Annotated in this window: 46 protein-coding genes and 3 pseudogenes (1 of these 49 running past the window's edge); 28 read left to right on the forward strand and 21 right to left on the reverse strand. The window is 73.4% G+C overall.

Annotation, left to right across the window (positions count from 1 at the left end; genetic code table 11):
- Window positions 1–109: 109 nt before the first annotated feature.
- From ABZT03_RS21010 to ABZT03_RS21020, 3 genes are all read right to left on the reverse strand, one after another.
- Window positions 110–1,090, reverse strand: coding sequence for a PHB depolymerase family esterase (locus ABZT03_RS21010; RefSeq protein WP_356041429.1), 981 nt, complete (start codon window positions 1,088–1,090; stop codon window positions 110–112).
- Between the two features lie 336 nt (window positions 1,091–1,426).
- Window positions 1,427–2,905 (reverse strand): glutamate-cysteine ligase family protein, encoded by a 1,479-nt coding sequence (locus ABZT03_RS21015; protein ID WP_356041431.1) that lies wholly within the window; start codon window positions 2,903–2,905, stop codon window positions 1,427–1,429.
- 504 nt (window positions 2,906–3,409) lie between these two features.
- Window positions 3,410–3,736, reverse strand: a complete 327-nt coding sequence (locus ABZT03_RS21020; RefSeq protein ID WP_356041433.1) for an antibiotic biosynthesis monooxygenase — start codon at window positions 3,734–3,736, stop codon at window positions 3,410–3,412.
- 130 nt (window positions 3,737–3,866) lie between these two features.
- Here ABZT03_RS21020 and ABZT03_RS21025 point away from each other — a divergent pair, with 130 nt between their 5' ends.
- The 5 genes from ABZT03_RS21025 (at window position 3,867) to nadE (ending at window position 7,455) form a co-directional block, all read left to right on the forward strand.
- The gene (locus ABZT03_RS21025) at window positions 3,867–5,582 is read left to right on the forward strand and encodes a serine/threonine-protein kinase (RefSeq protein WP_356041435.1); all 1,716 of its coding nucleotides are present in this window, start codon (window positions 3,867–3,869) and stop codon (window positions 5,580–5,582) included.
- A gap of 151 nt (window positions 5,583–5,733) precedes the next feature.
- Window positions 5,734–5,898 carry a 50S ribosomal protein L33 gene (gene rpmG, locus ABZT03_RS21030; protein ID WP_356041436.1) on the forward strand — a complete coding sequence of 55 codons (165 nt, stop codon included), beginning with the start codon at window positions 5,734–5,736 and terminating at the stop codon, window positions 5,896–5,898.
- Between the two features lie 61 nt (window positions 5,899–5,959).
- Window positions 5,960–6,223, forward strand: coding sequence for a type B 50S ribosomal protein L31 (locus ABZT03_RS21035; RefSeq protein ID WP_356041438.1), 264 nt, complete (start codon window positions 5,960–5,962; stop codon window positions 6,221–6,223).
- Between the two features lie 106 nt (window positions 6,224–6,329).
- The gene (locus tag ABZT03_RS21040) at window positions 6,330–6,452 is read left to right on the forward strand and encodes a 50S ribosomal protein L36 (RefSeq protein ID WP_356041440.1); all 123 of its coding nucleotides are present in this window, start codon (window positions 6,330–6,332) and stop codon (window positions 6,450–6,452) included.
- Window positions 6,453–6,612: 160 nt separating this feature from the next.
- Complete coding sequence (gene nadE / locus ABZT03_RS21045; RefSeq protein ID WP_356041442.1) at window positions 6,613–7,455, forward strand: ammonia-dependent NAD(+) synthetase; 843 nt, start codon at window positions 6,613–6,615, stop codon at window positions 7,453–7,455.
- A gap of 40 nt (window positions 7,456–7,495) precedes the next feature.
- On the opposite strand, the gene ABZT03_RS21050 is transcribed toward nadE, so the two are convergent.
- Entirely contained in the window at window positions 7,496–8,338 is an 843-nt protein-coding gene (locus tag ABZT03_RS21050) for a maleylpyruvate isomerase family mycothiol-dependent enzyme (RefSeq protein WP_356041444.1), read from the reverse strand.
- 170 nt (window positions 8,339–8,508) lie between these two features.
- On the opposite strand from ABZT03_RS21050, the gene ABZT03_RS21055 reads away from it, so the two are divergent.
- Complete coding sequence (locus tag ABZT03_RS21055; protein ID WP_356041446.1) at window positions 8,509–10,626, forward strand: FUSC family protein; 2,118 nt, start codon at window positions 8,509–8,511, stop codon at window positions 10,624–10,626.
- 40 nt (window positions 10,627–10,666) lie between these two features.
- Here ABZT03_RS21055 and ABZT03_RS21060 read toward each other — a convergent pair whose 3' ends face one another.
- Window positions 10,667–11,902 carry an amino acid deaminase/aldolase gene (locus ABZT03_RS21060; RefSeq protein WP_356041447.1) on the reverse strand — a complete coding sequence of 412 codons (1,236 nt, stop codon included), beginning with the start codon at window positions 11,900–11,902 and terminating at the stop codon, window positions 10,667–10,669.
- A gap of 384 nt (window positions 11,903–12,286) precedes the next feature.
- Between ABZT03_RS21060 and ABZT03_RS21065 the strand changes: the two genes are divergently transcribed.
- From ABZT03_RS21065 to ABZT03_RS21085, 5 genes are all read left to right on the forward strand, one after another.
- Window positions 12,287–12,880, forward strand: coding sequence for a TetR family transcriptional regulator (locus ABZT03_RS21065; RefSeq protein WP_356041544.1), 594 nt, complete (start codon window positions 12,287–12,289; stop codon window positions 12,878–12,880).
- 299 nt (window positions 12,881–13,179) lie between these two features.
- Window positions 13,180–14,238, forward strand: a complete 1,059-nt coding sequence (locus tag ABZT03_RS21070; RefSeq protein WP_356041449.1) for a helix-turn-helix domain-containing protein — start codon at window positions 13,180–13,182, stop codon at window positions 14,236–14,238.
- Window positions 14,239–14,310: 72 nt separating this feature from the next.
- Window positions 14,311–15,060 carry a class I SAM-dependent methyltransferase gene (locus ABZT03_RS21075; RefSeq protein WP_356041451.1) on the forward strand — a complete coding sequence of 250 codons (750 nt, stop codon included), beginning with the start codon at window positions 14,311–14,313 and terminating at the stop codon, window positions 15,058–15,060.
- A 109-nt stretch (window positions 15,061–15,169) separates the two neighbouring features.
- The gene (locus ABZT03_RS21080; protein ID WP_356041453.1) at window positions 15,170–16,885 is read left to right on the forward strand and encodes a RecQ family ATP-dependent DNA helicase; all 1,716 of its coding nucleotides are present in this window, start codon (window positions 15,170–15,172) and stop codon (window positions 16,883–16,885) included.
- A 75-nt stretch (window positions 16,886–16,960) separates the two neighbouring features.
- Window positions 16,961–17,887: an SDR family oxidoreductase gene (locus ABZT03_RS21085; RefSeq protein ID WP_356041455.1), complete on the forward strand. Its 927-nt coding sequence runs from the start codon at window positions 16,961–16,963 to the stop codon at window positions 17,885–17,887.
- An 89-nt stretch (window positions 17,888–17,976) separates the two neighbouring features.
- On the opposite strand, the gene ABZT03_RS21090 is transcribed toward ABZT03_RS21085, so the two are convergent.
- The 3 genes from ABZT03_RS21090 to ABZT03_RS21100 all read right to left on the reverse strand — a co-directional run bounded on the left by ABZT03_RS21090 (window position 17,977) and on the right by ABZT03_RS21100 (window position 21,543).
- A complete protein-coding gene (locus ABZT03_RS21090) occupies window positions 17,977–19,536 on the reverse strand; it encodes an FAD-dependent oxidoreductase (protein ID WP_356041457.1) in 1,560 nt (519 codons plus the stop codon).
- Entirely contained in the window at window positions 19,533–20,264 is a 732-nt protein-coding gene (locus ABZT03_RS21095) for a class I SAM-dependent methyltransferase (protein WP_356041459.1), read from the reverse strand. Before ABZT03_RS21095 ends, ABZT03_RS21090 begins: the two co-directional genes overlap by 4 nt.
- 85 nt (window positions 20,265–20,349) lie before the next feature.
- On the reverse strand, window positions 20,350–21,543 hold the full coding sequence (locus ABZT03_RS21100) for a lycopene cyclase family protein (protein ID WP_356041461.1): 1,194 nt from the start codon (window positions 21,541–21,543) through the stop codon (window positions 20,350–20,352).
- Between the two features lie 747 nt (window positions 21,544–22,290).
- Between ABZT03_RS21100 and ABZT03_RS21105 the strand changes: the two genes are divergently transcribed.
- The 4 genes from ABZT03_RS21105 to ABZT03_RS21120 are packed head-to-tail and all read left to right on the forward strand — an operon-like array spanning window position 22,291 to window position 27,303.
- Window positions 22,291–23,661, forward strand: coding sequence for a polyprenyl synthetase family protein (locus ABZT03_RS21105; protein WP_356041463.1), 1,371 nt, complete (start codon window positions 22,291–22,293; stop codon window positions 23,659–23,661).
- Window positions 23,658–25,211: a phytoene desaturase gene (locus ABZT03_RS21110; protein ID WP_356041464.1), complete on the forward strand. Its 1,554-nt coding sequence runs from the start codon at window positions 23,658–23,660 to the stop codon at window positions 25,209–25,211. The genes ABZT03_RS21105 and ABZT03_RS21110 overlap by 4 nt, the downstream gene beginning before the upstream one ends.
- Window positions 25,208–26,242 (forward strand): phytoene/squalene synthase family protein, encoded by a 1,035-nt coding sequence (locus tag ABZT03_RS21115; RefSeq protein WP_356041466.1) that lies wholly within the window; start codon window positions 25,208–25,210, stop codon window positions 26,240–26,242. The genes ABZT03_RS21110 and ABZT03_RS21115 overlap by 4 nt, the downstream gene beginning before the upstream one ends.
- Entirely contained in the window at window positions 26,239–27,303 is a 1,065-nt protein-coding gene (locus ABZT03_RS21120; protein WP_356041468.1) for a DUF5914 domain-containing protein, read from the forward strand. The genes ABZT03_RS21115 and ABZT03_RS21120 overlap by 4 nt, the downstream gene beginning before the upstream one ends.
- A 325-nt stretch (window positions 27,304–27,628) precedes the next feature.
- Here ABZT03_RS21120 and ABZT03_RS21125 read toward each other — a convergent pair whose 3' ends face one another.
- Entirely contained in the window at window positions 27,629–27,829 is a 201-nt protein-coding gene (locus ABZT03_RS21125) for a DUF2795 domain-containing protein (protein WP_356041470.1), read from the reverse strand.
- Window positions 27,830–28,009: 180 nt separating this feature from the next.
- Here ABZT03_RS21125 and ABZT03_RS21130 point away from each other — a divergent pair, with 180 nt between their 5' ends.
- Entirely contained in the window at window positions 28,010–29,170 is a 1,161-nt protein-coding gene (locus tag ABZT03_RS21130) for a Vms1/Ankzf1 family peptidyl-tRNA hydrolase (RefSeq protein ID WP_356041472.1), read from the forward strand.
- A 25-nt stretch (window positions 29,171–29,195) separates the two neighbouring features.
- Here ABZT03_RS21130 and ABZT03_RS21135 read toward each other — a convergent pair whose 3' ends face one another.
- Entirely contained in the window at window positions 29,196–29,924 is a 729-nt protein-coding gene (locus ABZT03_RS21135; RefSeq protein WP_356041474.1) for a GAF and ANTAR domain-containing protein, read from the reverse strand.
- A 290-nt stretch (window positions 29,925–30,214) separates the two neighbouring features.
- On the opposite strand from ABZT03_RS21135, the gene ABZT03_RS21140 reads away from it, so the two are divergent.
- Window positions 30,215–30,748: a hypothetical protein gene (locus tag ABZT03_RS21140; RefSeq protein WP_356041476.1), complete on the forward strand. Its 534-nt coding sequence runs from the start codon at window positions 30,215–30,217 to the stop codon at window positions 30,746–30,748.
- Window positions 30,749–30,804: 56 nt separating this feature from the next.
- Here ABZT03_RS21140 and ABZT03_RS21145 read toward each other — a convergent pair whose 3' ends face one another.
- Window positions 30,805–30,981 carry a hypothetical protein gene (locus ABZT03_RS21145; RefSeq protein WP_356041477.1) on the reverse strand — a complete coding sequence of 59 codons (177 nt, stop codon included), beginning with the start codon at window positions 30,979–30,981 and terminating at the stop codon, window positions 30,805–30,807.
- Between the two features lie 199 nt (window positions 30,982–31,180).
- Between ABZT03_RS21145 and ABZT03_RS21150 the strand changes: the two genes are divergently transcribed.
- The 3 genes from ABZT03_RS21150 (at window position 31,181) to ABZT03_RS21160 (ending at window position 33,098) form a co-directional block, all read left to right on the forward strand.
- On the forward strand, window positions 31,181–31,315 hold the full coding sequence (locus ABZT03_RS21150; RefSeq protein WP_356041479.1) for a hypothetical protein: 135 nt from the start codon (window positions 31,181–31,183) through the stop codon (window positions 31,313–31,315).
- A 70-nt stretch (window positions 31,316–31,385) separates the two neighbouring features.
- Window positions 31,386–31,703 carry a hypothetical protein gene (locus ABZT03_RS21155; protein WP_356041481.1) on the forward strand — a complete coding sequence of 106 codons (318 nt, stop codon included), beginning with the start codon at window positions 31,386–31,388 and terminating at the stop codon, window positions 31,701–31,703.
- Window positions 31,704–31,853: 150 nt separating this feature from the next.
- Window positions 31,854–33,098, forward strand: coding sequence for a cytochrome P450 (locus ABZT03_RS21160; RefSeq protein ID WP_356041483.1), 1,245 nt, complete (start codon window positions 31,854–31,856; stop codon window positions 33,096–33,098).
- A gap of 96 nt (window positions 33,099–33,194) precedes the next feature.
- Here the strand turns inward: ABZT03_RS21160 and ABZT03_RS21165 are convergent, their stop codons facing one another.
- From ABZT03_RS21165 to ABZT03_RS21175, 3 genes are all read right to left on the reverse strand, one after another.
- A complete protein-coding gene (locus ABZT03_RS21165) occupies window positions 33,195–34,361 on the reverse strand; it encodes an oxygenase MpaB family protein (RefSeq protein WP_356041485.1) in 1,167 nt (388 codons plus the stop codon).
- Between the two features lie 90 nt (window positions 34,362–34,451).
- Window positions 34,452–35,504, reverse strand: a complete 1,053-nt coding sequence (locus ABZT03_RS21170; RefSeq protein WP_356041487.1) for a polyprenyl synthetase family protein — start codon at window positions 35,502–35,504, stop codon at window positions 34,452–34,454.
- Window positions 35,497–35,775 carry a polyprenyl synthetase gene (locus ABZT03_RS21175; protein WP_356041489.1) on the reverse strand — a complete coding sequence of 93 codons (279 nt, stop codon included), beginning with the start codon at window positions 35,773–35,775 and terminating at the stop codon, window positions 35,497–35,499. The genes ABZT03_RS21170 and ABZT03_RS21175 overlap by 8 nt, the downstream gene beginning before the upstream one ends.
- A gap of 323 nt (window positions 35,776–36,098) precedes the next feature.
- Between ABZT03_RS21175 and ABZT03_RS21180 the strand changes: the two genes are divergently transcribed.
- Window positions 36,099–36,326: a DUF5302 domain-containing protein gene (locus ABZT03_RS21180; RefSeq protein ID WP_356041545.1), complete on the forward strand. Its 228-nt coding sequence runs from the start codon at window positions 36,099–36,101 to the stop codon at window positions 36,324–36,326.
- A 163-nt stretch (window positions 36,327–36,489) separates the two neighbouring features.
- Here ABZT03_RS21180 and ABZT03_RS21185 read toward each other — a convergent pair whose 3' ends face one another.
- The 3 genes from ABZT03_RS21185 to ABZT03_RS21195 form a co-directional block, all read right to left on the reverse strand.
- Window positions 36,490–36,660 (reverse strand): hypothetical protein, encoded by a 171-nt coding sequence (locus tag ABZT03_RS21185; RefSeq protein ID WP_356041490.1) that lies wholly within the window; start codon window positions 36,658–36,660, stop codon window positions 36,490–36,492.
- 98 nt (window positions 36,661–36,758) lie between these two features.
- Window positions 36,759–37,328, reverse strand: a complete 570-nt coding sequence (locus ABZT03_RS21190; RefSeq protein WP_356041492.1) for a hypothetical protein — start codon at window positions 37,326–37,328, stop codon at window positions 36,759–36,761.
- Window positions 37,329–37,379: 51 nt separating this feature from the next.
- Window positions 37,380–38,168, reverse strand: coding sequence for a metalloregulator ArsR/SmtB family transcription factor (locus ABZT03_RS21195; RefSeq protein WP_356041494.1), 789 nt, complete (start codon window positions 38,166–38,168; stop codon window positions 37,380–37,382).
- Between the two features lie 118 nt (window positions 38,169–38,286).
- Between ABZT03_RS21195 and ABZT03_RS21200 the strand changes: the two are divergent.
- Together ABZT03_RS21200 and ABZT03_RS21205 are read left to right on the forward strand one after the other, a co-directional pair.
- Window positions 38,287–38,550, forward strand: a pseudogene (locus ABZT03_RS21200) (acyl-CoA dehydrogenase family protein); the annotation flags it as partial.
- 156 nt (window positions 38,551–38,706) lie between these two features.
- A pseudogene (locus tag ABZT03_RS21205) lies at window positions 38,707–39,033 on the forward strand (SPW repeat protein); the annotation flags it as partial.
- A 419-nt stretch (window positions 39,034–39,452) separates the two neighbouring features.
- On the opposite strand, the gene ABZT03_RS21210 reads toward ABZT03_RS21205, so the two are convergent.
- Window positions 39,453–39,968: a GNAT family N-acetyltransferase gene (locus tag ABZT03_RS21210; RefSeq protein ID WP_356041496.1), complete on the reverse strand. Its 516-nt coding sequence runs from the start codon at window positions 39,966–39,968 to the stop codon at window positions 39,453–39,455.
- 76 nt (window positions 39,969–40,044) lie between these two features.
- Here ABZT03_RS21210 and ABZT03_RS21215 point away from each other — a divergent pair, with 76 nt between their 5' ends.
- Entirely contained in the window at window positions 40,045–40,785 is a 741-nt protein-coding gene (locus ABZT03_RS21215; RefSeq protein ID WP_356041498.1) for an SDR family oxidoreductase, read from the forward strand.
- Window positions 40,786–41,032: 247 nt separating this feature from the next.
- On the opposite strand, the gene ABZT03_RS21220 is transcribed toward ABZT03_RS21215, so the two are convergent.
- Window positions 41,033–41,743, reverse strand: a complete 711-nt coding sequence (locus tag ABZT03_RS21220) for an HAD family hydrolase (RefSeq protein ID WP_356041500.1) — start codon at window positions 41,741–41,743, stop codon at window positions 41,033–41,035.
- A 207-nt stretch (window positions 41,744–41,950) separates the two neighbouring features.
- On the opposite strand from ABZT03_RS21220, the gene ABZT03_RS21225 reads away from it, so the two are divergent.
- Complete coding sequence (locus ABZT03_RS21225; RefSeq protein WP_356041501.1) at window positions 41,951–42,430, forward strand: ATP-binding protein; 480 nt, start codon at window positions 41,951–41,953, stop codon at window positions 42,428–42,430.
- 70 nt (window positions 42,431–42,500) lie between these two features.
- On the opposite strand, the gene ABZT03_RS21230 is transcribed toward ABZT03_RS21225, so the two are convergent.
- The gene (locus ABZT03_RS21230) at window positions 42,501–43,160 is read right to left on the reverse strand and encodes a hemolysin III family protein (RefSeq protein WP_356041503.1); all 660 of its coding nucleotides are present in this window, start codon (window positions 43,158–43,160) and stop codon (window positions 42,501–42,503) included.
- Between the two features lie 379 nt (window positions 43,161–43,539).
- Between ABZT03_RS21230 and ABZT03_RS21235 the strand changes: the two genes are divergently transcribed.
- Window positions 43,540–44,448 (forward strand): serine hydrolase, encoded by a 909-nt coding sequence (locus ABZT03_RS21235; protein WP_356041505.1) that lies wholly within the window; start codon window positions 43,540–43,542, stop codon window positions 44,446–44,448.
- 269 nt (window positions 44,449–44,717) lie between these two features.
- Here ABZT03_RS21235 and ABZT03_RS21240 read toward each other — a convergent pair.
- Window positions 44,718–45,191, reverse strand: a pseudogene (locus tag ABZT03_RS21240) (ADP-ribosylglycohydrolase family protein); the annotation flags it as partial.
- Between the two features lie 1,114 nt (window positions 45,192–46,305).
- Here ABZT03_RS21240 and ABZT03_RS21245 point away from each other — a divergent pair.
- Both ABZT03_RS21245 and ABZT03_RS21250 read left to right on the forward strand, forming a co-directional pair.
- The gene (locus ABZT03_RS21245) at window positions 46,306–50,487 is read left to right on the forward strand and encodes a condensation domain-containing protein (RefSeq protein WP_356041547.1); all 4,182 of its coding nucleotides are present in this window, start codon (window positions 46,306–46,308) and stop codon (window positions 50,485–50,487) included.
- On the forward strand, window positions 50,484–57,041 hold the 5' portion of the coding sequence (locus ABZT03_RS21250; protein ID WP_356041507.1) for an amino acid adenylation domain-containing protein. It continues 2,892 nt past the right edge of the window; only the first 6,558 of its 9,450 coding nucleotides appear in the window; the start codon lies at window positions 50,484–50,486; its stop codon lies off the right edge, out of view. The genes ABZT03_RS21245 and ABZT03_RS21250 overlap by 4 nt, the downstream gene beginning before the upstream one ends.

A 57,041-nucleotide genomic window follows, 5' to 3' on the forward strand; every position in this document is an offset into this window, starting at 1 on the left:
GTGGCCGGTGGCCGGTGGCCGGTGGCCGGTGGCCGGTGGCCGGTGGCCGGTGGCCGGTGGCCGGTGGCCGGTGGCCGGTCGCGGGGGCCGCCGCGTCGGTCGAGTCCGGTCAGCCGAGTCCCCAGGCACGCCCGAGCCGTTGTGCGGCGCACAGGTTCACGTCGAGGACGTAGGCCCCCGCGACCCCGCACTGCTCACTGCCGCTGCCCGGGTCGACGGGCTGGCCGTGGCCCATGCCGGTGATGCTGTACGTCTCGACCGCCGTACCGCCGGAGGGGTCGCGGAACACCTGGTGGGGGTAGCCGGCGACGGTGTCACTGACGTCCGCGGTCCGGTCGGCGCCGTGCACGTCGGTCCACTGTGCCGTCAGGTCCGTCATGTTGACGGGCTTCACCGTGTAGTCGGCGGTGCCCTGGAAGACGGTGAGCGCGGGCCACGGGCCGGCGTAGCCGGGCCTCGCGGCCCGCACCCGGTCTCCCCACTGCCGAGGGGTCTGCGTCGCGCCGACGTACATGCACACGTACGGCGACGCGGCGGCCTGCGCGCAGCCGTACGGCAGGCCGGCGACGACACCGCCCGCGGCGAACTTCTCCGGGTACGCGGCCATCATCACCGCGGTCATCCCGCCGCCGGCGGAGAGCCCGGTGACGTAGACGCGCGCCGAGTCGCCCGAGACGTCGGCGAGTTGGCGTTCCACCATCTGCGCGATGCTCGCGGCCTCGCCGTTGCCGCGCTCGATGTCGCCGCTCTGGAACCAGTCGAAGCAGCTCGACGCGTTGTTGGCGGTCTGCTGCTGCGGCAGGACGACGGAGAAGCCCCAGCGGTCGGCGAGTTGGAGCCAGCCGCTGCCGGTGCCGTAGCCGGCGGCGTTCTGCGTGCAGCCGTGCAGGGCGACCACCACGGGACGGCCGGCGGGCAGCCCGTCGGGCACGTGGCGGAACATGCGCAGCGCGCCGGGGTTGCTGCCGAACCCGGTCACCTCCTGGAGGGAGGCGGCAGAGGCGCGGCCCGGGGTGAGCAACACGGAGAGAAGGGCGAGAAGGAGGGTCGCCAGGAGGACGGGACGGCTTGCGGCTCTGGTCTGTGTCATGGAGAGGGAACGTAGAAGCGTGAACCGCCCGCTGATATGGGGTGGCACACCACAACGGGCCGTCCAGGCATGTCTGTTGGGCGGCGCAGGGGGGCCGACCCGAGGGAGTCGTACTCCTGGAGCCGGATGATCGTGGCGAGTTCGCGGCTCAGCGTCCAGCCCCTTACGGCGACGCGCCGCGCGTGGGGCCGACTGCCCGGAGTCGGCCGAACAGGCGCCGGATCACCACCGGGTCGGTGCTCCCGCTGTCCGTGAACCGCTCCGAGGTGGCGACCTCACCCCCCCGGCTCCGTGGACCCACCCAGGTCGCGGCGTCGGAACCCGGCGCCGGCCGCGTCAGTCGACCGGCCAGGTGTGGACCGGGGCGTTGAGGTGCATGTAGTCGATGTACAGCTGCGTCATCCTCCGCAGCGCCTCACGGCGGCCGGAACGGTCGGAGGAGTCGATCGCGTGGAACATCTCCTTCTGCCAGACGGCCCCGTTCCGGCCCGTCACGCACCGCTGCTCGATGATCCCCAGCAGCGGCTCCCGCCAGGCCGTGTCCATCCCGGAGAGCTCCAGCCCCCGGTGCGCCAGCGGCAGCAGACGGCGCAGGACGAGTTCGGGCACCGGCACCTCGCCCATACCCGGCCAGTACAGCAGCGCCTCGATGCCGTGCCGCGCCGCCGTGTGCAGGTTGTCCTCGGCGGCCTGGAAGGACATCCGTGACCACACCGGACGGTCCTCCTCGACCAGGGCGCGGGTCAGGCCGTAGTAGAAGGCGCCGTTGGCCAGGGTGTCGGCGACGGTCGGGCCGGCCGGCAGCACCCGGTTCTCCACGCGGACGTGCGGCTTGTCGTGGGCGATGGCGTAGACCGGGCGGTTCCAGCGGTAGATGGTGCCGTTGTGCAGGCTCAGCTCGGCCAGCTCGGGGATGTCGCCGCGGTCCAGGGTCTGCACCGGGTCCTGCTCGTCGCACAGCGGCAGCAGGGCCGGGAAGTAGCGCAGGTTCTCCTCGAAGAGGTCGAAGACGCTGGTGATCCATCGTTCTCCGAACCACACCCGGGGACGCACCCCCTGCACGCTGATCTCCTGCGGGCGGGTGTCGGTGGCCTGCTCGAACAGGGGGATACGCGTCTCGTGCCAGAGTTCCCTGCCGAACAGGAACGGCGAGTTCGCCGCCAGCGCGACCTGGACCCCGGCGATCGCCTGAGCCGCGTTCCAGTAGTCGGCGAACTCGTCCGGGGACACCTGGAGATGGAACTGGGTGCTGGTGCAGGCCGCCTCCGGCGTGATCGTGTCCGCGTAGGTCCGCAGCCGGTCGACGCCGTCCACCTCGATGCGCAGATCCTCGCCCCGGGCCGCGAACACCTGGTCGTTGAGCAGGCGGTAGCGGGGGTTCTCCGACAGCGCTCCCTCGCCGGCGTGCTCCTCCCGGAGGGTGGGCAGGATGCCGATCATGATCAGGCGGGCGTCGACCGACCGGGCGCGTTGCTCCGCGTGGTTCAGCGCGTCCCGGATCTCGTTGGCCCACGAGTCGGGGCCGCCCGCCGTGAGCCCGCGGGGCGGAATGTTGATCTCCAGGTTGAAGCGGCCCAGCTCGGTGGACCAGGTCGGGTCCGCGATCGCCTCCAGCACGTCGCTGTTGCGCATGGTCGGTTCTGCGGCTTCGTCCACGAGGTTCAGCTCGATCTCCAGCCCCACCTGGGGCCGCTCGGACTCGAACCGTGACTCGCGCAGCATCTGGGCGAAGGCGTCGAGGCACTCGTGCATCTTGATGCGGTACCGGCGACGGTCCTCACGGGTGAAGACCACGGCCGGGACGTCCCGTCCCATCGGCCCTCCCGGGTTTCCCCCCCTCGGACACCTTGCCCGTCCAGCGTCGCACCACCGGGCGGACGCCACCAGGCGGGCGGTGTGAGGCGGTGACGGGCGGTGACCGGTGGGCGGTGAACGGTGGGGCCCGGGGGTGTCGGGCGGTGCCGGGTGCGAGTGCGGGGCGGTGCCAGGTGCCGGGTGCGCGATGCCGGGTGAGGGGGGCGGCGACGACCCGGCGCCGTGCCGTACCTGCCGGCGCTCCCGCGTACCACGCCTCCCGGGGACACGCCGACGGTGTGGCGCCCGCCGACCGCGAACCGCTCGGCGTACGAGAGGGTCCGGGCGGACGGCGGCACCCAGTACCCGGTCGGTTCCGGACCCCTGTCGGCACGCCGACCGGCGGCGGCGCTTCGGGCCGGCCCGGCCTTGGTTCGCCGAGGCGCGGCGGACCTACGACCCGCGAGGATCCCGGTAACGGGGCAGGGCGTCCTCTGACGTCCGGCGTCCCGCCGGCAGGCTCGGCTACGCGCTCTTCGGCGGCGTCTGCTGCACCACGTCGAAGGACCACAGCGTGGAGCCGCTCGCCGCGGGCCGGGGGCGCTCGCCGGCCGTGCCGCCGCCCTGGTGGGCCGCCTTCATGGGGCCCTCCATCCACGCCTGGAAGGACGCCTCGTCACGCCACCGCGTGTAGACGAGATAGTCGTCGGTGCCCTCGGTGGGACGCAGGAGCTCGAACCACTCGAACCCGTCGGAGCTCTCCACGCTGTGGGCGCGCGAGGCGAAGCGCTTCTCCAGGGTCTCCCGCTGCTCGGCGGGGACGGTCAGTACGTTGATCTTGACTACGCTCATGCCCTCATCCTGCCGCACGACGACCGCGCGCGGCCGGCCGGCCCGGCGGTCCCGGTGGCGCGCTAGAGTCTGCGCGTCCCCGGTCAGACACTCCGTCGCGGGTGGTCTCGCGCTGGGGGATGTCACCGCGATGTGGTCCGAACGGCTGGAACTGCCCGGATACGAGATACACGGGGTGCTGGGCCAGGGCGGTTTCGCCACGGTGTACCGGGCCTCCCAGCTCGCCGTGGGCCGCGAGGTGGCGCTCAAGGTGGACAGCAGGACGCTGTCCTCGCCCCGCGACCGTCAGCGTTTCCTGCGGGAGGTGACCGCGGCCGGGCAGTTGTCCGGACACCCGCACGTGGTGTCCGTGTACGACGCCGGTGTCCTCGCCGACGACCGGCCGTACATGGTGCTGGAGTTGTGCCCCGGTGGCTCTCTCGGCGACCGGCTGCTGCGCGGCGGGCCCCTGTCCGTCGCGGAGGCGTGTGACGTCGGCGTCGCCGTGGGAGGCGCGGTGGCCGCCGCCCACGCCGCCGGCGTGCTGCACCGCGACATCAAGCCGGGCAACATCATGGTCGACCGGTTCGGTGCCGTGGCCCTGACCGACTTCGGGCTGGCGGCCATGCCCCGGCCCGGCCGTGAACTGTCGGTCACCCGGGAGGCGTTGACTCCGGCGTACGCGCCGCCCGAGGCGTTCCACCTGGCCGAGCCGACTCCGGCGGGCGACGTGTACTCGCTCGCCGCGACGGTCTACGCCCTGCTGCGTGGCCGCCCACTCCACTTCCCCGAGGACGGCGGACAGCTCAGCATCGCGGAACTCATCGTGCGCCACGCCGGGCCCTATCCCGGTCTGCCCGGTGTGCCGGCGGCCCTCGACGAGGTCCTCGGGCACGCCTTGGCGGCGGACCCCGCGCACCGTATGCCCGACGCAGGCACCCTGCGCGACGCCCTCGCCGCCGTCCGCGCGGACACCGTCCGGCGGACCGGTCACGTACGCACCCCGTCCACCGCGGCCACGGTTCCGGCCCGGCGGGACACACCGCCACCGTGGGACCGCGCCGGGACGTCCGCGTTCCCGACGACGCTCCCGGGGGCACCGCTCGGCCCGGACGGGTCGGGCCCGGCGGTGGCCGTCACGCGGTCGGGGGCGGGCCCGGCCGCGGTGGTCACGCCGCCCGACGGCACCGACCCGGTGGCGGCCGTCACGCGACCGGACGGGCGGAAACCCGACCGCAGGCGGCGGTATCGACTGATCGCGGTGCTGGCCGCGGTGTCCGTGTCGGTGAGCGTGTCGTTCACGGTGATCACCTATCAGAACCGGTCCTCCGACACGAGCACCGACAAGGGCACCGGAGAAGGCACCGGCAAGTCCGCGCGCACGGGTGGGTCCGACGCCTCGTCGGGTGCGAGCACCGGAGCGGACGCGGCGTTCGCAGGGACGCCGACCAGCACGCGGGACTGCCCGGCCGCCGGCGTCGAGGGCGTGGGCGGCAGATGTGTCACCACCCCGGAGTGCTGGAGCGGCATCACCGACATCTCCGGCAGCGTCACCGTCAGCCGCGCGGACTGCCAGGTGAAACACGTCTGGGAGACCTTCGCCATCGCGCGGCTGCCCGAGGACGGCATGACGAACAACGCCCGGGACCTGATCAGGCACCCCGACGTCAGGGCGCTGTGCGCACGGGACATCGCGCTCAGGTCCCGGTCGGCCGCGGGCCGCGAGGTGACCGTGCCGTGGCGGACCGACATCGTTCCGCCGTCCGCGCAGGAGTGGGCCGACGGACTCCGCGTCTTCCGCTGCGTCGCCGCGGCCGGCACGGACGACGGCGAGATCACCGGCAGCCACTTCGGCGCGGCGGGCTGACCGCGTCCGCTGCGCCGGGCGGTCACCCGCGGATCACGGGCGCCGGACGACGTCGGCCGGGCCGGGAATGCATCGGCGGGGGGAGGTGTTCCCCTCCATGTAGCTGGCATGCACCGTTCAATGCCGGCGATGTGGGTGAAAGGAGTACCTCATGGCACGCAGCACCGCGCGTCCCGTCGTCAAGCTCAGGTCGACCGCCGGGACCGGCGTCACCTATGTGACGCGCAAGAACCGCCGCAACGACCCCGACCGGCTCGTCCTGCGCAAGTACGACCCGGTGGCCGGGGAGCACGTCCCCTTCCGCGAGGAACGCTGAAGCACCCCTGTCCGTCCGCGCCCGCGGGCGCGGACGGCGGGACGATGAGGAAGGCAACACCATGAGGTCCACCATTCATCCCGTCTCCCGGCCGGTCGTCTTCCGTGACCGTGCTGCGGGCACGGCATTCCTGACCCGCTCCACCCTCGACTCGACCCGGTCGATCGAGTGGGAGGACGGCACCACCTACCCGCTGGTCGACGTCGAGATCTCGTCGGCGAGTCACCCCTTCTACACCGGGAGGACGCGGGTCCTGGACACCGCGGGCCGGGTGGAGCGCTTCGAGCGCCGCTACGGCCGCCAGGCCGCGACGACCCGGCACTGATCACCGGCGGAGAGCCGAAGGGCCGGCGCCGAGGACCGGCGACCGCCTTCCGTCCCCGGTAGCCGAGCCCCGAGGGCCGGGCAAGAGGCAAGAGGAGAGCAGAGCTGTGAAGGTACGCAAGTCGCTGCGCGCGCTGAAGTCCAAGCCGGGCGCTCAGGTGGTTCGCCGACGGGGAGTCGTCTTCGTCGTGAACAAGAAGAACCCGCGCCTCAAGGCCCGCCAGGGCTGACAGCGCCCCACTGTTCCGGCCGGCCCGGTCCCGCACGTCGCGGGGCCGGGCCGGCCGCGTCCGAGGTCCCTTTCCGAAGAAATGCCCCCGGATCCAAGGCGGGCGGGCGTCGCCCGAACCGTCTTCCGGCTGGTCCGACCCGGCCCAGTACAGTACGTGCATGGCGAAGCTACGCGAGCAGATTCTTGCCGAACTCGGCGTCAAGGCGACCATCGTGCCCAAGGTCGAGATCCGGCAGCGGGTCGACTTCCTCAAGGACTACCTGCGGTCGACTCCGGCCAAGGGTTACGTCCTCGGGATCAGCGGCGGCCAGGACAGCACGCTGACCGGCAGGCTGTGCCAGCTCGCCGCCGAGGAGCTGCGGGCCGAGGGCCATGACGCCACCTTCGTCGCGGTCCGGCTGCCCTACGGTGTGCAGGCCGACGAGGAGGACGCGCAGATCGCGCTCCGGTTCATCCGGCCCGACCGGTCCGTCGCGGTGAACGTCAAGCCGGGCGCGGACGCGGTCGCCACCGAGGCGGCAGGCGGCCTGGGCGGGCTGTCGGGTGACGGACCCGGACTGCGGGATTTCGTCCGCGGCAACATCAAGGCCCGCGAACGCATGGTGATCCAGTACGCGATCGCCGGACAGCTGGGTCTGCTCGTCGTGGGAACCGACCACGCCGCCGAGGCGATCACCGGCTTCTTCACCAAGTACGGCGACGGCGGCGTGGACCTCACCCCGCTCACCGGACTGACGAAGCGTCAGGGAGCGGCGCTGCTCCAGGAGTTGGGCGCACCGCCGAGCGTGTGGAAGAAGGTGCCGACCGCCGACCTGGAGGACGACCGGCCCGCGCTGCCCGACGAAGAGGCGCTCGGACTGACGTACACCCAGATCGACGACTATCTGGAAGGCGCCGACGTCACGGCGGACCTGGCGGCCAAGGTGGAGTCGGGTTATCTCGCGACCCGGCACAAGCGGACCGTGCCGGTCACCCCGCTCGACGACTGGTGGCGGCGCTGAGCCGGTCGTAGTCCCCGGAAGCCGTGGCCTCCGGGGACGGTCACGGCGCGGCGAACAGGGTCGGGAAGCGGGGCGCGAGCCAGGGCTTGCGCCCCCGGGCGAGGACCTGGCCCTGGGCGATGGCCCGCCACGGGTTGCGGCGGCCCAGCGCTATGAGGAGGAAGGCGACGGGCTCGATCAGGATGGTGCAGTCCGACCGGTCCGGCGGCCCGGGAGTCACCTCGACCGCGCCGTCGGTGAGGGTGACGCCGAACGCCGTACCGCCGCCCCGGAGACGGATGGTGTAGCGGGCCGTGAGGCCGGCGGTGGCGGCCGGGTCGGTGACGTGCGGCATGACCGACAGCATGAACGGCATGCACAGCCCGACGCGGTCCGGGTCGATCATGTGGGGGCGCTTCACGGCGCGGGCCAGGTCGTAGCCGTGGCCCAGCATGTGGGTGAGCAGGTAGGACGCGAGGACGGTCCGGTCCATGGCGCCCAGCGGTGTCACGACCGGCGGCGCGGCGGTGGCCCGGTCGCCGGGCGCGTGCCGTTCCACGGCGTCGAGGAACACGTCGGCCTGCTCGGTGATCTTCGCCGCCAGCGGCTCGGCCGCGCGCTCGCCGAACAGGGCGAGTGACCGCGCGTTGGCCGCGGCCAGACTCTGCGGGGTGCCGTCCCCGTAGGGGCGCTCCAGGCCCCGCGCGAGGTCGGCCATCAGCTCGTTGGCCAGCGCCAGATGGGCGGCGGCCTCTCCGACCGTCCACTCCGAGCCCGGTACCGGGACCGCGCTGTCGGACACGCACCGCAGCAGCGCCGCGATGTCGCCTGCGGTCGCCCGTATCGCTGTGCCGAGCCCGTCGGGCAACGGCTTCTGGACATCTTGCCGCACCGTGGAACGCACGCCGCCCGACCCCTCCCGCCTGCGCGACCGTCGCGTCCGGCGCGCGTTACCCAACCAGACCGGGCGGCGCGCGGCAAGCCCTTGCGCGCCCCCGGGTTCGCCCCTCTGACATGCACTTCCTTCGCCCGGGTCCGACAATGGTCGAGGGCGGGCGCGACGCGAGGACGCCGGTGCACCGTCGGCGGGGACGCCGCGACACGGCGGTGACGGTGATGCGGCCGGAGGCGGAGATGGTCCGCGAGGAGGCTTGGACGAGGTTCCTGCGTCCGGCGGTGCAGACCACGGTCGCCGCCGCCACCGGCTTCTACCTGTTTCTCTACGGCTTCGACGAACCGGTGGCGGCGCTGTACGCCCTGTTCGCCCCGATCGCGCTGGGCCCCCTGGCCTCGATCGCCGGTGCCGGCCGGCAGCGGGCGCGCGTCATGGTGTGCGCGCTGCCGTTCGGCCTTCTCCTCGTCGTCCTCGGCACCGCGCTCGCGGCGAGCACCTGGACGGCGGTCGCCGGCATGGCCGTCGTCGGCTTCCTGCTCGGGTTCGCCCCCGCCGGCGGTCCCCGCAGCGCGGGCGCGGCGCCGGGGCTTCAGCTGTTCTACATCCTGGCGTGCTTCCCGCCGTACGCCCCGCAGACCCTGCCGGCCCGGCTCGTGGGGGCGGCGGTGGGCGTGCTCGCGCTGGCCGCCTGCAACTCCCTCCTGTTTCCCGGTGTGCCCGCGCCCACCTACCGCCGACGGCTGGCCGACGCCCTGGACACCGCCGCGTCGGCGGCCGCCGGTGGTCACGTTCCCGTCGAGGACCTCCGTGCGCGGGGCGAGCGGCTGCGGTTCTCGTACGTGCCGCCCGGTCACCGCCCCACCGGCCCGGGACGCACGGACCGGGCGCTGAGCCAGGCCGGCGCCGCGAGCCGCCGACTGATGGAGGGTTTCGTCGAACTGGCGGCGCCCCGCGGCGCGCCCCCCGTCGCGGACGCTTCCTGTGCCGCACTGCTCGCCCGCGTCGCGCAGGTGTGCGCGGCGGCCGGCGCGGCCCTGCGCACCGGCGCGGGCACCCCGTCGGTGATCGCGCTGGAGGAGTCGATCAGACAGACGCAGGCGGAGCGGGTACGGCAGGCCGCGACCCCTCGGCGGCCCGGCATCGGCGTGTTGCGGAGGCAGGCCATGGTGCTGGAGGTCGCGGCGGCCACCTGGGTCGCCCTCACCGCCCTGGGCATCGCGGAACGCGGACGGACGGCGCCCCCGGCAGCGGGTGACGTCTTCTGGTACGCGGATCTGCCGACCGGTCGGCTGTGGGCACGCCGTGCGGGCGCCAACCTCACCCGCCGCTCGGTGTGGTTCCAGAACGCCGTACGGGTGGCGCTGGGCCTCGCGGCGGCCCGGCTCGTGGCCGGCACGCTCGACCTCGCGCACGGGTTCTGGGTGCTGCTCGCGGTCCTCACCCTCGGACGCACCACCGTGGGCGCGACCTGGGGCGCGATCCGGCGGGCGGTGACCGGAAACCTCGTCGGGGCAGCGGCGGCCGGTGTCCTGCTGCTCACCGTGGGCCGGCACACGGACGTCTACGCGGCCCTGCTCGTACCGGCGATGCTCGTGACGTTCGTCCTGGGCCCGCGCTGGGGCATCACCTGCGCCCAGGCCCTGTTCACCTTCCTGGTCGCCCTCGTGTTCGCCCAGGTCACCCCCGTGAACTGGCGGCTGTCAGAAATACGGCTGCTCGACGTCGTCACCGGCAGCCTCATAGGCCTGCTGTGCGGACTGCTCGCCTGGCCGGCCGGGGGACGGCGGGAGGTCCGCCGCACGATGGCGGACCTGTTGCGAGCGTGCGGAGCCCTCATCCCGCCCACCACCGACCTGCTGACGGACGCGTCGACCGCACGCGCGAGCCTGCCGACGCTGCCGCTGCTGCACCGGCTGCGGCTGGCCGAGGCCGCGTACGCCCAGTACCGCAACGAACCGTCCGTGAACCGGCCGGACACGCCCGCCGACTGGCACGCGGTGCTCGTCGTCGCCCACCAGACGCTCCTGGGCACGCAACGCCTCCTGCGCTTCGACCTCACCGCCCCCGGCCCTCCCTCAGCAACCGGGGAAGGCCCCACGCCCCGGTCGGACGCCCACGCCCGGCCCCGAGCACCCGCCCCGGCGGCGCTGCGGGCATCGGACGGTGGCTCCAGGACCGACACGATGCCGGAGACGACGGTGGCACAGCCGGTCCTCGTCGACCTGGACGCCTGGCTCACCGGCATAGGCCGCCGCCTCGACCGGATCTCGGCGTCGATCCCCACGGATCCGGTCTGAGGCAGGTCTGCCGCGAGGTGCGCGACCGAGGGAGACGGGCTCACAGGAAGTGGCGTCCCTCGCCGCGATACGTGGGGACCGTCTCGATCACCTCGTCGCCGCCGACCAGGTGCAACTCGCCGACGCGCTCACACAGTTCGCCGGCCTTCGCGTGCCGTAGCCAGACCCGGTCGCCGATGCGCAGGGTGGGTGCGGGGCCGCCCACCAGGGGCGTCTGGACCTCGCCGAAGGACTCGGTGGCGGTGACGCGCAGCCCGGGTGGCCAGGCCGGCGTGGGCATCCGGTCCCGGCCGGGCGGGCCGGAGGCCACCCAGCCGCCGCCCAGGAGCGTGGCGATGCGGGCGGTGGGCCGGCGGACGACGGGCAGCACGAAGAACGCCGCCGGTGCGGGCCGGAAGGCCCGGTAGAAGTCGAACAGGCCGGGACCGTACAGGCCGGAGCCCGCGGCGAGTTCGGTGACGGCGTCCTCCCGGGTGGTCGTCTCCAGGCTGCCGGTGCCGCCGCCGTTGACGAACCTCAGGGGCGTCACGGCCCGGACGGCGGCGACCGCGGCGGCCCGCCGTTCGCCGAGTTCCCCGGCGGAGGAGTGCTGCATCGCCCGCAGGACGGCCCGCTTGATCCGGGAACCGGGCTGGTTGTCGCCGAGGCCCGCGATCTGGCCCTCGTAGCCCATGATCCCGGCGAGTTCGAAGCCGGGGCGTGCCGCGACCTGGCGGGCGAAGGCGGCCGCCTCCGCGGGGGTGTGGACCGGGGACCTGCGCGGGCCGAGATGGAGGCGGCCGCCGGCCAGCCGCAGGGCGGCGTCCAGTTCCAGGCAGACCCGGACGGGCGTCGCACGGGGGCCGGTCGCGGCGTCGATCAGGTCGAGGTGCTCGACGCAGTCGACCATCAACGTGATTCGGGAGGCGAGGCGTTCGTCGGCGGCCAGGGTGCGCAGCGCGGTGCGGTCGGCGGTGGGGTAGCCGACGAGGACGTCGTCGAACTCCTCGGCCAGCCACAGTGCTTCGGGGAGCGTGAAGCCGAGGATGCCCTGGAATCCGGGGCGTTGGAGGGCGCGTCGGATGAGGGCGCGGGAGCGCAGCGACTTGCTCGCCAGCCGGATCGGTTTGCCGGCCGCGCGGCGCTCCAGGTCCGCGGCGTTGGCGTCGAAGGCGTCCAGGTCGATCACGCCGAAGGGGGGTTCGAGTCCGGCGGTCGCGGCCCGGAGCCGGTCGAACCGGTCCGGGGCGCCGGCGGCCGTGGTGACGTCAGCGGTGGAGGCGGTCCGGGCGGTCATCGTCCGAACTCCTGCCGTGCGGCATGCGAAAGGCCCGCCCGCCGCGTCGGGGCGGGCCGGCGCGACGACTCGGGAGCCGCCATCCTGTCCATCCTGTCCATCCCGTCGGGAACAACAGTGGCCTTCGGGCGCACTCGTGCCTCCTGCGGTGCTCGTGCCAGGTGTCGGTCCTCGCTACGGTCGCCCACCGCCCAGAAGTAAGTCAAGCGTCCAGGACGTTTGACTTACTTCTGGGACGAGGAACCTTCACCCGGCCGCGCGGGCCGCCGCCGGACGACCTCCGCCGGCCCGGGCGGCCGGGTCCCGGTCGGTGGCGTGTGGTTGGTTATCCTTGCGGGCGCCGAAGAACCCGCAGGTGAAGCGAGAGGAGTACGCGTGCCCCGCATGGCGGCGAGCGACCGGAGGGCCGAACTCCTCGAAGCGGCGATCCGGGTCATGGCACGGGACGGCGTGGCCAAGGCCACCACCCGGGCGATCGTCAGCGAGGCCGGCATGACCCTGGGGGCCTTCCACTACTGCTTCACGTCCCGTGCGCAGATGCTCGAACTCGTCACCGAGACCCTCACCGAGCGGTACGTCGCCGAGGTCCGCGGGCTGTTCGCCCCGCACAAGGACATCCGCGACAGCGTCCTCGACAGCCTGCACGCCTTCTGGAAGGGCTTCGAGGCCAACCCCGGTGAACACCAGATGAGTTACGAGCTCACCCAGTACGCGCTGCGCACCCCGGGCCTGGAGAGCGTCGCCGGGCGACAGTACGAGATCTTCCTCACGGCCTTCGCCTCCCTGCTCGAACTGGCCGCCGACAACGCCGGAATCGAATGGACCGAACCCGTGCCGGTGCTCGCGCGGTACGTGCAGTCACTCATCGACGGGCTCAACATGACCTGGCTCGTCGACCGCAACAGCGCGGACAGCAGGGCCGTGCTGGAGATGCTCGCCGACCACCTCCTCCAGCACGCCCGGCCGGCAGCCGGCTGACACGTCCGGCCCACGCGCGCACCGGAACCCCGGGCGGCAGCAGGCTGACGCGCCCGGTCCGTGCCCGCACCGGAACCCCGGGCGGCGCCCGGCGAGGCGCCGGACAGGCCGAGGGGCCCGTCTCGGTGCCGGACACCTGCTGGTGTCCGGCACCGGAACCCCCCGTAGTGCTCCCCGCGCCCCATGGTGCAGGGCCTGATCCCGTCCCCGCATTGCCGGTTCCCGGCAGCGTTTTCTAGGGTCTGCGTGCCGGGGCGTCAGCAGGTCGCCACCGGCACGCCGACGAACGGGGGAACAAGATGACGGACCACCAGGATCCCGACCGGTGTCTCGACGGATACGCCCACATCCTCGCTGAGGTCGCGGTCACCGGGCGGCGGCTCACCCGCGACGAACTGGCCTCCCGGCGCGCCCCGGGAGAGCAGGCCGCCGAGGCGGGCCGCGGGCTGCGCGAACTGGTCAGCGCGCACCTGACCGCCGCCCGTACGGCCTGGCCGGGCCCGGCCGGCTCGGCCGACCGCGCCCTCGCCGCCGTACAGCAGGCGGTGGACGCGTTCGCGGAGGGCTACGAACGCGCCCAACGTCTGGCGGTACGTCAGGAAGAGGCGGCTCGGCGGGAGTTCATCGAAGACCTGCTCTACGGCCGCAGCGACCTGGGGCGGCTCGCCGAACGCGCCGAACGCTTCGGCCTGCGGCTGTCCCACGCCCACGCGGTCGCAGTCGCCGAGGGCCCGGCCGCCTACGGCGAGGGCGACCCGGTCGCCCGGCAGGTGGAGCGCGCCCTCATCGCCCGGTTCGGCGACCGCAACATCCTGCTCACCACCAAGGACGGCCGGCTGCTGTGCGTCGCCCCGGGCCACCAGGACGACATCCTCGCCCACTTCGCCCACCAGGTGCACGCCGCCACCGGCGGCGGCCGGGTCGCCATCGGGCGCCCCCAGGCCGGGGCCGGCGGAGTCGTCCAGTCCTACGAGGAGGCGCTCAACACCCTTGAACTCGCCGCGCGCCTCGACCTCGACGACCCCGTCCTGCGCGCCGCCGACCTCCTGGTCTACCCCGTCCTCACCCGCGACCGGCAGGCCATGGCCGACCTCGTGCTGCACACCCTCGGCCCGCTCACCACGGCCCGCGGCGGCGCGGAGCCCCTGCTCGGCACGCTCACCGCCTACTTCGCGTGCGGGTGCGTCGCCGCCGAGGCCGCCCGGCGGCTCACCCTCAGCGTGCGCGCCCTGACGTACCGCCTGGAACGCATCCACAAACTCACCGGCGCCAACCCCGCCGACCCGGCCCACCGCTACCTGCTCCAGACCGCTGTCATCGGCGCGCGGCTGCTGGACTGGCCCGCCAGGGAGCTGTGACCGCGCCCCCTTCGACGTGACGGCGGTCGAACCGGTGGAGGCGTGATGTCGGCTCCGCGTACGGTCGACGCCATGGCTGACGAGGGCTTCACGCATCCACGGCTCGCCGCGATCCACGACCCGCTCGACCCTGACCGCGGTGATCTCGACGCGTACGTCCGGATCGCCGAGGAGTGCGGAGCGCGGCGGGTCCTCGACATCGGCTGCGGGACCGGGGTGTTCGCGCTGCTTCTGGCCGACCGGGGCCTCGACGTCGTCGCGGTCGATCCGGCCGGCGCGTCCCTGGACGTGGCGCGCGGCAAGCCGGGCAGTGCACGGGTCCGCTGGATGCACGGCGACGCGACCGGCCTGGAGCCGCTGCACGCCGACCTGGCCACCATGACGGCGAACGTCGCCCAGCAGATCACCGCGCCCCGGGCGTGGCGCGACACGCTCCGGGGCGCCTACCGGGCTCTGCGGCCGGGCGGGCTGCTGGCCTTCGAGACCCGGGACCCGGCGCGGAGGGCCTGGGAGGAGTGGAACCGGGAGACGTCGTACCGCGTGCACGAGATCGCGGGCGTCGGCGCGGTCGAGAGCTGGGTCGAGGTGACCGGGGTGAGGGCGCCCCTGGTGTCGTTCCGGTGGACCTACGTCTTCGCGTCGGACGGGCAGGTGCTGACCTCCGATTCGACGCTGCGTTTCCGCGAGCGGCGCGAGATCGAGGTGGACCTGGCGGCGCGGGGGTACCTGGTCGAAGACGTGCGCGACGCCCCGGACCGCCCCGGCCGCGAGCTCGTCTTCCTCGCCAGGCGGCCGACGGAGAGTGAGGGCGACGGAGACTGAAACCGGTCCGGCGGGGCGGCTGGTACGGGCCCGGAACTCTGGGTACCCATCGGCCTCCGCGGGCGCTCCCACGCGTCCGCACCGAACGCGACCAGTGAGGGAGCCTGCCATGGGACCCGGACCGGGACCGGAGGAGCCGCGGACCGCGCGGGAACGGGCCGCGCGCCTGCGGGACATCGCGGCCGACGTGTTCGGCTGGGACGCCCTCCTGCCCGAGCAGCTCACCGCCATGCAGTGGGTGCTGGATGGCGAGGACACCCTCGTCGTGATGCCGACCGGGTCCGGCAAGTCGGCCGTCTACCAGGTGCCCGCCCTGATGCTGCCGGGGCCGGTCGTGGTCGTGTCGCCGCTCCTCGCCCTCCAGCGGGACCAGATAGCCGGCCTCCCGGACGGCGACGACGGTCCCGGCGCGGTCGCCGTCAACTCCGACCTCGGCGCGGCGAGTACGGAGGAGGCCTGGGACGCGGTGCGCCGGGGTGAGGCCCGGCTGCTGTACCTGTCGCCGGAGCAGCTGGCGAAGGAGGAGGTCGTGAAGCGGCTGGCCGGGATGCGGCCCGCGCTGTTCGTGGTGGACGAGGCGCAGTGCGTGTCCTCCTGGGGCCACGACTTCCGCCCCGACTACCTGCGCCTCGAACAGGCCGTACGCCGTATCGGCGGACCCCCCGTGCTGGCGCTGACGGCGACCGCCGCCGCACCCGTCCGCAAGGAGATCACCGAGCGGCTCGGAATGCGCCGGCCCCACCTGATGGTGACCGGCTTCGACCGGCCCAACATCAGGCTGGAGGTCCGCCGCCACCTGGACGACGACGACCGGCGCCGTACCGTGGTCGAGCGGGCCGCGAGCGAGCCCAAGCCGGGCATCGTCTACGCCGCGACCCGCAAGGACAGCGAGTACTACGCCGGTGAACTGGCCGCCCTCGGACTGGCCGCCGAGGCCTACCACGCCGGGCTCCGCGCCTCCGAACGCAGCCGTATACACGACGCGTTCCTGTCCGGGGAGACCGACGTCGTGGTGGCCACCTCGGCGTTCGGCATGGGCATCGACAAGGAGGACGTACGGTCCGTCCTGCACGCCTCGCTGCCGGGTTCCCTGGACGCCTACTACCAGGAGGTCGGCCGCTCCGGAAGGGATGGTGGGCCGGCCCTGGCCACCCTGCACTACCGGACCGAGGACACCGGCATGCAGACCTTCTTCGCCGCGCGGTCCCCGGGCCGCGACGCCCTGGCGAAGGTGATCGGCGCCGTCCACGACCACAGCGGGGACGGAGCCGACCTGGACCTGCTGCGCCAGGACACCGGCCTGTCCAGGAACCGGGTCACCGCGGCGGTGAACCTGCTGGAGGAGGCCGGGGCCGTCGCCACGGGGGAGCGGGGAGAGGCGCGGCCCGCTCCCGGGGTGTCCCCCGACCAGGCGGCCGAGCGGGCCGAGGAGGCCGCGCAGGCGCATCGCCGTACCGACCGGACACGCGTCGAGATGGCCCGGGCCTACGCCGAGACGACCGGCTGCCGACGGCGGTTCCTGCTCGGCTACTTCGGCGAGGACTACGAGGAACCGTGCGGCAACTGCGACACCTGCGACGAGGCGCGCGCCGCGGACGAGCCCGAGGACCGGCCCGTCCACCCGGCGGCGGACGCCTATCCCGTCGGGGCCGAGGTGCGGCACGAGCAGTGGGGCGACGGCACGGTCCTCAGCGAGGACCGCGACCGCATCACCGTGCTCTTCGAGCAGGCCGGATACCGGACGCTCGCCCTCGACGCCGTGTCCGGACGCGACGACCTGCTCACGGTGGTGACCAGACCCGGCCAGGAGCGCGCGGCCCACTGACCCGCGGCCGTCGGTGTCCCGGTGTTTCCGCCGCAAGCGGGGCCTTTCGGTCGGCCCGATCCGGGAACCCGGTGAATGTCCGACCGACCCACCGAGAGACAGGAGGCCGTTGTGGCGGACGAGACCCACTCCGCACAGAACCCGGCTGTACAGCAGCCACGCCCGGACTTCGCGTCGCAGGGCCAGCCCCACCCCGGCTGGACCGGGCCGATGGACCCGCCGCCCGACCACGGCGAGGAGTCCTACCGGGGCTCCGGCCGGCTGGAGGGCCGTAAGACGGTCATCACGGGCGGGGACTCCGGCATCGGCCGGGCCGTCGCCCTCGCCTTCGCCCGCGAGGGTGCCGACGTGCTGTTCACCCACCTCGAAGAGGAACAGGACGACGCACGCGAGACGTGCCGGCTGGTCGAGGACGCGGGCCGCAAGGCGGTCGCCGTCTCCTGCGACATCCGCGAGGAAGCCAACTGCCGCGACCTGGTCGACCGGGCGGTCGCGGAGTTCGGCCGCATAGACGTCCTGGTCAACAACGCCGCGTACCAGATGTCACAGCCCGACGGCATCGAGGCCATCTCCACCGAGCAGTTCGACCGGGTCCTGCGCACCAACCTGTACGGGATGTTCTGGCTCACGAAGTTCGCCCTGCCGCACATCCCGGAGGGCGGCAGCGTCATCAACTCCACGTCGGTGCAGGCGTACAAGCCCAGCCCGCACCTGCTGGACTACGCGATGACCAAGGGCGCGATCGTCACCTTCACCCAGGGGCTGGCACAGATGGTCGCGGAGCGCGGGGTCCGTGTGAACGCGGTCGCGCCGGGTCCGGTGTGGACGCCGCTGATCCCCGCGACGATGCCCGACACCTCGGAGTTCGGCAAGCAGACGGCCTGGGGCCGGCCGGCACAGCCCGCCGAACTGGCCCCGGCCTACGTGTTCCTGGCCTCCCCGGAGGCGCGCTACGTCACCGCGGAGATCTTCAACGCGACGGGCGGCACCCCGCTGCCCTGAGGCGGAGCGGTACCACGGCGGTGTGCTCCGTCCCGGGACGGAGCGCACACCGCCGCGCCGTCCCGTCCCGGTGCGGTTCCGGGGCGCGGTCAGTCGCGCGCCCACCTGGCCAGCCCTCTGAGGGCGGCTCCGCGTCCGCGGTCGGGGACAGTCCACAGGGTCTGGCCGCGCACACCCCAGCGCTCCAGCAGGGCGTTGGCGGCCAGGAAGCCGCTCGTCGCGGCCCGCTCCATCAGGGCCACCGGCAGGTCGGTGCGCACCAGGTCACCGGCGACGACCAGGCCCGGGTCGGGGGTGCGTACCGTCGGCCGGTCGGCGTATCCGCCCACCGGGAACATCGGACAGTCCGCGCGCCACTCGTGCCGTACGTCGACCACCTTCGCCGCGCGCGTCTCCGGGTACACCTCGTGCAACCGCTCCACGAGACGCTTCTGTTCGCCGACCCGGTCGGCGCTCTCCGGTACGGCGTAGGCGTGCAGCTCCACCACCGACCCGCCGGTGCGGCCCGCCCAGCGCGCCGCCTCCTTCTCCCAGCGTTCCAGGACGCTGACGTTGTCCAGCGACCCGTATCCGCTGGTGCCGAGGAACCCCGGACGTTCGGCGGCCACCGGGCGGTCCAGCCACAGGCGGGAGACGAGGAACGGCGGCGCGCCGCGCAGCCGCGCCACCCGTTCGCGCCATCGGCTGTCCGCCAGCCGCGGGGAGCCGGCGACCACCGCGCGCAGGCCGCCCGTGTCGAGGGCGAGGACGACGGTGTCGTGGCGCTGCTCCCCGCCGCCGGCGGCGACGGTGAAGCCGCCGCCGGGTACGGGCGTGACGCCCTCGACGGCCGTCGCCGTGCGTACCTCGACGCCGTGTCCCCGCAGATAGGCGGAGAGGGGTTCCCACAGGGCGGTGGGGAAGGGCTCGTCGGGGACGTCGAAGAGCAGCCCCTCGGACGAACCGAGGAAGTAGATGTGGAACATCAACGCCATCTCCGCCGCCGACAGTTCACGGGGGTCGGCGAAGAAACTGCGGGAGAACACGTCGAACGCCAGGTGCCGGGCCGCCTCGGGGAAGCGGATCGCGCGCAGGAAGTCGTGCGCGCTGACGCCGTCCAGCCGCTCGTACACCTCCGGAACCCGGACGTCGAGCAGGGGCAGCGCGGCGATCGGGTCCATCGCCGCCAGGTCCCGCAGCCCGAAGGTGGGGCTCAGCGCGACGAAGCCCAGGGCGCTCCACGGCGGCGTGCGCGGGACGCGCCGGAAACTGTCCTGGAGTCCGCTGCTGTGGCGAAGCGGGTAGTCGGGCAGCCGGGTGAGACGGTCGAGGCCCGGGTCGGTACGGCGGAGCAGGCCGCGCAGGTTGTAGTACTGGCGGAAGAAGGCGTGGAAGCCGCGGCTCATCGTCACCGCGGTGCCGTCGCTGAGCTCGGTCGGCCAACCCGCCAGGCGCCCGCCGAGGGTGCGCTCCCGTTCGTACAGGGTGACGCGCACCCCTCGCTCGGCCAGGGCTGTCGCGGCGGCGAGACCGGCGATCCCACCGCCCACCACGGCGGTCGTCGCGGACCGTGCCGCCTCGACGCGTGGGGCTCCGGGGGCCGCGCGCAGCACCCGGGCGTGCCGGTCCCTGCCACGGCGCGGTGCCGGGCCGCGGCGGGCGGCGCTCATCGGCCGGCCCCGTCCAGGCCGTCGGCGCGTGCCGCTACGAACGTGTGGGTGATGCCGGTCTGCCAGCCGGGCAGCGGCAGGACCCGAACGCGGTCGAACCCGGTCCGGCGCAACCGGTCGGCGAAGAGGTCCGCCGTGTCGAACTCGACGACGCTGCGCCACAGATGGCGGTACAGCTCCCCGTCCCCGAGCGCCGAGGCCACGGGCAGGACGACCCCGCCGCACACCGCCGTCCACACACGGCGGTGCCTGGCCCGGCCGCTGAGGGCGTACTCGTGGACGGCCAGCCGGCCCTGCGCCGCCAGCAGGTCGTGCACGGTCTTCAACACGGCGTCCGGCTCGGCCGTGTTGCGGAAGAGGTACGCGGCGAACACCGCGTCGAAGGGGCCGTCCACCCCGGCCTCGGCAAGGCCCTCCGCCGGCGCGTGCACGAAGCTCACGTGCTTCGGCCAGCGTTTCGCGGCGGCCCGCTCCAGCATGCCGGCGGACGCGTCGACCGCGGTGATCTCGGCGCCGGGCAGTACGGCGGAGAGGGCGGCGGTCGACGCGCCGGTGCCGCAGCCCAGGTCGAGCACCCGCAGCCCCTCGCCCTGCCGCGGCAGGCCCAGCCGGCGGGCGGAGCGGCGCAGGTGGGAGTGGTAGCCCGGGTTGGCCGCCACCAGGGTGTCGTAGCTGCGGGCGGCCCGGTCGAACGCGGTGGCCAGTGCCTCGTCGCGCAGCAGGGTCATGCGGTCTCCTCGTCGAAGTGGAGGGGGTGGCGGTGTGCGGGATGCGGGTCGGAGGGTGCGGGGTGCGGCGGCTCGCGCCGCGGGGTCAGGGCCCGGGGAAGGGCCGGCGGGGGAGGAAGGGGAGCTCGGCGGCCGAGCGGAGCATCGGCAGAACGGGCGTGCGCAGCCCGATCCCCAGGTCTTCGAGCAGGCGGGTACGGCCGTCGAGGAAGCGCAGCAGCCGCGCGCTGGGGACGTGCGTGAACAGCCGGGCGAAGAAGGCGGCGCCGTCGACCCGTCCGCTGTCCAGGGCGCGCAGCAACACGGCGTCCATGGCCCGGGAACGCGCCGAATGGGCCGGTGGGGGCAGCGGGTGCCGTCCGGCGCCGAGTGCCTCGGCGACGGCTCGCGTCTGACGCTGCACCGCGGCGAACGTGTAGCCGGTGGCGGGACGCGTCGCGCCGCCCGCCGTACCGATCCGGAAGACCGACGCGCCGCTCTGCCGGGCGAACGGCGCGTCGGTCATCGGGATCACGCCGGTCTCCGTCGACACGATCTCGGCGTCGGGCAGCCGCAGGACGTCCTCCGTGTAGTGCCTCAGCGCCGCCCGGTACTCGTGCGGGGCCAGTACCGCGGGGGAGAACTCGGTGTACTCCACCAGGGCCTCCCGTCGGCTCATGGGCAGCACGTAGCCGAACGACAGGCCGCGGGCCGGCTGCGGGGTGCGGAAGTCCATGAGTCCCACCACGTCCGGGTCGAAGGCCGGGCGGCGGCAGCGGACGAACCAGCCGTGGAAGTGCTGCAACAGCGTCGTGCGGGCGGCGGGCAGGCTGCCGAGCGGGCGGGAGTCGAACACCCAGCGCGCACCGATGTCCACCGCGCGACCCTCTGCGGTGCGGGCGCGCAGCCGGACGCCGCCGGTCACGTCCTCCACCGTCTCGACCGCCGCCTCCACGCCGCGCACGAGGGGGCTCGAGGCCAGGTCACGGGCGATCAGGTCCTCGAAGTCGTCCGAACGGAGCATCTTGTAGCGCAGCGGCGCGATATCTCGCTCGATCGGCCGCCCGCCCGGCGCGTGCACGCGCAGCCGCTGCCAGGACGCGGTGAGCGCCGCGTCGTAGGGGCCGGCGTCGGGTTCCCAGAAACACCAGGTGCGCCGCGGGGGACGCAGCGCTCCGGGGGGCGCGTTCACCAGCGCCACGGAGACCGGGCGGGCCGTGGGCGCGTGTCGGGCCAGCCGGTGTGCGAGGGACAGCCCCGCGGCACCCGCGCCCACGATGGCCACGTCCGCCTCCAGCACGACCCCTGCCTCCTCTTACGTTCTGTGTCCGGCGAACCTGTGGTGTGCGCGGGGTGGGCGCCGCGCCCGCCGGTGCGCGGGCGTCCACCTGTTGTGCCGACACCTGTGGTGCCGACACCTGTGGTGCCGCCACTCGTGGGGCAGGCACATGACGTGCCCTCAGCTGCCTGATGTGCGCCCACATGTCCCGCACACACGTCCCCGCGCGCACGCGACCGTACCCACACCGCTATGTGTGCCACGCACGTGTGCGCGCCGCACATGTCTGCCCTGACACGCCCGGTCCGCACACGTCTGCCGCCCACAAGTCCGTTCCGCACACGTCTGCCGCCCACACGTTCGTCCGCACCTGTTCGCCCCACACTTCACCGGCTCGCCCTGCCGCAAGCATTCCGTCCCGCGTACCCCTGCGGATGCAGGCCACGCCGACTCGATGCGCGCGGGAGCCGTCCCGCGGCGAACCGTCAGAAGCCTGGCCTGCGGCGGAGGATGCGTGGCACCTGTCGTCGTGCCCCCCGCGCCGCGTGGGCCGCTGGGGCGTGCGGGGTGTCCTGACCCGGATGCCGTTCCGACGCCCGGCGGGCGTGGCACAGATGTCCCGAAGTCGCGCCGCCGCCGGTGGCGCGGCGGTGACGCGGACGGGCGGCGGGAGGACTCGCCCTCTGTTTCGTCACTCGCGCATCCGTGTGCGCCTGCCACGCGGAATGCCTATTCGGATGTCAGCTGTCACGACGAGAGGAACCCGGGATGCGGCCCAGCAAGGCGAAGGACCCCCGTGCGGCCGGGCCGCCGAGCGCGGCACACCGTGCGTGCCCTCCGGCCTTCGCGGGACCCGCGGGCCGGCGCCCCGCCGACAGCGGCCCGGTGGGCCTGCCGTTCGAACCCGGTCCGGAACAGGACGCCGAGGACGCCGAGCCGGACCTCGACCCGCTGGGGACGTCCGACCCGCACGTCATCGACCGGGACGTCCCCGCCGCCGTGGGCCGCGTCCTCGAACGGCTGATGGCGGAGCGCGTAGCCCGCGCCACCGCCCTGGACCCGTCCTTCGGCCAGGACGTGGCCACGCGCGTCGCGCGCTTCACCCTGGACGGCGGCAAACGCACCCGGTCGCAGTTCACCTGGTGGGCGCTGCGCGCCTGCGGAGGCGGTACGGCCGAGGCGGAGGCCGCCCTGAATCTCGGTTCCGCCCTCGAAGTCATCCAGACGTGCGCGCTGGTCCACGACGACGTGATGGACCGCTCGGCGCGCCGCCGCGGCGGCCCCGCCCTGCACGCCGACGTCACCGCCCAGTACGCCGACCGCGTCCCGCCCGCGCAGGGCGCCCGGTTCGGCGAGGCCGTCGCCATCCTGGCCGGCGACCTCGCGCTGGCCTGGGCCGACGACATCGTCGCGGACACCGTCCTGGCGCCGGGTGTCCGCTCGCGGGTGCGTGACCTGTGGAGCGCCATGCGGACGGAGATGGTGGCCGGCCAGTACCTGGACCTGCAGGGCCAGGCCACCTCCTCGCGGTCGGTGGCCCGCGCGATCCGCGCCGCCTGTCTGAAGAGCGCGCTGTACTCCGTGGAGCGGCCGCTGGCGCTCGGCGCCGCCCTCGCCGAGGCCGACGCCGCGACGACCCGGGCGCTGTGCTCGGCCGGCCGCTGCGTCGGCATGGCCTTCCAGTTGCGTGACGACCTGCTCGACGTGTTCGGCGACCCCGCGCGCACCGGCAAGCCGGCCGGAAGCGACATCAGGGCGGGCAAGCCCACCTACCTGGCGGCCGTGGCGCAGGCCCGCGCCGACGCGGCGCGCGACCACCGGGCCGCCGTCGTGCTGCGCGACTCGCTGGGCCGCGCCGACCTGTCCGACCCGGAGCTGGACGAGGTGCGCGAGGTCCTCGTCGGCACCGGAGCGCGTGACCTCGTCGAGGAGAAGATCCGCCGGCTGGTCGCTCAGGGCATGCGCCACCTCGACGGCGCCGCGCTCCCCGGCCACGGCCGGCCGCGCCTGGCGCAGCTGCTGCGGGCGGCGGGCGGCGCGTCCCCCGAAGCCGACGGCCTCCCGGTCCCGGCGGGGACCGAGGACGGCATGCCCGCGTCGCTGCTCCTCGCCGTCACAGCCGAAGGAGCCATCCGATGAGCCGCACGCTTCCCGGCCGCACCGACCACGTCGTGGTGGTGGGCGCCGGTCTCGCGGGCCTCGCCGCCACCCTGCACCTGCTCGGCGCCGGACGCCGGGTCACGGTCGTCGAGCGGGACGCGACCGCGGGCGGACGGGCCGGTCTCCTCCAGCGCGGCGGCTACCGCATCGACACCGGGCCGACCGTGCTGACCATGCCGGACATCGCCGACGAGGCGTTCGCCGCGGTCGGCGACAGCCTGCACGACCGTGTCGACCTCATCCCGCTGCACCCCGCCTACCGGGCCCGCTTCGCCGACGGCAGCTCCCTCGACGTGCACACCGACGCCGAAGCCATGGAGGCGGAGGTCGCCCGGTTCGCCGGGACCCGGGACGCGGCCGGCTACCGGCGGCTGCGCCACTGGCTCGAGCAGCTCTACCAGGCCCAGCGGCACCGGTTCATCGACACGAACTTCGACTCACCCCTGCAACTGCTCACGCCCGACCTGGCACGGCTCGCCGCCCTCGGCGGCTTCGGCCGGCTGGACCCGGGCATCGCCCGCTTCATCCACGACGAACGCCTCCGCCGCGTCTTCTCCTTCCAGGCCCTCTACGCCGGGGTCCCGCCGGCCCGCGCCCTCGCGGCGTACGCCGTCATCGCCTACATGGACACCGTCGCGGGCGTCTACTTCCCGCGCGGCGGGATGCACGCGCTGCCCCGCGCCATGGCGGACGCCGCCGCCGAGGCGGGCGCCGACCTGCGGTTCGGGCAGGAGGTCACCCGCCTCGAGCGCTCCGGCGACCGGGTCACCGCCGTCGTCACGGCGGACGGCCGCATCCCCTGCGACGCCGTCGTCCTCACCCCCGACCTGCCCGTCACCTACCGGCTGCTCGGCCGGACGCCCCGCCGCCCGCTGCGGATCAGGCACTCGCCGTCCGCCGTCATCCTGCACGCCGGCACCGACCGCACCTGGCCGGAACTCGCCCACCACACCATCTCCTTCGGCGCGGCCTGGCGGAGCACGTTCGACGAGCTCACCCGCACCGGCAGCCTGATGAGCGACCCCTCGCTGCTCATCACCCGCCCCACGGCCACCGACCCGGGCCTCGCACCCCCCGGCCGGCACCTGCACTACGTCCTCGCCCCCTGCCCCAACACCGACATCGGGCCCGGCGCCGCGGAGTGGGCCGACCTGGCGCCCCGCTACCGCGACAGCCTGCTGAGAGAACTCGAACGCCGCGGACTGGACGGCATCGGATCGGCCATCGAGCAGGAGTGCCTGGTCACCCCCGCGGACTGGCAGGCCCAGGGGCACGCGGCGGGCACGCCCTTCTCCGCGGCCCACACCTTCGCCCAGACCGGCCCCTTCCGCCCCCGCAACCTGGTCGCCGGCACGGTCAACGCCGTACTCGCCGGGTGCGGCACCACCCCGGGCGTCGGTGTGCCGCCGGTGCTGCTGTCCGGCAAGCTGGCCGCCGCCCGCGTCACCGGAGGCACGACGCGCGGGCCCGGCCGTTCCCGCACCCGCACCCGCCCCCGTAGCGCCGCGCCGGAAGGAACCGCCTCATGAGTGACCGTGAACTCGACGCGGCGGCCGTCACCCACCCGCGTCTGCGGGAGGCGTACACGCGCTGCCGCGAACTCAACGCCCGGCACGGCAAGACGTACTTCCTCGCCACCCGGTTGCTGCCCGTCGAACGCCGCCCGGCCGTGCACGCCCTGTACGGCTTCGCCCGCTGGGCCGACGACATCGTCGACTCCCTCGACGCGGCCACCACCCCCGACCACCGCAGAACGGCTCTGACCGATCTCCAGCGCAGTCTGGAGGACGGTCTGCGCACCGGGCACAGCAGTGAGCCGGTCGTCCTCGCGCTCGCCGACACCGCCCGCCGCTACGCCATCGACCACCGGCACTTCACCGACTTCATGGCGTCCATGCGCAGCGACCTGGACGTCACCGACTACCCGACCTACGACGACCTGCGCACCTACATGCACGGCTCCGCCGCCGTCATCGGACTGCAGATGCTGCCGGTCCTCGGGACGGTGACCGCGCGCGAGGAGGCCGCACCGCACGCGGCCGCCCTCGGCGTGGCCTTCCAGCTGACCAACTTCCTGCGGGACGTGGGGGAGGACCTCGACCGCGGTCGCGTCTACCTGCCGGCCGACCTGCTGCGGGCGCACGGCGCCGACCGGGAACTCCTGTACTGGAGCCGGTCCACCGGACGCCGCGACCCCCGCATCACCCAGGCGCTGCGTGCCATGGAGGACCTCACCCGCCAGGTCTACCGCGAGGCCGCGCCGGGACTCGCGATGCTCGACCCGGTCTCGCGCCCGTGCATCCGTACCGCCTTCGTGCTGTACGGCGGCATCCTGGATGCCGTCGCCCAGGACGGGTACGCGGTGGTCCACCGCCGTGCGGCCGTACCCCGGCGCAGGCGCGCCGCCGTCGCACTGGACGGACTGGCCCGCGTCCTGGCGGCCCGGGTCCGCGCACGCCCCGGGCAGGGACGGGTCATCGCCCCTCGCGCGGGTGAGGCGACGGCGTCGGCGCCGTCGTCCGGCACGTCGACCCGGCCGGTACCGGAGGAGGCCGCATGAAGTCCGAACGCCCGGCCCGCCGCCGTCGCTATCCGCTCTCGCTGCGCAGCCGGCCCGTCGCCTGGGAGAACCAGCGGCCGACCTGGCGGGACGCGAAGCCCGCCCTGATCGCGGAGGCCCTCAAGCGGGCCCAGACCCGCCCCTCGGGCAACTGGTACGTCGTCGGCGCCACGCGTGACCTGCGCGAGGACCGCCCGCTCGCCCGGACGGTCGCCGGTCAGGAGATCGTGGTGTGGCGCGACGCCGACGGGCGGCCCGTCGCCGGCCCGGGCATCTGCCCGCACCTCGGCGCGCCCCTGCGGGACAGCCCCGTGCGCTGCGGCACGCTCGTGTGCCACTGGCACGGACTCGCCCTCAACGGCACGCCGTTCGCGGCCTGGGAGCCACTGCCGGCGCACGACGACGGCGTACTGCTGTGGGTGCGGCTGGACGCGGCCGGCGGGGAGCCGCCGACCGCGGAGCCGGTCGTCCCGGTCCGGCCCGCGCTGCCCGGCGCCGTCTCGGCGGTCTACACGACGGTCGGCACCTGCGAGCCGGAGGACGTCGTCGCCAACCGTCTGGACCCGTGGCACGGCGCGTGGTTCCACCCCTACTCGTTCGTCGATCTGACGGTGGTGTCGGCCCCGGACGCCAAGGGCTCCGCTCCCTCGCCGACGGCGGACGACCCCGCGTCGGCGGGTACGGCCGAGGCGGACGGCGACCGGTTCGCCGTCGACGTGTCGTTCAAACTCGCCGGACGGCTCGTGGTGCCGGTCCGGGCGGTGTTCACCGCCCCCGAGCCGCGCACGGTCGTCATGCACATCACGGACGGGGAGGGACAGGGCTCGGTCGTGGAGACGCACGCCACCCCGCTCGGCCCGGACGACCGGGGCAGGCCCCGCACCGCGGTGGTCGAGGCGGTCGTGGCGAGCTCCGACCGCCGGGGCTTCGCCGTGGCGCGCGCGGCGGCGCCCGTGCTGCGCCCTCTGATGAAGGCGGCAGCCGGGCGGCTGTGGCGCGACGACCTGGCGTACGCCGAGCGCCGCTGGCACCTGCGCTCCACCGGCCGCTTCCCGGGCTGACCGGCGCGCCCACGGCGGGCAGCGCGGCTGCGGGTCGTCCGCCGGATGCCGGGACTCCGGGCGGGCGACCGGCGCTCCAGCTGGCGGTGGATCGGCGCGCCCACGACCGCATGTCGGGCGACCACACGTCGGACGACCACACGTCGGACGACCGGCAGGCGGCGGCCCGCATGCAGCCCTCGGCCGCCGACGCGTCCGGCGGCCCGGAGCCACGCACGGCCGGAGCCACGCACGGCCCGGAGCCACGCATGGCTCAGCGCCACGCATGGCTCAGCGCCACGCACACGCCTCAGCGCCACTCACACGCCTCAGCGCCACGCACCGCTCAGCGCGACGCGCCCTTGAACACCGCCTTCTGCACGTCGTTGGCGCCGGCGAACCGCTGCGTCCCGGAGTGGGTGAGTTTCTCGACCACCTTGTCGTCCGCGCCGTTGTCCCGGGCCAGCGAGACGAGGTCGTCGCGGCTGGAGGGATACGCGGCGCCCTTGAGGGCCTTCTGCAGATCGATCGGACTGATGTCGGCCATGTGCGGCCTCCCTGGCCTGCGCCGGCGCAGCGGTTCCGCGCGAGGACACGCCGGGTACCCACCGCGTCGAAACGTGAACAAATAGAACAAACCGCCCTTCTTGTCGGTGTGGTTCTCCCCACGTGTCCCTCGCCGCCCTCCGGGCACCCGCCCCGGGAACCGGATGAAGAAGGAGAAAGCGTGCAACTCTCATTCCTGCAACCGCTCTTCGACCGCCCCGGTCCCTGGGCCACGGTGTACTTCGGGCCCGCGCACCCCGATGAGTCGGGTGCCAAGCGGCACGAGCTCGCGGTCCGCGAGGCGTGCCGGACGCTGGAGGCGGAAGGGGCGGACACCGCGACCACGGAAGCGGTACGCGAGGCACTCACGGAGATCGGGCCCGCGCAGGACCCGGCGGGCCGCGTGGTCTTCGCCGCCGGAGGCGAGGTGGTGCTCAGCCACCGGCTTTCCCGGCCGCCCCAGCGGGAGATCGCCTGCTGGGCTCCCCTTCCCCGCCTGACGCCGCTGCTGGAACTGACCGGTCAGGACCCGGTCTGCCTGGTCGCCTACATCGACCGGACCGGCGCGGACCTCGAGCTGCGCGGGCCGGCGGGACCGCAGGACGTGGGTCAGGTGGAGGGCAGGCGGCGCCCCGTGCACCGGACGGCCTCGGCCGACTGGTCCGAGCGGCACTTCCAGCTCAAGGTCGAGAACACCTGGGAGCACAACGCCAACGAGATCGCCCAGGCGCTGGCAGCGGCGTACGAGGAGACCCGTGCCGACCTCGTCGTGCTGGTCGGCGATCCCCGTGAGCGGCCGGCCGTGCACGAGCGGCTGCCCCAGGCCGTCCGGGAGGTCACTGCGGAGACCGAACACGGAGGCCGCGCCGCCGGATCGTCCTCCCCGGCCCTGGAGGAGGCCGTCGGACGGGCCCGGCAGCGGTACGCGCGACGGCGCCTCGACGAGGCGCTCGACCGGTTCCGCGCCGGACGCGTCGGCACGGACCGGCCCACGGACGCCGTCGAGGGCGTACCGGCACTGGTGGAGGCGGCCCGGGAACACCGCATCGGCACCCTCCTGGTCCGGCCCGGCGGACCGGACCTCGGACGGGAGACCTGGGCGGGTACCCGGCCCGACCAGGTGGCCGTGCGCCGCACCGACGCCCAGACGCTCGGGGAGAGCGATCCGACACCGGTACGCGCGGACGACGCCCTGCTGCGCGCGGCCGTGGCCACCGCCGCCGACGTCGTGATCGTCCCCGTGCCGGAACCGGACGCGGGCACGGACGTCCCGGACGCCGACATCCCGACGGGCGGCCTGGGCGCCCTGCTGCGCTGGACCTACGAGCCGGCCCCGGCGTAGACCGGCACGGACGGCGGCGGGCCGCTCACGGCCGGGGACGCAACGTTCCCCCGTCGGAGGGCGGCCCGCCGCCGACGTTCACGAGCAACTCCCTGCACACGTCCCGCAGTTTGACGTTCCGCCGCTGGGACGCCATGCGCAGCAGGGTGAACGCCCTCTCGGCGGAGCACCGCTGCTGACCCATGATCACGCCGATCGCCTGGTCGATGACACTGCGGGACTCCATCGCGGTCTGCAGGTCGTCGGCGTACTGCTGCGCGTCGGCGATGCGCTGCGCCAGCGCGATGGCACCGGTGGCCTGGGCGGCGAGGGCACGCAGGCCCGCGAGATCGGCACCGGCGAAGCCGGACGACTTCGGCGAGTAGACGTTGAGCGCGCCGGCGGTGTGGCTGTGCGCGGCGATCGGCAGGGAGAACGAGGACCGGGTGCCGCAGGCGGCGGCATACGCGGGGTAGGGGCCCCAGCGGTCCTCGTCCAGCATGTCCGGCACCGAGACCTCCTCGCCGGTGCGCAGCGACTGGAGGCAGGGCCCGTCGTCCTGTCCGTACTGGGCCTCGTCCAGGTCCAGGGCGCTCGGGCCGGCGCTGGCCACCGTCAACGGCCGCCGTTGGCGCTCCAGGGTGATCCCGGCTCCGCTCGCGACGGGCACGAGGGAGAGGGCGCTGTCCACGAGGTGCTGCAGCACCTGCTCGACGGACTCGGTGCTCAGCAGCAGTGAGGTCACATCAGGCAGGGCGAACGTCTGATCGGACATGATCGCTGTCCTTTCCGGGCCGGAGACCCATAGCTCGAGCTCGGCCCTGCGTTGCGCCGTCGGGAACCACGGGGATCCACCCCGAAGGGAGATCTCCGGCGGGACCGGCCGACCCGCCCCGGAGGGGAGCGGTGGTGACGGTCACCGTGCCCCTCAGCGGCGTTCGTTCCCTCGTACGGCCGCACGGCGGGCTCGGTTCCGGACACGGGGACCGACCGTACGCCCGGGGACCGGGGACCCTTCCCTGATCCCCCGAGTGAGGGCGGTCGGGAACGGGTACTCGCCCGCGCATGATCAGGCGTGCGGTGTGGCAGGGGCTCGTCGCGGGTGCGGCCGGGGGACTCGTGATGACGTTCGGCGAGAAGATCGAGCAGGTCGTCACCGGCCGGCCGGACTCCCACGTTCCGGCCCGCGTTCTCCAGCGTCTCGCGGGCCTGCCCGAGCGCCCCGGCCGACAGCCGCTGCCGCTCAACTGGGCCATGCACTTCGGTCAGGCCGCGCTCCTCGGCGTGCTGCGCTCGGTGATGGCCCAGGCCGGGGTGCGGGGAGCGGTCGCCTCGGCCAAGTTCACCGTCGTGCGGCTCACCAACGACCAGATCCTCGAGAACCTGACCGGCGTCGGTGCGCCGCCCACGACCTGGCCGCGGAAGGAACTCCTGGTGGACGTCCTGCACAAGGCCGTCTACGGCTTCGTCACGGGAGCCGTCGCCGACACCCTCGCCGCCGGGGACGGCCCCGGGCCAGGGCAGCGTCACGCCGCTGTCCGCCCCGGCCGCCACGCCGACGTCGCCCCCCTGGCCCGCGGTGACGTCCGGGGCCGGTGAGTCCGTCGGCCGCGCCGCGGCCCGACTCCTTCTCGTCCGGGTTCCGGTGCGGGTCCTCACGGCCCGGACCACCCCGCCTCCCACTCCTCCTGCTCCTCCGCACTGTCCGCGTCCGGCCGCAGGGGAGTGGACCCGGGCGTGTCCGGGCGGCCGGACGTCCCCGCCGGGTCGTCGTCCACGGCCGGGTCGTGCTCCGGCTCGACCTCGGCCTGCGAGGGGGCGTGTGCGCTCATCGTCGGGCCTTCCTTCGTGCGCGTGGTGTATCCGCCGGTTCGCGGCCGATCCGGGTACCCCGGCGCGGCGCACTCACGGCACCCGCGTTCACCCGATCCCGCGCACGCCTCGCACGACGGTCTCTTCACCGCCGTACGGGATCGCGGCGGCGACGTGTGGACCGTCCCCGGTGCGGGCCTTGCATGACATGGAGGCGTGGTGAGCGACGAGGGTCCGGGACCGGCGCTGGCGGCGTTCACCGACCTCCTTCTCGAACTCGCCTGCCATCCGCGGACGTTGCGCCAGATGCGCTGGTCCAACATTCTGATCAAGAACCTGGCGCCCAGGCCCTGACCAGCCCGTGAGGCACGGTCCTGCCGCGCCGCCGAGGCGTTCCCGGCCGCCGTCGGGGAACCCGGGAGTCATGGCGGGGACCAAGGGGAGCACGAAGTACCGGGTGGCGGCCTCCGGGCGCTGGTGGGACGAGGAGGACGGGCGTTGGCTGCCCGCCGGTGAGGTCCACGGCTGGCTCCCGGGCACCCACCAGACCGTGTGCGGGCTGTCCCTCAGCCGCTCGCAACTCGTCCGCCTGTCCGGCATCGACCGGACCGAGACGTTCCCCGAGTCCGGCGGTGCCGCCGACCGAGTGCGGCGCGTCTGCCCCCGGTGCGCGTCCGTGTGCGGGCGCCGCCCCTCGGACGCGCGCGGGCGCGGGCGACGGCATGTGAACCCCCGCCCCTGACGGCCTCTACGGCCTTGACGGCGGTCCGGCGGCCGAGGCCGTCGCTTCCGGACGCCCGGATCGCCGTCGCCACCCGGCCCATGAGCCGCCGCCTTCCGGCCGGCCGGCCACCCCGCGTGTCCCCGGGGTGGGCCAGGGCACTCGGCCAGCATGGACATGTCTCGACCCCTGATCGACAGCACCCTGCCGTTGCGGGCCGAGGGCTACGCCTGGCTGCCGAACCGTATGCGCGAGAGCGGGACCTCCGTGGTGCGCACCCGCGTCATGGGCCGCCCCGCACTGGCGGTGCGCGGGCCGGAGGCCGTGCGGTTCTTCTACGACGAGCAGCACGTCCGCCGCCACGGCGCCATCCCGGAGCCGGTGCGCGGCACCCTCTTCGGCCACGGAGCGGTCCACACCCTCGACGGCGACGCCCACCGCGAGCGCAAGGCACTGTTCCTGCCGCTCCTGCACGTCGACCGGATCGCCGGCCTGGTCGAACAGGTCACCGCCGCCTGGGACGACGCGGTCGCCTCCTGGGCCGACAGCCCCCGGACCGTCCTGTTCGACGCGGCGAGCCAGGTACTGACCCGCGGAGTCTTCCGCTGGGCCGGCATCCCGCTGCACGAGGACGAGGTCGAGCGGACGGCCGGCGACCTCGTCGCGATGGTCGACGGGTTCGCCACCCTCGGACCGCGCCACTGGCGGGCCCGGCGCGCCCGAGGCCGCCTGGAGACCCGGCTGTCCCTGCTGGTGGAGGACGTCCGCTCCGGGACCTTCGAGGCGCCCGCGGACTCGGTGCTGGAGCAGGTCTGCCGGCACCGCGAGGCGACGGGCGGGCCGCTGGACCCGAGGGCGGCCGCGGTCGAACTCCTCAACGTCGTCCGGCCCACGGTCGCCGTGTCCTGGTTCGTCGCCTTCGGCGCGCACGCCCTGCACCGGTGGCCCGAGAACCGGGAACGGCTGTGGGCCGACGACGCCGCGTTCGCGGCGGCGTTCGCGCACGAGGTCCGCCGCTTCTACCCGTTCGCACCGTTCCTGGGCGGCCTGGCGGTCAAGGACCTGACGTGGCAAGGCGAACACGTGCCGGCCGGCGGCATGGTGATGCTGGACGTCTACGGCCACAACCACGACGAGAAACTGTGGGGCGACCCGTATGCCTTCCGCCCGCAGCGGTTCCTGGAGCGGTCCGTGGAGCGCGACGAACTGATCCCGCAGGGCGGTGGTGATCCGCGCACCGGGCACCGCTGCCCGGGTGAGGGCGCGACCATCGGCCTGCTGGAGTCGCTGGCGGTGCGTCTGGCCCGGCTGGAGTACACGGTGCCGGAGCAGGACCTGAGCATCTCGCTGCGCCGGGTGCCGGCCCGGCCGCGGAGCGGCTTCGTCATCTCCGGACCGCGCGTCCCGGGGGCGTGACCCGTCGCCGGCCCGCACGGTGCGGCGGCGGGACGCGCGGCTTCGTCATGGCCGTACCGCCTGCCACGGAGCCCTGGCGGTGACGGCCGCCCGCTCTCAGCCGACGTGGGGAGCGGGCGGGCTCCAGCGGCGCGCCGGAGGCGGTGCCGAGGAGATGCCGTAGTCCGGTTTCAGCTGCTCGGGGATCGCGTAGTGCATGACGCGGCCCCGGGTCAGCGCGGAGAGTTCCAGGACAGTCGTGAGGTGGCCGAGGCGGTCCAGGGCCCAGGCGCCGAGCGGCGAACGGTCCTCCAGCGTCTCCAGGATGCCGAGGAGCGTGGGAGCGGCCTTGGTGACGGTGTCCCAGGCGGTGCGCGGGACCTGGAGCCAGTCGGCGCAGGTGTCGCCGACCAGGTAGCGGATCAGCGCGGAGACGACCGGGTCGAAGAAGGTGCCGGGGACGACTTCCTCGTACAGGTCGATGAGCTGGCGGGTCAGGTGCGCGCCCTCGGGGGACGGCCCCATGTGCCGGATCATGTACAGGTCGAGGAACTGGCGGGCCCGGCCGAGGTCCGCGGGCATCCGCTCCACGTCGACACCAAGCATGGCGCCGACCACCCGCCAGGCGTAGAAGTACGCCTCCGCTCCCTCCTCGCTCATGTGGACGCCGAGCCGGTGCAGGGAGTCCAGGACCAGCAGGGAGAAGAACATCTGCCCGCCGATCATGTCCTCCTGGCAGATCGGCGTGCCGAGCGTCCCGACGTCCCAGCGGTTCTCCCGCTCCAGGTGGTGGCGGACGGCGGCGTGCAGCAGTCGTACCTTCTGAACGGCGGGGACGAACCGGCTGCCGGCCTCGAACGCGTCGGGCTGCATGAGGTACACGGTGAACTGCCCGGTCTCGGCCATCCGTTTGGAGGGGTAGGCCAGCGCGTGCGTCGCCGACAGCAGCTTCGCCACGTGCGGGACGAGATAGCAGGCGGGCATGGACGCGAAGGACAGCGCGGTGGAGATGTGCACGTTGTTGTCGATGAAGAACAGGCGTGCCTTCTCCATCTCCGCCCAGTCCACCCAGGCCGGCGGCGCGGCGGTCTCGGCGAGGTACGCGCGGGCGACGTCGGGCAGACCGTCCGGCAGGGGAGCGCCCGCGGTGGAGACGTACCGCATGAGCGTGTTGAACTTCCCCACCTCGCCGCGTTCGAAGAGGGTCCGCACGACCGTGTCGGCGAGTTCGTCGCCGGACTGCCGCAGAGCGTTCATGGCGGTCTCGGTGTAGGGCGAGGTCATCACGGGCTTCCTTGGCTCATGGGCGTGGGTGGGTGCTTCGGGGCTTTCGAGAACCGGGGGTCGTCGACTCGGGGGCCCAGCCGGCCGGCGTCAGTGGTGCCGGTCCGTCGCGGAGCGCGCGAGGACGGTGAGGGCGTGGTTGGCCTGCCGGGGCAGGTGGAGGCCGTGCAGGGCATGGGTGGCCTCCTCGACCCGGAGTGTGATCATCTGCTCGATCCGGTCGGGCGCCTTGAGGCGGCGCATCATGTCGCGCACCGTCTCCAGGGCCTCGGTGTCCAGGTCGCGCCGGCCGAGCAGGAGGCGCAGTCGTTCCCGTTCGGGTGCGCGGGCCAGGCGCCAGGTCTCGGCCAGCAGGGCGGTGGGCCGGTGCGTGCGCAGATCGTCCAGGCCGGCCTTGCCGGTGCGGGACGGATCACCGAACAGACCGAGCAGGTCGTCGCGGAGCTGGAAGGCCTCGCCGAGCGGGAGCCCGTACGCCGAGAGCCCCGACCGCATCCGCTGGCCCGCGCCGGCCAGGGCACCGCCGATCAACAAGGGTTGCTCGACGGTGTACTTGGCGGTCTTGTACCGGATCACCTGAAGGGAGGCGGACGTGTCCGGCGGCGCGCCGGTGCGCAGGATCTCCAGGCACTCACCGGCGATCAGTTCGCGGGCCAGCGCCGACCAGAGCGACCGCGCCCGGGCGAGGAAGGCGGCGGGCAGGCCGCTGGACGCGAACAGCTGCCCGGCCAGCGCCATCAGCAGGTCTCCCACCAGCATGGCCAGTGATCTGGCGGCACCCGTGGCGGCCGGTCGCCCGCGCACCGCCGGGCGCAGGGCGACGTGCGCCGTGGCCCTGCCGTGCCGGAGGGGACTGTCGTCGATCAGGTCGTCGTGCACCACCGCGGCGGCGTGCACCAGTTCCATGGAGGCCGCCGCCCGCAGCAGGGCGTCGCTGTCCGGCTGGCCCGCGGCCCGCCAGCCCCAGTAGCAGAACGCCGCCCGCAGTCGCTTGCCGTCGGCCGCCGCCGCCTCCAACTGCGCCGCTACCGGAGCAAGTTCGGGATCGATGGCGATCAGCTCGTCGGTCTCGTCCGCCACGAACCGGCTCAGTACGTCGTCCACGCGGGCCTTGAAGGCGGCCGGCTCGTAGACGTCAGGCACCGTCGCGGGCCTGACGTGACAGGACGTGCCGGGCGAGGACCTCCAGGTGGGCGGGCGGCACGGTCGCGTACCGGTCCAGCACCAGCCGTCCGCGCGCCCGCAGGTCCCGCTCCGCCTCCGCGGCCAGGTCGGCGGCGTCCGAACGGCGCAGCAGGCCCCGCAGGGTTCCCACGGCCGACCCGAGGGTGCTCACCGCCAGGTCGGCGAGGCCCGCCACCACCAGTACCGCCCGCTCGTCGATGCCCTCCGCACGCCCCGTGTCCCGCGCCATGCCCGCCTCTCCATCCACCCGTCGCCGCGGCGGCACCGGTCACGCGCCGCTCCTGTGAGCATCACGGGCCACCGGCGGCCGGGTCGGAGGAACTCACCAACGGGTGATCACCTCGATAGAGCGTGCGCATGCCCGTCCGGCGAGGCGACGCGGCTGTCACCTCCGGCACGGCGGGAACGAGGGGGACGGCAGGGGTCGTACGGCATGGGCCCGAGGGCGTCTCCCCGCCGCGGCGCCCGGCATGACAAGCTGTGGTTCCCACCGCCCGACCTCAGGAGATCACCATGGCTGCCGAGTCCGCCCCGCAGGACAGTCCCGCGGACATGCCCGAGGACAGTACCGAGTCGGCCGAGGCCCCTGCCACGGGGCTGGCGCCCGACGAGGACGGTCAGTACGACCTGAAGCGCAAGTTCCGCGAGAGCCTCGCGCGCAAGCGCGGCCAGCAGGCCGACGCCGCGGCCCTCGCCGCGAACAGCGACGCCTCCAAGATCCGCGGCGCGCACGGCCCGGCGACCGGCCAGCGGACGTTCCGGCGCAAGAGCGGCGGCTGACAGGAACCCACCAGCCACCGCTCAGCCGGTGGTACGAGCAGGCCACGGCCCGGCCGCCGCCCCACAGGGGTGGCGGCCGGGCCGTGCCGTGTGACGGCACCGGCGGCATACGGTGCGCCGGCGGAAGGCGCCGAGCCACCCGACCTCGTGAGTCGGCCCGGGATCAGAAGGCCAGGCTCCAGCGGTCGAGACAGCCGGGGTCGACGGTGAAGATGCCGGGCGTGTTGCCGGTGACGCGCAGTGCCCTGCTGGGGCCGGTGGGCGGCGGGGTGGCATGGGAGTGCGGCTCGGGTACGCGGTGATCGTTCCAGGCGGCGTGCCGGGTTGTCACCATTGCGGTGATCGATGTCCGAAAGCCGGTCACGGCGGCATGAGTCGTCGCGGCCCATTGCCGATCCGCCACGTCTGCGTCTACGCCCCGGCAACCCCGCTCTAACCTGCGAGTTTGTCCATATCCGGCCGGTACTTGGACGCATGCGTCGACCCGGGGCACGCGGCCGACGCGTCAACTGGGCGCTCACCGCCCGCTACCAGCGCGAGCAACTGGGCTCTGTGGCCCGGTAGTTCCACTTCCGTGAGGCCCGTGATCAGGGTTCGGAGGGGTACGGGTCCGTTGACCAGGACCGTGTCGTGGGAGAGGAGGAGGGCGGGGAGCGGGGTGTCGAGTTCGGTGTCGCTCAGCGTGGGGCCGCTCAGTGCGCACAGGGCCTCCGCCTGGTGGCGGACGCGTTCGCGCAGGCCGGTGGTGCCGCCGGCGAGCGCGATGACGCGGTCGAGGGTCCAGGTGTCCAGGGCCAGACGGTTGTCGTACGTCGTGACGCCGCCCGACGCCGTGGAGGAGACGGCGGTGATGGTGGCCGCGCTGACCAGCGACACGTGGGCCAGGATCTGGTCCGTGTTCCACTCGCCGGGGGGCGGGACGGTGGTCGTGGGGGAGGCGGCCACCGTCCGGGCGGCGTCCAGGAACGCGCGGTAGGCCTCGCGAAGGGGGGTGGGGTCCACGTGTTCGTCTTCCTTTCTCACCGCGCCCGTGCCCGTGCGCGGAGCGCCGTGTCAGGCGTGCGCGCCGGACATCTCCCACGGCGCCTGCGGGAGGACCTCGCCGGTCTCGAGCAGCGACTTGAGGTTCGCCAGTACGGCCGGCCAGCCGGCGGAGATGCCCTTGAGCATCGCCTCGTCGGGGAGGCTCTCGTGGGTCACGGTGAGGCGGACGATGTCCTGGTGGGGCTCGACGAGGAAGGTGACGACCGACGGCTCCCTCGGCGGCTGCGCGTCGGGGGTGTCCTCGAAGGTGATGACCAGTCGCGTCGGGGGCTCGGTCTCGATCACCTTGCCGACGACGTCGATCGCCCCTGATCCGTCGACGCGCCGATGCTCCCAGGTCGAGCCCTGCTGCCAGTCCGAGACGTTGGCGTGGGCCCAGTAGCGTGCCGTGAGGTCCGCGTCGGTGAGCGCTCGCCACACCTGCTCCGCACTGGCGCGGATGTAGGTGACGTAGACGTAGGTGGGTACGGAGGCGGGTCCGTCGTTCATGGCGTACTCCTCTGCCTGGTTCCTGATGGCGCTGATCGCCTGCAGACGGGGCTTGTCGAAGCTGGAGATCCAGCGTTCCTCGATCTCGTGGATCGGCGCCGGATTGAGGTAGTGCAGCCGCTCGCGCCCGCGCCGTACGACGGTCACGAGGTTGGCCTGCCGAAGGATGTCGAGGTGCTGTGTCGCCGACTGGCGTGCCATGTCCAGGTGCTCGCACAGCTCGCGCAGTGTCTGGCCGTTCTGCTCGCGCAGACGGTCGAGAAGCAGTCGCCGGGTGGGGTCGGCCAGGGCTTTGAAGGCCGAGTCCATCTCTTTCGCTTCTTCCAGGCTCACCCGCTCATTATGCAGGTATTTACCTGCCTATTGTCAACGGTGGAGCCTCTGGCGGACGGCCGCCCGGTACGGGTACGGCCTATGCGAAGGTCACCTCGGCGCGGGCACGGCGAAACCGTTCGCCTTCGAGACGGCCCTGCAGATCACGCTCAACGCCGTCCGGATTCAGGGCGGTTACCGCTGCTCCACCGAGTTCGATGTCGAGCGCTACGTCCGGGACGCGCCACTGATGATCGTCGGCGAGGGCGCCAACGGGATCCAGCGCAACGTGATCGCGAGCCGGCTCGTCCGGCGCGGAGGACCCGACGGGGGTCGCCGTGTGATCTTCCCGGATCCGCCTGGAGGGAAATGTACATAAAAGCCAGCTAAGGGATGATTCGGGAGTCCTTCCGGGGTGCTCGCGCCATCAGCGAAGCCGTTCAGCAGCACCGTTCGGTAACCCGGGTGACACAGCTCGACGAAACCCCTCAGCGATCCCGAGGTGATCGAAGTGACGACCTCTCCCCGATCGTCGATGGAAACCCATCCCGACATCCTCGCGTTGCGGCACGAGTCGGCCGATCGCGCGGCGACCACACCCCGGGCCCAGGCCATCGAGGCCATGGCCTTCCTGGCCGGCCTCTACCTGGCGGCCTCGCCGTGGATCGCCGGGTTCAACAACCTGTCGAGGCTCACGGTCAACAACCTGATCGTCGGTATCGCCTTCGCCCTGCTGATGAGCGGCGGCTTCGGCCGCGCCTGCGAACGCACCCACAGCATGGCCTGCGCGTCCGCGGCCCTCGGCGCGTGGACCATCGTCGCGCCCTGGGTGGTGGCAGGTGACGTCAGCACGACCCGGACCTCGTCTCCGTCCAGTGCCACTCCCTGAAGACCGGTCACGACTACGGCCAGTACGTACGCGACGCGGAGAACGCGAACAAGAAGGAGATCGCCGAGTTCTTCCGTACGGTCATGGACCAGGACTCCGAACGAGCGGCCCGCTGCCACGAGTTCCTCGCCAAGCTGTCCGGCACCAAGGACGCCGGCCCGGCTGCCTCCTGACGACGGCCCCCCCGACGGAGCCCGCCCATGAGCGGCCCCCGGCTCCCCGGCCGGGGCCCGGCACACCGCCGGGCCCCGGCCGCCGTCGTCGGGGGGTGCCGACTTCGTCCGTCCGTACGGCGGCGCGCCTCGTCCCCCGACGCCCCGCCCACCGGGCTTCCTCGTCGCCAGTGCGGCGATACGTCGGGGATACCGAACTGCCCCTGGTGGTGCGGGCGTTCAGACTGAGGCGTAGGCGTCACGGGTCAGGCCGTGGACGACACAGGGGCGGCCGAGGATCTCGTCCTCGCGGAGCGGCGTGAACCCGAGACGGCCGGCGACGGCGATCGAGGCGCTGTTGCCGGGAGCGATCATGGCGGTGATCAACGGAAGTCCCAGGGTGCCGAAGCCCCACCCGAGAACCGCGCGGGCCGCCTCCGTGGCGTAGCCCCTGCCCCAGTGCGCGCGGGCGAACGTCCAGCCGATCTCCGTCTCGTCGAACTGTTCCCACCAGTGCAGCCCGCTCCGGCCGATCGCCTCTCCCGTGGCCTTCAGTTCGACGGCGCACAGGCCGTGCCCGCGCTGGTCCCACTGCTGTGCGATGTCACGCAGACGCTTCACGGCCCGCTCGCGGGTGTAGGCGCCGACGAACTGGTTGACCTCGTCGTCGGCGTGCAGGCGCACCCACCAGTCGGCGTCCGCGTCGGAAGTGGTGAGCGGGCGCAGCCGGAGGCGCTCGGTGGTGATCACTGTCATTCGTCCAAGTCTCGTTCACGGCCTCCGCGCGCCCCGGGCCGACCCCTCGCCCGGACGGCGTGGCAGGATCCGCGGGATGAGGACGGAAGAGACGGATCGGCCCGTCGCCCTGGTCAGCGGGTCCACTTCGGGGATCGGAGAAGCTGTCGCGCGGCGGCTGGCCGCGGACGGGATGCGGGTCGTCGTGCACTCGCGGAGCAGCACGGAGGCCGGGCAGGCACTGGCGGCCGAACTCGGCGGCGCCTACCTGCGGGCGGATCTCGCGGTGGAGGAGGAGGCCCGGGGTCTGGTCGGGTCGGCGCTCGACCGGTACGGACGGCTGGACGTACTGGTCAACAACGCCGGCATCAGCTGGCCCATCCCGCACGACGACCTGGCCGCGGCGACACCGGAGGACTGGCGCCGGCTCCTGGAGGTCAACCTGATCGCGCCGTGGGTGCTGTGCACGACGGCACTGCCGGCGCTGCGCCGTGCCCCGGCGGGCGGCAGCATCGTGAACGTCACCAGCCACGCCGGGGTGCGTCCCAAGGGATCCTCGGTGCCGTACGCGGCGAGCAAGGCGGCGCTGAACCACGTGACCCGGCTGCTCGCGGCCGCGCTGGGACCGGAGGTGCGGGTCAACGCGGTGGCACCCGGGCTGGTCGACACGCCGATGACGAAGGACTGGGCGCAGGCCCACGAGCTGTGGCGCGACCGCGCCCCCATGCACCGGCCGGCCCAGCCCGCCGACGTGGCCGACCTGGTGGCGTCGGTGATCGCCAGCGGCTACCTGACCGGCGAGGTCATCATGCTCGACGGAGGGCTCAACCTGACGTGAGGTGTGGGCGTGCGGGGTGGCGCCGGGCGGGGCGGTGGCATCCTCATGGGGTGCTGCGGGGCGGCGCCCTCGACACGGGGGAGGCGGGGCGCATGGGGTGCTGCGGTCCGCGGGACACGAGCCAGGTCGTGGCACACGGGCGCCACACCACGAAGGCATGACCGGTCGCGCGGCACGTTCCGCCACTACGCCGAGCCGCTCCCCGACCGAGTGCCGCGAAGGTCCTGCCGGGGGCAGACCGCCTCCGTCAGCGTGCGTCCGCCCCCGGTGACGTCTTCACGAGCCGGAGGACGTCGGCCAGCGACGACACGGCAGGGCCTGGCCAGTCGTCCTCGCGTGCGTGGGCGTCGTTGTCGGCCCAGTCAGCGGCCCGGAGCATGAACGCCCGCATGCTGCAGCCGGCGGCGCCGGTGAGTTCACCGCCGCCGCCGTCGCCGACGTAGAGACAGTCCGCCGGATCGGCGTCGAGACGGCGGGCGACGAGACGGAAGAGCGCGGGATCGGGCTTGCGCCGCCCCTCCTCGCAGGACAGCACGCGCGCGTCGACGAGTCCGGCCACCGGCAACCGCCCCCAGGACTCGGCCAGTTCGGCGGTGCAGTCACTCAGCACACCCACGCGCAGGCCCCGGGCGCGCAGTGCGGTCAGAGTCGCAACCGCGTCCTCGCGCAGGACGAACAGCTCTCGCTGGGCGGCCAGGCGCGCGGCGCAGGCAGCGGCGAGGGACTCGTCGTCCGGTACGACGCCGCTGCGGAGGGCGAGCGTGCGGAAGGTCGCCGACAGGTCGCCCATGCTTCCGGTCGCCCGGTCGGGAAACGACGCGTCCAGGGCCGTACGCCACGTTCCGGCGGGAATCCCGAGGGGGGCCGCGCTCCGTGCCGCGTGGTCGTCCCAGACGCCCGCCGGTGTGCTGGGCGTGAGAGTTCCGAAGAAGTCGAAGACGACAGCGCCGAGGGGCATGACAGGACCCTAGCGCCCAAAGGATTCCCGTCATGCGCACGGATCACCGAACCGGCCCGTCACCTCGGGTTCGTCGTCGGCCCCCTCGGGGCAGTGAAGGGATCACTCGCCGGTTACCGTGGTCGATGCCGGTGATGGCTGCTGTCACCTCGCTTCGCGGGTAGGTGTTGCCGAGCAGCAGAGACGCTCAGGAAGAGGGCGGTGTCCATGGACGAGGCTGCCCGGAGACGGGATCAGCTGGAGGAAGAGCAGCTGCTCCGCGTGTCGGAGGCGTACGAGGGCAGACCGCCCGACGTCGCCCGGGCCCGCGATCTCGCCGCCGCGTTCCTGACGCGGGTGCAGGCCGAGCAGGGGCTGCCGGTGTCGGAGCGGGCCCTGGGCGTCGTACAGCTCGTGGTCAGTGAGCTGGTGACGAACGCGTGCAAGTACGCGCCAGGCCCCAGTCTCCTCGACCTTGAGCTGGCCGGGGGCAGCGTCCAGATCACGGTCTGGGACAGTGCCCCCGTGCTGCCAGTGGCCCGCGCCGCCGACCCCGGCCGGGTGGGTCAGCACGGCCTGGAGATCGTGATGGCGGTGTGCCAGAGCTTCGAGGTGCACCGCGAACCGGTCGGCAAACGCACGACCGCCTCCGTGATGCTGGCGGACGATCCGGGCGGCGACGTGGCCGGCCACGAGCCGCTGTCGTGAGCCGAGCGCCCGGCGGCCATCTCAGCCGGTAGGCGCCCGGCGGCCACTTCATCCGGTAGGCGCCCTGCGGCTACCTCAGCCGGTAGGTGAGCAGGCTGATCGCCACGTACTGGCAGATCCACGCGGCGACGGTGAAGGCGTGGAAGATCTCGTGGAAGCCGAACCAGGCCGGTGAGGGGTCCGGGCGGCGCAGTCCGTAGACGACTCCGCCGGCCGTGTAGAGCAGGCCGCCGGCCAGGGTCAGCGCGAACACCGTCACCCCCGCGTGCTGGATCAGCGGACCGAACGCGGGGGCGAGGGACCAGCCCAGCGCGATGTACAGCGCCGTGTAGAGGGCTCGGGGCGCGTACGGCCACAGGCAGCGGAATAGGATGCCCACGGCGGCGCCGATCCAGATCTCCCACAGCAGGACGGTGCGGATCGTGCCCGTCAGGCCCAGAACCACGATCGGTGTGTACGTGCCGGCGATCAGCAGGTACACGTTCGAATGGTCCGCGCGCCGCAGGGCCTCGTACACGCGGGGTGACCAGCTGCCCCGGTGGAAGAGGCCGCTGGTCGCGAAGAGCAGCAGACCGCACGCCGTGTAGACCGCGGCGGCGACTCTGGCCCTGCCCGGCGGAGCCAGCGCGATCAGGACGACGCCCGCGACACACACCAGGGGCGCCATCGCCGCGTGCAGCCAGCCGCGCAGCCGCGGCTTGACCTCCTCGACCAGCTCAGCGACCGACACAGCCCACCCATCCCATGTAGCGGGCCCGCCGGGGGCCCCTCCGCCACTCGGTCACCGCTGCCGGCCGACGTGCCCGGCCCGCAACGGCCAGGCGTGGCCGGCGCGCCACGCTTGACCTGGGCAAAGGTATCAACGTGCGGGTCCGAACCGAGGTCGAGGTCATCGGTCGGGCCTCGACCGGCATGCCGTGGCAATCCTCACAAAAGCCGCTGAGCACTGCTTTTCGTGACGTCGGTTACGTCGTACGGCGGCCTCCTTGTCTACGTTCGCAGAGTCCGCCCCGTCACGCGCCCAGTCGCGGGCGCAGGCCGTGCGCCACCGCGCGCGAGCCACGCCCGCGGGCCCGCCGACCGCCGTACACGAACCCCCGAGGCCCCCCATGCCGTACCGCCCGTCGTCCCAGCCACCCCCGCCGAGCCATCCGATACGAGTCCCCGGCGGCAGGCGTACCGGCGTCCGCTCGGCGCTGCTCGCCGGCTCGGTGGCCGCGTTCCTGGGGGCCGGCGCCCTCGCCCCCGCGGTCGCCGCCACCGGACCGTCGCGCTCCGGTACCGCCGTGGCCGGCGTCCCGGGGGTGCAGCCGCAGGGCAAGGCACGGGTGACGGCCGCGGTGCTCGACCTGGACGCCCGGGCCGGCACGCCGCGCGTCTACGGCGACGACACCCCCTACGACACCGCCAGCATCATCAAGGTCGACATCCTCGCCACGACCCTGCTCCAGGCGCAGGACGCCGGACGTCCGCTCTCCCGGCAGGAGCGGGCCGAGACCGCAGCGATGATCCAGCGCAGCGACAACGCGGCGGCGAACGCGCTGTGGCGGCGCATCGGCATGGCGTCCGGACTGGAGGCGGCGAACAAGCGGCTCGGACTGACCTCGACCACGGGAGGGACGGGCGCCAAGTGGGGGCTCACCCGGACCACGGCCACCGACCAGATCCGCCTGCTGCGCGCGGTGTTCGACACCGGCCGGCCCGCACCGGCCGGGGGGACCGGACTGAGCGCGGCCTCGCGGGACTACATCCGGACCCAGATGAACCACATAGCCGCCGACCAGACCTGGGGTGTCTCGGCGGCCTCCGACTCCGGCTCGGCCCTGAAGAACGGCTGGCTCCAGCGCAACACGACCGGACTGTGGGACATCAACAGCGTCGGCCGGATCACGGCCTGCGGACACCACTACCTCGTGGCCGTGCTCTCCGACGGCAACACGTCCATGCGGGACGGCATCGCGCTGGTCGAACGCGCGGCCCGGGCGGCGGTCTCCTCGTCGTCGACACCCACCCACTGACGGCCCGGCGGTCGGGCGGGGCGCGGCATGCGCCACCGGGACTGCGGCTGGCCGTGCCGCCGGACCTGCGGCTGGTCGGCCCACCGTGTCCACGGGTCGGTCGACCCGCCAGGGTCCACGGGCGGGTCGCCCCGGCGGGTGTGCGGGCGGGTCCATGCAGGGTCCGCGGGCGGGTTGCCCCGCCAGGAGTGAACCCACCTGTATGCACCGCGCCCACGCCGCCCTCGCCCCGGCGGCGATCGAACTCGCGGGCGCGGGAAGCGGCTTGCGAGAGCGGCGATGCGGCGGGCCGCGTCCATCGTGCTCGGTCGGCCGGCACGGGCGTAGTACACCGCGGAGCTCGACGCCCGCATCAGTGAGCCGTTGCCGGCGGCCCTCCGGTTGACCTGGAAGTGGATCGCGGCGGCCAGATCCCACGGCATGCCGTTGGTCAGCACGTCCTCCGTCTGCAAGCCGATGTCCTTGGGATCGGCCGCCGCCCACTGCTGGAAGCGCGCGAAGATGTCCGGTCCGTCCAGTCCGCCCCGATCAAGCAGTGACTCCGCGACCAGGACGGCCATCTGTGTGTCGTCCGTGGCCTCGCCCGGCCCCCAGTCACCGCCCCCGCACATCTCGCCACCGGCCCCCGGAACGGGGAGCCGGGCGGAGAACACACCTGGAGGACCGAACTCGAACGGTGCACCCAGCGCGTCACCGACCGCCGCACCCACGACAGCACCGACGGCCCGCTCAGTCCGCTGCACCTGGCCAGGCTGTCGACTCCGTCAGGCACGCGAACTCATGGGCGGTCAAGACGGGTTGGCCCGGCGTCGAGTCGATCACCATGACCCGTACGGCCACCGTCCCCACGGTGCAGGGGCTGTTGGCCGCCGTTCCGCTCGTCAGGTCGCTCGCAGTCGGTGCTTCGCGGCCGCTCGGCCGACATGTGTATGGCGAAAATTTTGATACACGCAAGCCGGAAGGAGGAATTTATACTTTCATTCTGGCGACGTGTTTGCATTTCGCCTTCCCCGAGCAGTGCCACGGTTCGTCAATTTGGCGAACCGTTATGACTGCCCACGCTTCTCGCACATCAAACTGTGGCCTTTCGGAATGCGGTCGCTGTCGGTGGGGGAGTGGTGCCCCCACCTCCCTCCCATAGGGTTAGCTATTGCAGCGGGCATGCTTCGAACCGCAGCACACACCAGTGCACATGTGGGTCATCCCATCGTCTAGACGCTCGCAGAAGTGAATCTCGCTCCACGTGCCGCTCCGCCCGGAGCCGCCGTCGACCCGGCTCGAGCCGTCCCCCTTTATTTGGTGCAGTACCGCCCAATCCGTAACCCGATCCCAAAAGCGACGCTTCGGGGATCCGGCGGTCATCGAAATGGAGGCCATTGACAGGCTTCCGTTCCCTGATCAATTATCTCGTTGCGTTCAGGTGGCCGGAATCGGCGACGGAGCCGAATGGTGCGACCACGCCCGTGTGGTGCCGTGAACAGGGAAGCTGGTACCGGGTATGGCGGATGGCGGTGGCCTCGGCAGAGGTCCGTTACATGGCGGCAACGTTGTCACGACCTCACCGCGGCGTGTGAGACGGACCGGTCTCCGTGCGCTGCCCTGCCGACGGCCGACGTGCTGTCCGGGCGCCGGCCGCCTCCTCCGTCGCGCACCCGACCGGGCGCCCGACAGCCCGCCCCGCCGCGCCTCCTGACACCGCTCCGCGCGGGCACCCCCGACCGGGGTTCCCGCCGACCTCTTGTGGGGGCCGGCCCACGCGGCCCCGCCCTCGCGACCCGGCTCCGCGCGTGCCGACCCCACAGCGTCCGTGACTCTCGCAACCAGTACCCCTGCAGACGGGAAGAGCCAGCTTTGTCGGTGCAAGACACGCCCCACGTCCCGCATGTTCCGTCAGCTCACGACCCCTCGACGGCAGCCGGTCACGCCGGCGCCGGAGCCCGCGAGGGCGACCCCGGCCTCGCGCCGGCCTCCTTCGCCCAGCAACGGCTCTGGTTCCTCTCCCAGTTGCCGGGAGCGAACGAGGCGTACAACGAACCGCTGGCCTTCACCCTGCGCGGCCCGCTCGACCGTGAGCTGCTCGGCCGGGCACTCGACACGCTGTTCGCACGCCACGGGGCCCTGCGCACCCGCCTCCTCGCCGTGGACGGCGAGGTCTTCCAGCACGTCGACGCACCGGGCACCGGATTCCCGCTGTGCACCGACGACTTGACCAGCCTGCCCGACGCGAGAAGCCGACTCGACGCCCTGCGCCTGGCGGAGGCCTCCGACCCGTTCGATCTCGCGCGAGGTCCCCTCTGCCGTGGACGGCTCGTCACACTCGCCGACGATCACCACGTGCTGTTGATGACGATGCATCACACGATCTTCGACGGCCAGTCCATGAACGTGCTGATGCGTGAACTCGGTCTCGTCTACACCGCATTGCTCGGCGGCGGAGCCGACCCGTTGCCGCCGCTCGCCCTGGACTACGCCGAGCACGCCCGGGCCCAGCGCGAGCGCGTCCTCGGCGGTGAACTCGCCGACCAGGCCGCGTACTGGCAGGAGCAGCTGCGCGACGCACCGCCGCTGTCCGTGCTCCCCGCTGACCGGCCGCGCCCCGCCGAACAGGACCTGCGGGGCGCGCGGGTCGAGTTCACCCTCGACGCCCAGCTCACCGCCGCGCTGCGCGCTCTCGCCCGCCGTCACGGCGGCACCCTGTTCGTGGCCGTGCTGACCGGCTGGACCGTGCTGATGTCACGGCTCAGCGGGAGCACCGACCTGGTCGTGGGCACTCCGACAGCGAACCGTCGGCACCGCGACGCGTCCGGGACCATCGGCTTCTTCGTGAACTCCCTGCCGCTGCGCGTCGATCTGTCGGGCACTCCTACGGCGGCCACGGCCCTGGAGCGGGTGCGCGCCGTGCTGCGCGCCGCCCTGGACCACCAGGACCTGCCCTTCGAACGTGTCGTGGAACTGGTCAACCCGCCGCGCAGCGTGGCCCACACCCCGCTGTTCCAGACGATGTGCGCCTGGCAGCCCGAGCGGCGGGACCTCACCGACCTGCCGGGCATCGACGTCGAACCCCTCGACATCCCCCACGCCCCGGCGAAGTTCGACCTGGCACTGGTGCTGACCGAGTCGGACGGGCAAGTCGTCGGCCACCTCGACTACGCGCGCGCCCTCTTCGACCAGGACACCGCACGACGCTTCGTACGGCATCTGCGCCATCTGCTGGCCGACATCGCCGAGCGGCCCGACACGGAGATCGCCGCGTTGGAACTCGTGGACGCCGAGGAGCGGCTGCGGTTACTGGCCGAGGGGGACGCCACAGCGGGGATCGCCGATGGCGCTGCCCAAGGACGCGGCCCGTCCACTTTCGCCCGTACGCCCGGACTTCTCGCACGCTTCGACGAGCAGGTCCGACTCCGCCCGGAGCAGCACGCGTTGGTGTGCGGGGAGGAGCGTTCGGACTACGCCTCCCTGGACCGGCGCGCCAACCGGCTGGCCCAGGCCCTGCGCGCCCGTGGGGTGGGCCGCGGAGAGGTGGTGGGACTGCACGCCGGACGTTCGACGGACCTCGTCGTGGGCGTGCTCGGCGTACTCAAGTCGGGTGCGGCCTATCTCCCGCTCGACCCTGCGCAGCCCCGGCGCCGACTGGACGCCATGGTGGCGGACGCCCTCCCCGCCCTCGTCCTGACCGACCGTCCCGACGGCCCCCGCAGCCCCGTCGGCCCCGGCCCCACCGACCGTCCCGACGGCCCCCGGAACCCCGCGGCCCCGGACCCTGCCGACCGTCCCGACGGCCCCCGGAACTCCGCCGGCCCGGACTCCACCGACCAACCCGGCCGCCTCCGCGGCCCCGCCGGCGCCGACCCCGACGACCATCCCGCCGTATGGCTTCCCCTGAGGGACGTCGAAGCCGAGGCCACCACTGACACAGCACCTCACATAGCACCGGATCACTCCGATTTGGCCTACGTGATCTACACCTCCGGCTCGACCGGCAGACCCAAGGGTGTCGCCGTCACCCACGGCAGTGTCATCAACCTCTTCGACAACTGGCTGACCCGCATGGGCCGCACCCCGGGTGAGGTCACGTCCGCGTGGTCCAGCATCGGGTTCGACGCCTCCGTGCACGAGCTGCTGCTGCCGCTGACGACCGGCGCCGAACTGCACGTCGTACCCGACGAGTTGCGTACGGACCCGGAGGCGCTGATGCGCTGGATGCGGGAACACCGGGTCGTGCAGGCGTTCCTGCCTCCGGCCTACGTCCGCTGGATCGACGAGGACCCGGAGAAACGGCTGGCGGGCCTCGCCCTGCGCCACCTGCTGACCGGCGTGGAGTCCCTGCCGGAGAGCGCCCTGCACCGGATGGGGCAGTACCTGGCCGGCCTGCGGGTCTGCTTCGGATACGGCCCGACGGAGGCGACGCTCTACAGCACCGCCTACTACGACCCGCAGCCGCTGGACCGGCCCTGCCCCATCGGACGTCCGCTCGCGGGCACCCGCATGTATCTGCTGGACGAACGGATGCAGCCGGTGCCCGCCGGGGTCGCAGGCGAGGTATACCTCGGCGGGGCGAGCCTCGCCGCGGGCTACCTCCATCGTCCCGATCTCACCGGCGAACGCTTCCTGCCCGACCCCTTCGTCCCCGGCGAGCGCGTCTACCGCACCGGCGACCTGGCCAGACGTCTGCCCGACGGGAACGCCGTCTACCTGGGACGGGCCGACGACCAGGTGAAGCTGCGGGGTTTCCGCATCGAACCGGCCGAGATCGAGGCCGCCCTGCTGGACGTCCCCGGAGTCCGTGAGGCCGCCGTCCTGGCCGACCGGGACGCCCCGGGCGGCCTGCGCCTGGTGGCGGGCGTGGGCCGCGGCGACGCCCCCGGCCGGTCCCCTCGGGAATGGCGCGCCGCGCTGGCCGAGCGCCTGCCGGACTACATGATCCCCGCGCTCGTCGTGGACCTGCCCTCCCTGCCGCTGAGCCGGAGCGGGAAACTCGACCGGGAGGCCCTGCTGCGTCACGCGGACGAGGCGGCGCCCACCCAGGTGAACACCGCCAGCCCCCGCGACCACATCGAGCTGACGCTGTACGAGATATGGCGGTCGATCCTGCTGCACACCGACATCGGCGTCCGCGACAGCTTCTTCGACCTCGGCGGCACCAGCCTGTCGGCCATCAAGATGGCCCACGCCGTGAGCGAAGCCCTGGGGGCCACGCTCCCGGTCCGCGACATCATGCTGCACCCCACCATCGAGGATCTCGGCGGCCTGATCCGGCAGGGCACGTCGGGACCGCCGCCGAGTCAGCTGATCGCGTTCAGGCAGGGCGACGGCGGCGGGCACGTGGTGTGCGTCCACCCCGCGGGCGGTACCGCGTTCTGCTACCTCGCGCTGGCCAAGGCGCTGCCGGGCAGCGTCGGGCTGTACGGCGTCCAGGCGCCGGGCGTGAACCCCGGTGAACACTTCCTGCCCACCGTCGAGGTGATGGCGGAGCACTATCTCCGGCTCGTCGAACCGCTCGGTCCCGGCCCGCTCGTCCTGACCGGTCTGTCGTACGGCGGACTCGTCGCGCACGAGATGGGCCGCCGCCTGGCGTGGGCGGGCCGCGAGGACGTCAGTGTCGTCCTCCTGGACACCCAGGCCACCGACGACCCCGCCGCCCGGGCCGCCGTCGGCCCGGTGGACCTGGCCGAGTTCAGGGACAAGCTCGTGAAGTTCAACGGCATGTACCCGGGCATCGACGACGAGCAGATCGACCGGTACCACCGGATCTACAACCACAACCGGATGACCGCCCGCGAGCACCTTCCGGCGCCCTCCGCGGCCCGGCTGACCCTCGTCCAGGCCGTCGGCGGCGACGCCGATCCGTCCCTCCTGCCCGAGGTGCGCGACTTCTGGCGGCGCCGCGCCCAGGGCCACTTCCGGGTCGAGCCACTGGACTGCGACCACTGGGAGGTGCTGGAGAGCGCGGGAGTGCCGTGCGTGGCCCGGCAGATCGAGAGCGAACTCGCCGTGCTCGCCGCGGCGTCGACCGTCGTGGGAGGGCGGGCGCGATGACAGGGAACACCGCCTCTCCCGCCCGGACACTGGCCGGCGCCGTGCTCGCCCAGGCACGCCGCGGCCCGGCCGCGCCCGCCGTCGCGGACGGTGAACACGTGCTGGACTACGCCGAACTGGACCGCCTGAGCGAAATCGTCGCCCACGGTCTGCGGGCGCGCGGAGTGCTCGCCGGCCAGGCCGTCGCGGTCTGTCTGCCGCGGTCCTGGCAACTCGTGTGCGTCATGCTCGGCATCCGCCGCGCCGGGGCGACCGTGGTGCCGCTCGACGCGCAGAGCCCGGCCGGCCGCCGCCGCCACATCCTCGACGACTCCGGCGCCGTGGCCCTCGTCCACGACGACCCGGCCGGCAGCCCCCACACCCCTTCGGTCACGCGGGTGAGCGCGGCCGACCTGCTCTCCACCTCGAACGGCAACCCGCCATCCGCCATGGACGGTTCAGCCGACGGCCCGGACTCTCCAGCCGGCGCACCCGCGGCCTTCCTCTTCTACACCTCCGGTACCACCGGCATGCCCAAGGGGGTCGAGGTCGGGGACGCAGGCATCCTGCGCCTCGCGAGTCCCGGACCCCTCCGCCCGGCGGCAGGCGCACGGTGCGCGAGCCTGTCCAACCCGGCGTTCGACGCGCTGAGTTTCGAGATCTGGGTGCCGTTGCTGACCGGCGGCACCTGTGTCGTGCTGAGCGACGAGCAGACCCAGGACCCGCGTCTGCTGGCCGACACCCTGCGCCGTACCCGCATCGACACGCTGTTCGTCACGACCGCGCTCTTCAACGCCGTCGTGGACAAGGCGCCCGACTGCTTCGACTCCGTCGCCCGGGTGCTCGTGGGCGGCGAGCAGCTCAACGCCGCCCGGATCCGCGGCTGGTACCGCGACAATCCGGCGAGCGCGACCCAACTCGTCAACGTCTACGGCCCGACCGAGGCCACGACGTTCGCGCTGTGCCACCCCGTTCCGCGCGGATTCGACGGTGACGTCGTGCCCGTAGGCCGACCCCTGCCCGGTACCGGTGCCCTGCTGGTCGCCGACGGTTCCCGGCCGGCCGAAACGGACGAGGTCGCCGAACTCCATCTGAGCGGCGAGGGACTTGCGGCCGGATACCGCAATCTGCCAGAGGAGACGGAGCGCCGTTTCGTCCGGCTGGCATGGCACGACGGGGGCCGCGAGCGCTGGTACCGCACCGGTGACCTCGCCCGCCGTGACGCGGACGGTCTCATCACCTTCGTCGGCCGGGCCGACCGGCAGGTCAAGGTGCGCGGGTTCCGCGTCGAACCGGGTGAGGTGGAGCGCCAGCTGGCCGCCCACCCGGCCGTACGGCAGGCCCACGTCTGCACCCGCCGCGACGCCGACGGCGCCCACGAACTCCTCGCCCACCTGGTCCTGGGCTCGGACCTGACCCTGGAGGAGTACGACCGGCACCTCACGGCGACCCTCCCGCCGTACATGCGGCCGCACCGCACCCACCTTCTGGACGCGCTGCCCCGCACCGCCAACGGCAAGGTCGACGAATCCGCCCTGCTGAACGCGCACACGCAGCCGTGGCGCCGCACACCGACCGGTGCGAGCACCGAAGTGACAGCACAGCAGCGGAAGTTGCTCCAGCTCGCCGAAGGGATTCTCGACGTCCGCGACCTGCGGCCCGACGACCGATGGGTACCCAACGGCGGCGACTCCCTCAAGGCGCTGCGGCTGCGCTTCGAGATCCGCCGAGCCTTCCAGGCGGACGTCCCCCAGTCGCTGGTCCTGAGCGCCGACTTCGCCTCCCTCGCCGACGCCGTCACGGCCGCCACCGGCGGCGCCGGGCCGCTGTATCCGCCGCCGCCCGCACCGACCGGACGGCGGAGCGCTCCGGCCACCTCGGAGCAGCAGCGCCTGTGGCTGCTGCACCGCCGCGACCCGCACAGCCGCGCCTACGACGTGCCGCTCGCCTTCCGGCTGGACGGCGCGGTCGACGAGGACGCGCTGCGCGCGGCACTGGACCGGCTGGTGCGACGGCATCCGGCGCTGCGCACCGGCTTCCACGCCACCGCCGACGGGCTGCTCCAGACGATCGGGGAACCCTACGACCCCTGGCAGCCGGCTGACGTCCGCGACGGCGAGGACTGGCGGGAGGCCGCCGCCCGCTTCTTCGCCCCGGCCTTCGATCTCGCCGGGGGACGCATGCTGCGGGCGGGCCTGCTCGACGGTGCCGACGGCCGCGTCCTCCTGCTGCACCTGCACCACATCGCGGTCGACGGCTGGTCGCTGAACGTTCTCCTGAGCGAACTGTCCACCACCTACGCCCCGACGACCGGCAACGCCGGCCCCCTGCATGACTCCGGCCTGCCCGGCGCCTCAACCGGGCCGGCCGCCGCTCCTCTTGCTCCAGCCGCCACTCCGGCGGATCCGTCCGTCACCCCGGCCGACTACGCCCTGTGGCAACAGCAGTGGCACAGCAGTCCCGCCTACCGTGACCAGCGGGCCGCACTCCGACGCCTCTACGCACGACTCGACCCGCCGGAACCGCTGTTCGCCCCGCACTCGGGAGCGGCACGCGGCCGGGCGCGGCTGCGCGTCACCGTGCTCGACGAGCACCAGCGAGTGCGTCTGGACCGCCTGGGCGGTGAACTGGGTCTCACCCGCTTCCAGTTGCTGCTCGCGGTGTTCTCCTGGAGCCTGTACGGAGTGACCGGCGCGACCCGCCCGCTCATCGCCGCACCGGTCGCCGGACGCCCCGTGGCGGAGATCGAGGACACCGTCGGCATGTTCGCCAACACGGTGCTGCTGCCGGCGGACCTGGTCCCGCAGGAGGGGCTCCGCGCCCAACTGCTGCGCCAGAGCGCGACGGCCGGCGACGTGCTCAGCCTCCAGGACGTGGCACTGTCCGACGTGCTGGCCGATCACCCCTTCGGCGTGGACGGGCCGCCCTTCGACGCGATGTTCGTCCTGGAGAACACCGACTTCGACCTGCTGACGCTGCCCGGCTGCCGGGTGCGTCCGCTGTGGCCCGAACCGGCGGAGGCCAAGTGCGCGCTCACCCTGTCCGTCGTCGAGCGTGACGGCGGACTCGACTGCCTGTGGGAGTACGCCGAGGACCGGATCGACGCCGAACGCGTCACGGCGGCGGCCGAGTTGTTCCGGCGCGGTGTGGACCTGCTCAACGACGGGGCGAACACGACGACTCTGGCGGACCTGGTCGGTCCGTACCGGCACAGCCTGCCGGATCACGGACGCGGACCCGAGCTGACGCCCGCGTTCACGACGGTCGCGGAAGGCTTCGCCCGCCAGGTCGGCCGTACACCGGACGCTCCCGCCGTCACCGGAGCGGACCGCACCCTCTCCTACGCCCAACTCGACGCGCAGGCCGCCAGGTTGGCTGACCAGCTGCGGTCCCGGCACCCGCTGCCGGCCGACCCCGCGGCGCCGGCCCGCGTCGCCCTGTACCTGACCCCGTCACCCGAGCACATCGTGGCACTGCTGGCGGCGGCCCGCCTGAACATCACCGTCGTCCCCCTCGACCCGGCCTACCCGGCGGACCTCCTGCGCCGGATCCTGCGCCAGGTCGACCCCTTGTGCGTCCTGGTGGCACCGGGCGGGGACCACGACGTCGACGCGATCGCCCCGCCCGCCCTGCCTCGGCACACGGTCGACCTGTCCGACGCACCACCCCCCGGCCCACAGCCCGTGCCACCCCGGCACGACGGACTGCGCCCCCTGTACACGCTGTTCACCTCCGGCTCCACGGGCACGCCCAAGGGTGTCGACGTCCCCGACCGCACCCTGTGCAACCTGGTGCACTGGCAGAGCGAGGCAGGCGGACTGGGCGGCGCCGCGACCACCCAGCAGTTCTCGATGCTCTCCTTCGACGTGTCCTTCCAGGAGATCCTCACCACGCTGTGCACGGGCGGCCATCTGCACCTGGTGCGTCCCGAGTGGCGCCAGGACCTGCCCGCACTGCTGCACCAACTGGAGACCACCGGCGCCGAACGGCTCTTCCTGCCGTACGTCGCCCTGCAACTGCTCGCCGAACACGGCGTTCACCTCGGCGTGTTCCCCTCCCGGCTGCGCGAGGTGGTCACCGCGGGGGAGCAGCTCGTCTGCACCGACGCCATCCGCCGCTGGTTCTCCGGCCTGTCCGCCGCCCGGCTGTTCAACCACTACGGGCCGACCGAGACCCATGTCGTCAGCAGCCTGTGCCTGGAGGGCGATCCCGCGCTGTGGCCGGCGCGTCCCGCGATCGGCCGGCCGGTGGCCAACGCCGTCCTGCGGGTGGTCGACACCGGCGGTGCCCCCCTCCCGCCGGGTGCCACCGGAGACCTCCTCATCGGCGGTCCCATGACCGCCCCCTGCTATCTCGGCGACCCGGACCTCAACCGCGAGCGGTTCACCGACCTGCCGGGGCTCGGCACGTTCTACCGCAGCGGCGACCACGCCCACTTCGACACCGACGGCCTGCTGCACTACGACGGCCGCCGCGACGAGCAGATCAAACTCAGCGGACACCGGCTGGAGTTGGGGCAGGTCGAGGCCGCCCTGTCGCGGCACCCCCGGATCATGGCCGCCCTGGTGGTGCGGGACGGCGACGGACTGGTGGCCGTACTGCGGATCCGCGGCGACGACCCGGACCCCGGTGAACTCGACCGCCACCTCGCCGCACTGCTGCCCCCGCACGTACGGATCCGCGACTACCGCCGGGCGGACGCCCTGCCGCGCACCCCCAGCGGCAAGCTCGACCGCCGCGCCGCCCCGAGCGGGCGCGCACTGCGGGCCACCGAGGCGATGCCACCCGGCGCAGCCTCGGCGCGCGAGGCCCGTCTGTGCGAGCTGTTCGAGACGGCCACCGGCCATCCCGTGGCGCCCGACCAGCGCTTCTTCGACGCCGGGGCGAGCAGCCTGGACCTGATGCGCTTCCACCTGCGCTGCCGCGCCGAACTCGGTCTCACCTTCACCGTGGCCGACCTGTTCGAGCACGTCACCGTCCGCCGGCTCAGCCGCTTCCTCGACGGGCCCGACCCGGCGCCCGCCACCACCGGGGTCCTGGGCGAGCGGGAGCACGCGCCGGACGATGCCGTCGCCGTCGTCGGCATGGCGGTCCGGGTGCCCGGAGCCCGGGACCTGGCCGCTTTCTGGCGGCTGGTCGAAACGGGCGCACGGGGCGTCGAGCACTTTCCCGCGGCGGACGGACTCGTCGGGGCCCGCAGCCAGATGGACGGCCTGCTCGCCTTCGACCCGGACCGCTTCGGCATCAGCCGCCAGGAGGCGCGGCTGATGGACCCGCAGCAGCGGCACCTGCTGATGAGCTGCGTCGAGGCGCTCGCCCACGCGGGCATCGCCGACCCGGCCGCCCACCGCGTCGGCCTGATCGCCGGCTGCGGCGAGAACACCTACTACCAGGCGATGCTGCGCGAGGCCGATCCCGCCGACCTGCCCGACGGTTTCCGCATGGCGCTGCACCACGAGAAGGACTTCCTGGCCACCAAGACCGCCTACCATCTGGGCCTGACCGGACCGGCGTTCACCGTGCAGGCGGCCTGCTCCAGCTCCCTGGTGGGCGTGCATGTCGCGGCCGGACTGCTGCGGCAGGGCGACGCCGACGTCATGCTCGCCGGGGGAGTCCTCGTCGACACCCAGCTCACCGACGGATACGTGTACCGCCCGCAGCACATCTTCTCCCCGGACGGCCACTGCAGACCGTTCAGTGACGACGCGGCCGGCACGGTCGGCGCGAGCGGAGTCGGCGTCGTCGTCCTCAAGTCCCTACGCCGGGCACGGCTCGACGGCGACACCGTCTACGCGGTCATCACCGGCTCGGCCCTGAACAACGACGGCTCGGACAAGCTCGGTTACAGCGCGCCCTCCGTCGCCGGACAGCGGGAGGTCATCCGGACCGCCCTGCGGCGCAGCGGGCGCGTCGCCGCCGACATCGGATACGTCGAAGCGCACGGCACCGGCACCCGCCTCGGCGACCCCGTCGAAGTGGGCGCACTGCGCCAGGCGTTCGGCCTCGCCGACTCCGCGTCCTGCGCCCTGTCCTCCGTCAAGAGCCAGATCGGGCACCTGGGTGCCGCGGCGGGCGTCGTCGGACTCGTGCGGGCCGCGCTGGCGGTCCATCACGGGGTGATCCCGCCGAACGTCGACTTCCGCCGCCTCAACCCGGAGATCGGCGACGACCTGAGCCCCTTCCACATACCGGTCGCCGCCCAGCCATGGCCCGCGGGCCGGCCGCGCGTCGCCGCGGTCAGCAGCTTCGGAATCGGCGGCACCAACGCCCACCTCGTCCTCGAACACCCCGGCGACACCGCCCCCGCTCCGGCCCCGGTGGACTCGCCGCGGCTCGTCCTGTCGAGCGCCAGTGAGAGCGCCCTGCGCGCGGACGCCGAACGCGTCGCCGACTATCTCGCGGCCCGACCGGAGACGTACCCCCAGGTCCTGCGCCACCTCCAGGCGGGCCGGCCCGCGCTGCGCCACCGGGCGGCGGCGCTCTGCCCCGACGCCGACAGCGCGGTGGTCTGGCTGCGCACGGTGGGCGGCACACCCACGCGCCCGCCCGTCGCCGATCGGCAGGCACAATTCCCG

This window comes from Streptomyces sp. NPDC005574, from assembly GCF_040605435.1.
Taxonomy (GTDB): Bacteria; Actinomycetota; Actinomycetes; order Streptomycetales; family Streptomycetaceae; genus Streptomyces.

Coding starts and splice junctions, on each gene's coding strand:
- ABZT03_RS21010 (WP_356041429.1), bottom strand. CDS start 1,090: ATGACACAGACCAGAGCCGCAAGCCGTCCCGTCCTCCTGGCGACCCTC.
- ABZT03_RS21015 (WP_356041431.1), bottom strand. CDS start 2,905: ATGGGACGGGACGTCCCGGCCGTGGTCTTCACCCGTGAGGACCGTCGC.
- ABZT03_RS21020 (WP_356041433.1), bottom strand. CDS start 3,736: ATGAGCGTAGTCAAGATCAACGTACTGACCGTCCCCGCCGAGCAGCGG.
- ABZT03_RS21025 (WP_356041435.1), top strand. CDS start 3,867: ATGTGGTCCGAACGGCTGGAACTGCCCGGATACGAGATACACGGGGTG.
- rpmG (WP_356041436.1), top strand. CDS start 5,734: ATGGCACGCAGCACCGCGCGTCCCGTCGTCAAGCTCAGGTCGACCGCC.
- ABZT03_RS21035 (WP_356041438.1), top strand. CDS start 5,960: ATGAGGTCCACCATTCATCCCGTCTCCCGGCCGGTCGTCTTCCGTGAC.
- nadE (WP_356041442.1), top strand. CDS start 6,613: ATGGCGAAGCTACGCGAGCAGATTCTTGCCGAACTCGGCGTCAAGGCG.
- ABZT03_RS21060 (WP_356041447.1), bottom strand. CDS start 11,902: ATGACCGCCCGGACCGCCTCCACCGCTGACGTCACCACGGCCGCCGGC.
- ABZT03_RS21065 (WP_356041544.1), top strand. CDS start 12,287: ATGGCGGCGAGCGACCGGAGGGCCGAACTCCTCGAAGCGGCGATCCGG.
- ABZT03_RS21070 (WP_356041449.1), top strand. CDS start 13,180: ATGACGGACCACCAGGATCCCGACCGGTGTCTCGACGGATACGCCCAC.
- ABZT03_RS21075 (WP_356041451.1), top strand. CDS start 14,311: ATGGCTGACGAGGGCTTCACGCATCCACGGCTCGCCGCGATCCACGAC.
- ABZT03_RS21080 (WP_356041453.1), top strand. CDS start 15,170: ATGGGACCCGGACCGGGACCGGAGGAGCCGCGGACCGCGCGGGAACGG.
- ABZT03_RS21085 (WP_356041455.1), top strand. CDS start 16,961: ATGTCCGACCGACCCACCGAGAGACAGGAGGCCGTTGTGGCGGACGAG.
- ABZT03_RS21090 (WP_356041457.1), bottom strand. CDS start 19,536: ATGAGCGCCGCCCGCCGCGGCCCGGCACCGCGCCGTGGCAGGGACCGG.
- ABZT03_RS21095 (WP_356041459.1), bottom strand. CDS start 20,264: ATGACCCTGCTGCGCGACGAGGCACTGGCCACCGCGTTCGACCGGGCC.
- ABZT03_RS21105 (WP_356041463.1), top strand. CDS start 22,291: ATGCGGCCCAGCAAGGCGAAGGACCCCCGTGCGGCCGGGCCGCCGAGC.
- ABZT03_RS21110 (WP_356041464.1), top strand. CDS start 23,658: ATGAGCCGCACGCTTCCCGGCCGCACCGACCACGTCGTGGTGGTGGGC.
- ABZT03_RS21115 (WP_356041466.1), top strand. CDS start 25,208: ATGAGTGACCGTGAACTCGACGCGGCGGCCGTCACCCACCCGCGTCTG.
- ABZT03_RS21120 (WP_356041468.1), top strand. CDS start 26,239: ATGAAGTCCGAACGCCCGGCCCGCCGCCGTCGCTATCCGCTCTCGCTG.
- ABZT03_RS21125 (WP_356041470.1), bottom strand. CDS start 27,829: ATGGCCGACATCAGTCCGATCGATCTGCAGAAGGCCCTCAAGGGCGCC.
- ABZT03_RS21135 (WP_356041474.1), bottom strand. CDS start 29,924: ATGTCCGATCAGACGTTCGCCCTGCCTGATGTGACCTCACTGCTGCTG.
- ABZT03_RS21140 (WP_356041476.1), top strand. CDS start 30,215: ATGATCAGGCGTGCGGTGTGGCAGGGGCTCGTCGCGGGTGCGGCCGGG.
- ABZT03_RS21145 (WP_356041477.1), bottom strand. CDS start 30,981: ATGAGCGCACACGCCCCCTCGCAGGCCGAGGTCGAGCCGGAGCACGAC.
- ABZT03_RS21155 (WP_356041481.1), top strand. CDS start 31,386: ATGGCGGGGACCAAGGGGAGCACGAAGTACCGGGTGGCGGCCTCCGGG.
- ABZT03_RS21160 (WP_356041483.1), top strand. CDS start 31,854: ATGGACATGTCTCGACCCCTGATCGACAGCACCCTGCCGTTGCGGGCC.
- ABZT03_RS21165 (WP_356041485.1), bottom strand. CDS start 34,361: ATGACCTCGCCCTACACCGAGACCGCCATGAACGCTCTGCGGCAGTCC.
- ABZT03_RS21175 (WP_356041489.1), bottom strand. CDS start 35,775: ATGGCGCGGGACACGGGGCGTGCGGAGGGCATCGACGAGCGGGCGGTA.
- ABZT03_RS21180 (WP_356041545.1), top strand. CDS start 36,099: ATGCCCGAGGACAGTACCGAGTCGGCCGAGGCCCCTGCCACGGGGCTG.
- ABZT03_RS21185 (WP_356041490.1), bottom strand. CDS start 36,660: ATGGTGACAACCCGGCACGCCGCCTGGAACGATCACCGCGTACCCGAG.
- ABZT03_RS21195 (WP_356041494.1), bottom strand. CDS start 38,168: ATGGACTCGGCCTTCAAAGCCCTGGCCGACCCCACCCGGCGACTGCTT.
- ABZT03_RS21210 (WP_356041496.1), bottom strand. CDS start 39,968: ATGACAGTGATCACCACCGAGCGCCTCCGGCTGCGCCCGCTCACCACT.
- ABZT03_RS21215 (WP_356041498.1), top strand. CDS start 40,045: ATGAGGACGGAAGAGACGGATCGGCCCGTCGCCCTGGTCAGCGGGTCC.
- ABZT03_RS21220 (WP_356041500.1), bottom strand. CDS start 41,743: ATGCCCCTCGGCGCTGTCGTCTTCGACTTCTTCGGAACTCTCACGCCC.
- ABZT03_RS21225 (WP_356041501.1), top strand. CDS start 41,951: ATGGACGAGGCTGCCCGGAGACGGGATCAGCTGGAGGAAGAGCAGCTG.
- ABZT03_RS21235 (WP_356041505.1), top strand. CDS start 43,540: ATGCCGTACCGCCCGTCGTCCCAGCCACCCCCGCCGAGCCATCCGATA.